The following is a 55,834-nucleotide window of genomic DNA, read 5'->3' on the forward strand; positions in this document are numbered from 1 at the left end:
GCATCACCCGCGCCTGGGCGAGGGCCAGCGGGATGCCCCGGCGGTTCGCCTCGGAGACGACCGCCGCCCAGATCCGCGCCGACAGGGCCTCGAACATGGCGCCGCCGCCCGCGACGAGGTCGCTGATGGTCTCGCCCGCCCACGAGCGGATGGACGTGGCCAGGCTCTTCAGCCCGCGGCCGACGGTCGCCGCCGCCCCGGCCAGGTTCTTGACCATCCAGGGCTTGCCCACGTCCCATCCGGCACCGGGGAGCAGCGCGCCGACCAGCCCGAACGCGAGCGCCTCCGCCCACAGTTGGGGGTCGGTGGCGGCGCGGCCCTGGAAGTAGGCGGTCATCATGTACCCGGTGAAGGTCCCGAAGCCCTGGGAGGCGGCCGAGCAGAAGTCGACGAACAGAGCTCCCGCGGGCGGAGGGACGAAGGAGATGCAGAGCCCGAAGACGGCCGCGCGGACCGCCGTCGCCGTCACCAGGACGGCGACCGCCCTGAGCCACGTCCCCCAGGACGCCTGGCCGACCTCTGAACGCGGGACGACCACCGCGATGCCCTGGTCCGTCGCCCGGAGCGTGCCGTCGAAGGAGAAGTCGTCGACCGAGTCGATGTCGACCAGGTCGAGCGGCGCGCCCTGGAAGTACTGCCGCTGACTCCTCAGCAGGTCCAGTGCCTGGTCGCTCAGCCGTACTCCCGGCCGGTACACCCGGTCGATCGCGTCCTGCATCATCGCCCGGTTCACGCCGTCGAAGACGTAGTCGATCACCACGTCATCGGCGGCGACGTTCAGCATCGGGTGCGCGGCCCGCGCCTCGTCGCCGCAGGTGACGCGCGACCCGCCCGCCGTGACGCCCGCGGCCGCCGCCAGCCCGCAGGCGGAGCGGACGTCCCGCGCGGACGGGGCCGGCGTGATCCCCTTGGCCAGACCCAGCGCCAGGACCAGCGCCAGCCCCAGCGCGAGCAGGGAGAACGACGGACGCGGCGCCCGCCCGCGTGCGCGGGGTCCCCCGCGGTGGCTTCTCATGTGAACTCACTCCCGTAGCCCGGCCGCTCGGAGCGGGCGATCGTCATGGGACGCGGGAGCGTCCGCGACCGCATCGTGGCGCATCCCGCCCCGCCCCGGGCGCGGGGCGCCACATCATCAGCCGCTGTTCACCGTCCGTACGAAGACCCGGCCGGCCGGTCCGGCGCGGAGCCTGCGGGGTGGACCGGCGGCCCGGACCCGGCGGCGCGAAGTCCGCCCGCCCGACCGTTGACCGAGGTACGGCACCCGGTTCCAACGCGTGAAGCACTTTCCGCGTCAGTGTGCCGTCAGTGTCGGAAGGCGTTCTCGTCTCCCGGCTCGGCCGCCAGCACCTCGCGGTCGAAGGCCAGCATGCCGAGGAAGAACAGCCCGCCGACGAGGAGCAGGCCGACCACGATCACGACGGGGGTGAGTGCCTCCGCGGGCGTCACCAGCACGAACAGTGCGACGAGCGTCCACACCAGTGCGCAGACCGCGACCGGCAGCTCAAGGCGCCCGAGGTCGAACGCGCCCTCCTTTCGGCTCAGCCCGCTACGGACGGCCAGGTAGAGGACGACCGTCGAGCCGTAGGTGACCGCCGGGAGGATCGTCGATGCCGTGACGAGCTTCAGCAGTGCGTCGCCCGGCAGTGCGACCATCATGACGACCCCCAACACGAAGATCAGGACCGTCGCCGGGATCGGCGTCCTGGTGCGAGGGCTGACGCGCCGCATCAAGCGGTACGCGGGGAACCGCGAGTCGCGCGACATCGCGTAGACAAGCCGTGAGCATGCGACCATCACCACGATCCCGGCGCCGAAGAACGCGATGGTGATCGCGACCAGCAACGACCTCTCCGCCACCGAACCGAGACGTTCCCGCATGATCGCCGCGACCGGCGAGCCCTCGGCGCTGATCCGAGGAATGTCCTCGATCGCGACAGTGAGTGTGATCAGGAACAGCATGCCCAGAAGTCCGGCCGCAATGACCGATCCCACGATCGCGCGCGGGACGGTGCGATAGGGATCCTTGGCCTCCTCCGCCAGGTTGGCCGCGGAGTCGAAGCCGACGAGCGTGGCGAGGCCCATGATCATGGCAAGCATCAGCCCGCCGCCGACGGCGAAGTAGTCAGGGGCGTCCTCGGTGATGCCGCGCGAGGTGAGGTTGCCGGCCGAGCCGTCACCTGCGACCACCACTGCGACGACCAGCGCGATCGCCACCACCACGACGAGCGCCAGTTCAAGTCCCACGGCGACTGAGTTGATCAAGCTGACGAGGCGCGTCGAGGCGATCGCGAGCAGGGCCTGGACGAGCAGCACCACCAGCGTGATCAGGCGTGCCGTCTCCTCGTTCTCGTCGATGCCGGCGAGCGGCATGAACGCCTGACTCGCCAGCGCGTTGTCGATCGCCACCACGCCGATCGCCAGGTAACAGAAGGTCAGCCAGCCGAACCACCAGCCGACCCTGGGGTTGGCCAGCCGCGAGGCCCACTGATAGGAGGAGCCACTGAGCGGGATGCGGGCCGCGAACTGCGCGACCACCAACGCCACCAAGGTCTGCCCCACCGCCGCGATCACCCAGAGCCAGATACCGACCGGCCCCGAGGCCTGCAGCACCTCGTCGAATGTCGCGAAGATCCCGACCGCCACCGAGATGAACGCGAACGAGATCGCGAACACCTGGAACGAGCCGAGCGTCCGCTTCAGCTCCTGCTGGTACCCCCCGAGCTCCACGGCCCCTTCGCCGTCCTGCGCGTCAGTCGAAACCTCCGCCACCTCGGCCACCTCTCCTCACCTTGGTGCCTCCGCCTCCGTGGGCAGCGGAAAGTCCCTCCCAGTGTTCCCTCGGGGACACCTGGGCCGGGTTCGCCATGAGCAATTCACGTGATCACGCCCCGGACGGACGCCGCCGTTCGGGGGCTCACCGATGACGACCGAGCGCCGGGCGAAGGCACCCGGCGGCCGCCACCGGAAGGGCCCGACCGTTGTGCCGCGCGGTGGACAGGGTGGTGGCCGCGCACCAGAACCTCGATTTGACCAGCGACGACACGGTTTCGAGGACCGCCCGGTCCTCGGCGTCGAGGTCGGCGGAGGTCCTGTGCCGCGGCTACAGGAGCGCACGCTCGTCCGTCCGGGCAACCCACACGAACGTCCGACCCGCTGTGCGCTCGCTCGTGGCCACCCTGGCGAAGCAGGAGCACGGCTCATGACGTGGGTGGCCAGGTTCATGAACGGGTCGATGCCGGTGTGTGGTTCGGTGCGGCCGAACGCCTTGGCCCGGTGGACGACGTAGGCACCCAGGTAGGCCGGCGCGCCACCGCGCCCGTAGGTGTGGTTGACGCGCATCGCGCGGGTCTGGCCCGGGACGAGGGCGGGGTGGCAGTGACAGCGGGTCAGTGATGAAGATCCAGGCGATCCTTTGACCCGGGGGGCTCTCGGGATGTCAATGGCCTGTCGGGTCCCACCTGTTGAGTCTGGGACGCCGTTGACGGCCGGCTCATGGGGCGACGGGCGTGGGCAAGTCGATCGGCTTGTCGGTGGTCACGGCAACTCCTGCGGCGTGTCGGGCTCTGCGGGGTTGATCGGGAGGCGGACCTGGAAGCGGGTGTCGCCCGGGGCCGACTCAAGTCGCAGGTCGCCGCCGTGCCGGTTGACGACGATGCGCCAGGAGATGTCCAGGCCGAGACCGGTACCTTCGCCGGCAGGTTTGGTGCTGAAGAACGGGTCGAAGACCCGACTCTGTACGTCGGCGGGCACACCGGGGCCGGTGTCGCGGACTTCGACCAGCACCTGGTTCCCGTCCTGTGCGGTGCGAACGGTGAGCGTGCCGCCGGCGCCGGTGCTGCGGATGGCCCAGGCGGCGTTGTCGATCAGGTTCGTCCAGACCTGGTTCAGCTCGGCGGGGTAGCCGGGGATGCCGGGCAACGTGCGGTCGTAGTCGCGCACGACGGTGATGCTCGGGCCGATCTTCGCGGAGAGCAGCAGCAGCGTACTGTCCAGCAGCTCGTTCACATCAGCATTCTGGTACGGGGCCCGGTCGAGCTGCGTGTATTGCTTCGCCGCACCGACGAGTGCGGAGACGCGGTGCGTGGCGTCCTCGATCTCGTCGAGCAGGAGCTCGGCCTCCACCGTGCAGCTCAGCCAGTTCAGTGCTCTTCCGAGCAGGTCCTCGGGCAGAGCTCCGGCTATCCGGTCCAGCCAGTCGATGCCCAGACTCGCCTCGACGAGGACCGGCGCCAGCTCCCAACCGTCGGCGACGCCGTGCGCCTCCAGCCAGTCGCCGATCTCGTCCTCGCGGTCCGAGGCTTCCAGCGGGTTGAGCGCTGAGGCCTGCCCCATCCGGCCGATCGTCATGTCCTGCAGTTCCCTCAGGTGCGCCAGATCCCCGCCTCGGCGTGGCTCGGCCGCGAGCTCCGCGAATTCGCGGCGCACCCGGGCGATGCGCTCCCGCAGGGCCGAGGTGGCGCGTACGGCGGCAGCCGCGGGGTTGTTGAGCTCGTGGGTGAGTCCGGCTGTCACCGACCCGAGGGCGAGCAACCGCTCCCTCTGGCCGACCGCCTCCTGGGTGCTTTTGAATCCGAAGAACAGACCCTCCAGCAGGTGGACGGCCATCGGGAACCAACTGCGCATGATCTCCGCGAAGGCTTCCGCGGGCAGCACGAAGAACCTGGACCGCTCGGTCGCCCGGAGCGAGTTGTTGTACACCTGCGGCACCTGGTCGCCGAGGTAGGCCTGGAATGCCCCGGCGTACACGCCGGGCACGGATGTGCGGCTGACATCCACCTGCTGGCCGCCGACGCTGCGCGAGACGACCACGGTCCCCTGGAACAGCACGAACAGGCTCGCCGCGAGATCGCCCTCCCGGTACACGGGGCCCGGGTCGAACCATTCGACGTGGCCGTCCCGGCACAGCCGGGCGAGTTGGTCGGGGGTCAGCTTCTCGAACAGGAACAGCGTCCTCAGCTCCTGCTCGTCGCACTTCTCCTGCGCGAAGGTCATGACTGCTCCAGGTACCGGTGCGCGAGCATGACGGCCATGGCGCCCTCGCCGACCGCGGAGGCGACCCGCTTGGCGGACTCCGCGCGCACGTCTCCGGCCGCGAACACCCCTGGCACGTTGGTTTCGAGGTGGTAGGGGGCCCGGTCCAGCGGCCAGTCGGCCGGAGGGCGCCCGTCGGTGGTCAGATCGGGGCCGGTCAGCACGAAGCCTCGCGGGTTCCTGAGCACCGCGTCGTCCAGCCAGTCGGTCAGCGGTGCCGCGCCGATGAAGACGTACATCCACTGAGCGTCAACGGTCTCGGACCTGCCGGTCACACTGTTGCGCAGGGTCAACCCGTCCAGGTGTTCCTTGCCGTGGGCGGCCTCGACGACCGTGTCCGTGAGCACCGTGATGGTGGACGCGTCCTCGACCCGCTGGAGCAGGTAGTAGGACATCGAAGAGGCCAGCTCCGGTGCCCGCACCAGCAGGGTGACCTTCCGGGCGCTGCGGGAGAGGAACATCGCGGCCTGGCCGGCGGAGTTCGCACCGCCGACGATGTACACCTCCTGCCCTTGGCAGGCGGCCGCCTCCGTCAGGGCCGAGCCGTAGTAGACCCCGCGCCCGGTCAGTCCGGCCGCCCCCGGCACGTCCAGTTGCCGGTAGGACACACCGGTCGCGAGGATCACGGTGTGTGCTGAGACGGCGGAGCCGTCGGAGAAACGCAGCGTGCGTGCCGCCCCCTTCACTTCCAGGCCGGTGACCCTGCACGCCGTGAGCAGCTCCGCGCCGAATCTCGTGGCCTGGCGGCGTGCCCGGTCGGTGAGCTGCGCGCCGGAGACGCCGTCGGGGAAGCCCAGGTAGTTCTCGATGCGGGAGCTCTGGCCCGCCTGTCCACCGGTTGCTTCGCGTTCCACGAGGACTGTGCGCAGCCCCTCCGAGGCTCCGTAGACGGCCGCCGCGAGGCCGGCGGGGCCGCCGCCGACGATGACCAGGTCGTAGAAGTCGGCCGCGGGGGTGGTCGACAGCCCTACGTGGGCGGCCAGGTCCCGCTCGGCGGGCTCAACGAGGGCAGTGCCGTCCGGGGTCACCACCAGGGGCAGCCGCAGACCGTCCTGCCCTGCGGCGACCAGCAGACGTCCGCCCTCCGGCTCCTCGCTGGAGTACCAGCGGTACGGCACCTGGTTGCGGGCGAGGAACTCCCTGATCTGGGAGGAACGAGCCGACCAGCGGTGGCCGACGACCTTGGTGACGTCCACGGCATGGCCGTCGTCGGCCCGCCACGTCTCCAGCAGGTCGTCCACCACCGGGTACAGCTTCTCCTCGGGCGGCTCCCACGGCTTGAGCAGGTAGTGGTCGAGATCGACGACGTTGATGGCGTCGATCGCGGCGTTGGTGTCGGCGTAGGCGGTGAGCAGCACCCGTCGGGCTGCCGGGAACAGATCGAGCGCCGCTTCGAGGAATTCGATGCCGTTCATCTGCGGCATCCGGTAATCGGCCAGGATCACCGCGACCGACGCGCCCCGCAGCTTCAGCACGCGCAGCGCCTCGAGCGCCGAAGCGCCGGACTCGGCGCGGACCACCCGGTAGTCCTCCCCGTAGTGGCGGCGCAGGTCACGGGCGACGGCCCGGGACACCGCAGGATCGTCGTCCACGGTCAAAATCACGGTCCGCACCTCATCGGTGTCCTCTGCCATGTTTCACCACCCAGGACTGTCGCAGGGCCGGAGGGGGAGCATCCCTTCCAGTCTGATCGCTGGTACGCGGTGCGGCCCGCCGTCGCGGCACTCGCGAAGCAGAGCGGGGCTCGGGGCCCGGGGGCTTGCCCGCGGCCCGACCACCCGGTCGATCAGCCCTGACGGGCCTTGAACAGTCCTAGGCGCTCCGGCTGGCTGCCGTTGTTCGGTCGCCGACGGGGACAGAGCGTAGCGGGCGGTGTCCGCGAGCGACTGCGGGGGAAGCCGGGGTCACGCCCGTCATTGATGAGGGAAATCGTGCACCTGCTGGCGGGCGAGGGCGCCTGAGCTGTCCAGCGGGCCTGCGCGGAGAGACGATGGAGGGCACCGGGACGGAAGGCGAGGTCAAGCGACGGAGCTGGATCGGGCGAGGCCGCCAGTAGAGGCGAGGCCGCCAGTAGAGGTGGCGGGCAGGAGGAAGGCCGGGAATGAGCGCCTCCGATGCGGACCGGCCCCTGGCTGGCGCGGTGCGGGCTGCCGCGTCCGAGCCCGGTGGCCTGCTGGACCTGCTGGGTGTGGCCGCAGCGGTGTTGGACGCGGATGGGCGGGTTGCCCTGTGGAGCCCGCAGGCTCAGGATCTCTTCGGTTGGAGCGCCGAAGAGGCGCTTGGCCGGTACGCGGCCGAGCTGCTGGTCGCCGAGGAGAACCGGGGTCTGATCCTCGAACTGTTCGCCGAGGTGATGGGTGGCGGCGGGCACTGGGCGGGGGTGTTCCCGGTGCGGCACAAGGACGGCAGCACCCGGCTGGTGGAGTTCCGCAACATGCGGTTGCAGGACGAGCGCGGCCGCCTCTATGCCTTGGGGATCGCCACCGACGAGGCCACGCTACGCGGCGTCGAACGCGATCTGGCCCTGTCGGCGCGGATGGTGGCCCAGTCCCCGAACGGGCTGGCGGTGCTGGACACCGACCTGAGGTACGTCCTGGTCAACCCGACGCTGGAGCGCATCAACGGCCTGTCGGCCGAGCAGCACCTCGGTCGCGAAGTCCGCGACGCGCTGCCGTTCCTCGACACCGAGGTCGTCGAGTCCGCGATGCGCCAGGTACTGGCAAGCGGCAAGCCGCTGGTGGATCAGTTCACGGTCGGCCGCACGCGTGCCGATCCGGACAGCGACCACGCGTGGCGAGCGTCGTACTTCCGGCTGGAGGACTCTGCCGGGCGGGTGATCGGCCTGGCCGTCTCGGTGGTGGACGTCACCGAGCAGCACCGCGCGGCCGCCGAGGCCGCCCGCGCCCGACAGAGACTGGCACTGGTCGCCCAGGCGTCCATAAGGATCGGCACCACCCTCGACCTCGGCCGGACCGCCCAGGAACTGGCCGACTTCGTCATCCCCGACCTCGCCGACGTCGCCGCGGTCGACGTTCTCGACTCGGTCCTGAGCGGACGCCCGCCCACACACGGGCCGGTCGTGGGACCGGTGACCCTGCGGGCGCTGGCCGTGGCGGCGGCCCACCCCGCCGACGCCTTGCGCGCCGCCGACCCGGTCGGGGAGATCGCCAAGTACGACGCCGACCGCCTGGTCACCCGGTGTGTGACCACCGGCCGACCAGTGCTCGTGGCCCACGTGACGGGCGAGGACCTGCCTGGCATTGCCCGAGACGGCGAGGCCGCAGCCGTGCTGGCCCGAGCAGGCCTGCGCTCCTACCTGGCGGTGCCGCTGATCGCCCGCGGCGAGGTGCTCGGCGCCCTGGACCTCAAGCGCGTGCGCGATCCGCTGCCGTTCGGCGAGGACGACATCGTGCTGGCCGAGGAGCTTGCCGCCCGCGCCGCCGTGTGCATCGACAACACCCGCTGGTACCAAAGCCAACGCAACACGGCCCTGACCCTGCAGCGCCACCTCCTGCCGCACGTGCCCACACGGCCCGTCGGTCTCCAGGTCGCCTCCCGGTACCAGCCCGCAGGACGCGCCGCACTGGCCGGCGGTGACTGGTTCGACGCCATCACGCTGGCCGGCGACAAGACCGCCCTGGTCGTCGGCGACGTGATGGGCCATGACATCAACGCCGCCGCGAGGATGGGCCAGCTGCGCACCGCCACCCGCACCCTGGCCGATCTCGACCTCGACCCCGCTCAGGTGCTGCACCATCTCGACCGCGTCACCGCCGAACTCGACGAGACCATCGCCACCTGCGTCTATGTCGTCTACGACCCGCACGGCAGGCGATGCCGCATCGCGCTGGCCGGCCATCCGCCCCCCGTACTGGACCGCCCCGGTCGGGCGCCGGTGCTGCTGGAGCTGCCCCCGGGCGCGCCGCTGGGCGTCGGAGGCGTCCCGTTCGAGTCCGCCTGCGTGGAGCTGGCGCCCGGTGACCGGCTGCTCCTGTACACCGATGGCCTGGTGGAGACCCGTGATCAGGCCTTCGACACCCGCCTTGATGCCCTCATGAGCCTGCTTCGCGGGCCCAGGCTCTCGCTGGAAGCAACCTGCGACCGTCTGCTGACCTCCCTGCGGCGGGCAGATGACGACGATGACGACGTGGCCCTGCTCATCGCCGAGGTCCACTCGGCTCCGGGCCCGGTCGGACACGCGGCGTGAGGGATGCGAACGCCTGCGCCAAGGTGGCGATCGCCTCGCTCGCATACCCGCAATCACGTTGCGGATGCAGCACCGGCCCGACAGCGCTGACGGCTCACATGGACCGGCTCCTCGGGTGTCGACCCAGTGGCCATCTCTTGCCCTTCGTGGTTTCGGTGACGCACGCGGCCACGGCCCGGACAACCCAGCGAGCGCGCAAAGCGCACCGTGGAGATCGGGGTCTGCCGCTCCGGGGTCGCACCGACGGCGTTCGGCGTGTGAATGGTGGGGAACGCGCCGGGTACGGGAGCCGGGCGCCACTGTGGGAGAGCATGCCGTCAGGGACATCGAATCGCTTGTACGCACCCGCCGCGCCTTGCACGCGGTCGCGGAGCTGGTCCTGGCCGGACCACAGTTCCGAACCAGTGGCACGATCAGGCTGCGCGCCTCCCTCGGAGGCTTCGCCACCCGGTCCGAGCCGAACGCGCAGGTCGTCGGCGCGGATCTGGTGGCGCCCGGGCAGCGCCTCTTCCTGGAACGGACCACTTGCGCCGCGCTGGCGGCTGCGATCGGGGTCACGGTCGGTGCGCCCGCGGGGCTCTACCAGGGCGGATCCGGTGTCGGCACCGAGGACGTGATCGAAGCCGATCCGCAGCCGGCGCACTGGATCGCGCACGGTTTCGCGGCCGGCGATGCCGCACTGCGCCGGATGTTTCCCGGGGCGGATCCGGTCATCTGGCCCGAGCACTTCGACGTCGACGTGACCGTGGCCGCGGTCGACTACGGGGTCTCCCCGGGCGATGGCTTCCAGGCGGAGCCCCCGCCGTGCGTGATCGAGCCGGAACTGATGTGCTGGGCGCGGGAGTGCCTGATGCGGGGGATGCCGTAGCAGTAGCTGGTCGTGCCAGTGCTTGGGAGAGATCCGGATGAGTACCTATCGAGTCGCACAGGTCCCGGCCGCCGGCGGTCGCTTCGAGATCGTCGAGCGTGACCTACCCCGGCCGGGCCCGGGCCACGTACGGGTGGCGGTGGAGGCGTGCGGGATCTGCCACAGCGACGCCGCCTTCGTGGACGCCCTCCTGCCGGGCGTTCGGTTCCCGCTGGTACCGGGCCACGAGATTGCGGGGCACATCGAGGCCGTGGGCGAGGGCGTCCACTCGGGTTGGCAGGTGGGCGATCGGGTCGCGGTCGGCTGGTTCGGCGGCAGCTGCGGCCACTGCCGGCGCTGTCGACAGGGCGACTTCATCGTCTGCGAGGCCCTGAAGGTGCCCGGCTGGGCCTACGACGGGGGGTACGCCGACGCGGTGATCGCACCGGTGGACGCCCTGGCCCGGATCCCCGACGGGCTGTCGCCGGCCGAGGCGGCCCCGCTGGGCTGCGCGGGCGTCACGACGTTCAACGGACTGCGGCGCAGCTCCGCCGAGCCGGGCGATCTGGTCGCGGTGCTGGGCATCGGCGGTCTCGGCCACCTGGCGGTGCAGTACGCGGTCGCCATGGGCTTCGAGACCGTGGCCATCGCCCGCGGGGCCGCCAAGGCGGACTTCGCCAAGGAGCTCGGTGCGCACCACTACGTCGACAGCACGGCGGGCGCCGGCGCCGGGGAGGCGCTGCAGTCGCTCGGCGGAGCACAGGTGGTCCTGGGAACGGCCGCGAACTCCGAGGCCATCACGGCGACCGTGGACGGTCTGGCCAGCCGGGGCGAGCTGGTGGTGATCGGCGCGGACGCCGCACCACTGGGCATCAGCCCGAACCAGCTGCTCATGAGCGGCAAGATCATCCGCGGCCACCCCTCGGGCACCGCGCAGGACGTGCAGGACACCATGGAGTTCAGCCTGCTCCACGGCATCCGCCCGATGGTCGAGACGGTACCGCTCGACGGGATCACCGCGGCCTACGACCGGATGCTCGCCGGCGCCGCCCGCTTCCGGATGGTCGTCACCACGGGCTGACCGGCGCGCCCGCGTGCCACGGCCCCACCGGGTGAACCCGGTGGGGCCGTGGCACGCGTCATGCGGCCGGGCCGGTCAGCGCTCCTCCTCCGGGCGGTCCGCCTCCTCCCAGCGGGTGTGGAAGACCCCGTCGCGGTCGACCCGCCGGTAGGTGTGCGCGCCGAAGAAGTCCCGCTGCCCCTGGATCAGGGCGGCCGGCAGCCGCTCCGCCCGCAGGCTGTCGTAGTACGCGAGCGCGGTCGCGAAGCCCGGCGCCGGCACGCCCAGCTGCGCCGCCGTCGACACCACCCGGCGCCAGGCCGACTGCGCGGACCCGAGCGCCTCCCTGAAGTGGGCGTCGGTCAGCAGGGTGGGCAGCGCCCGGTCCTCGTCGTACGCGGCCTTGATCCGATCGAGGAACCGGGCCCTGATGATGCACCCGCCGCGCCAGATGGCGGCCATCGCGCCGGGGTCGATCTGCCAGGAGTACTCGGCGCTGCCCGCCTGGATCTGGTTGAAGCCCTGGGCGTACGCGACCATCTTGGAGGCGTACAGGGCCTGCTCGACGTCCTCGGCGAAGCGGTCGGAGGCGGCGCTGTCGAGCCAGGTCTCGGTCGGTCCCGGCAGGCCGCGGCCCGCCTCGCGCAGGGGCACGCTGCCGGACAGCGAGCGGGCGAAGACCGCCTCCGCGATGCCGCCGACGGGGACACCGAGCTCCAGCGCGGTCTGGACCGTCCAGCGTCCGGTGCCCTTCTGCTCGGCCCGGTCCAGCACGACGTCGACGAAGGGCCGCCCGGTCTCCGGGTCGGTGTGGGCGAGGATGTCCGCGGTGATCTCGATCAGGTAGGACTCCAGCCGCCCTCCGTTCCAGGTGCGGAAGACCTCGGCGATCTGGGCCGGCTGCATGCCCGCGGCGTGGCGCAGCAGGTCGTACGCCTCGGCGATCAGCTGCATGTCCGCGTACTCGATGCCGTTGTGGACCATCTTGACGAAGTGGCCGGCACCGTCCGGTCCGACGTGCGTGCAGCAGGGCCTGCCGTCGACCTGGGCCGCGATGTCCTCCAGCAACGGCCCCAGCAAGCGGTACGCCTGCGCCGTGCCGCCCGGCATGATGCTGGGCCCCTCCAGCGCGCCCTGCTCACCGCCGGAGATGCCGCTGCCGACGAAGTGCAGCCCGCGCTCGCGCAGGGCGGACTCCCGCCGTCGGGTGTCGAGGAAATGGGCGTTCCCGCCGTCCACCAGCACGTCGCCCTCGTCGAGCAGCGGGACGAGCTCGTCGATGACCGTGTCGGTCGGGTCACCCGCCTTGACCATGATGACGATCATGCGTGGGCGTTCGATCGCCGCGACGAATGCCTCCGGCGACTCGGCCGGGACGAACTCGCCTTCGTGGCCGAACTCCTCCAGCAGGGCGTCGGTCCTGGCCTGCGTGCGGTTGTGCACGGCGACGCGGTAGCCGTGGCGGGCGAAGTTCCTGGCCAGGTTGCGGCCCATCACGGCCAGTCCGGTGACGCCGATCCGGGCCTTCGGCTGCTCGGTCATGAGGCTCTCCTACTCGGCGGACAGCGAGAGGACCTCGTCCTCGGGGACCTCCAGGTACGTCTCCCCCTCGACGTCGATCGCCGAGCCGGAGAACGTGGCGAAGACGATCCGGTCGCCGACCTTGACGTCCACCGGGTGCGGCTTGCCGCTCTCCAGTTGCCGGCCGGGTCCCACCGCCACCACCTCGCCCGTACGGGTGTCGGCGTCCGCGGCGGGTTCCCCGATCGGCCTGACGACCAGGCGATCGTGCTCCGGGTGGAAGTCGGGCATGGGGTGCTCCTCTGAACTGGGCGGTACGGGTGCAAGCAGGGGACCGGCGGACCCGGGCGACGGAGGCGCGGACGAAGCGGTCCACATTCGATTCTGCCGGGGTTCCCGGATCCTGCACGGTATGACCACGGGCCTTCGGCCTCATGGGGTCGGGGCCACCCGGCTGCCCGACGCCCCGCCCGCCGAACGTGCGGCCCCGCGGCATCGCGCGGCGGAGCGCCCGGCCCGGCCCGGCCCGCCGGAACGTCGACGGGCCGGGGCCGGATCAGCGGACGTAGTAGGCCCGGTTGTGGGCGGCGACCGGCGGGGACTGGTAGGTCCACACCCCGGCGGCGTGCGCGTCGCCGACCAGCCGGGCGAGGTCGCCGACGGCCTCCTCGGCGGGGTCTTCGAGGGTGAGCCGGACCCTGGCCGCGGTGCGGTCGTCGAGGGCGTAGTAGCGGTACGGCTGGTAGACGTTGAGCGGCCCGGCCAGCAACCGGCCTTCCTCGTCGGTCCCGTAGCCGGTGATCGGCGTGTTGTTGACCGGCTCGGGGGTGAGGCCGGTCAGGTCCGCCTCAACGGTGAGGAGTCGCCCGTCGTGCCGGACCAGGCCGTCCGGTGCCACGGTGGCGCGCCGGCAGGAGAAGGTCCAGTGCTCGCGCACGGACGGGGCGTTGAGCGAGGGCATCACGGCGTCGAACCAGCCGGGCCGCTTGGGCTCGGCGTAGAGCCTGCGTCCCGCGTCGATGGCGAGCGGATTGTCGCACAGGACGTGCGTCCGGGCGATCCCGAGCAGCTTGGTCTGGTCGTACCCGCGGGCGTACTGGCCGTAGTTGAGCTCGGGCAGGCGGTCCTCGGCGAACTGCGGGTGGGCGATGACGTTGATCTCCACCTCCTGGGTGATCCCGCCGCCGCCCGGGTACTGCGCGAAGTAGAGCTGGTAGTTCAGCGAGACGCAGGCCATGCCGTCGAACAGGGCGACGGCCAGGCCCGGGTGGCGCTTGGCGAGCAGGTCGCGGCACGGACCGGGGGCGACCAGGTAGTCCACGCCGATGTTGTGCAGCGCGCCGTAGTGGAACGGCAGGTGGTACGGCTCCGGGACGGGCGGGAGCGGCAGGGCGGTCATCGGGACTCCGTCGGTCGGTGGGCGGGCACGGGCGGGCCCGCCGGTGCGCCGAGCGTCACCGGTCGGTGCAGCGCCAGCAGGTCGCGGTGGATCCGGTCGGCGCTGCGCAACGCGAGCGCGGCCATGGTGAGCGAGGGGTTGGAGGTGCCGAGCGAGGGCATCGAGCCGCAGCCGACGGCGTAGAGATTGGGGTGGTCCCAGCAGCGCTGCCACTGGTCGACGACGGAGTCGGCCGGCGAGTCGCCCATGATGTGCGTGCCGCCGGCGTGGCCCGCGCCGCGGTAGGCGTACGGGTGGCCCTGGTGTTCCAGCCGGCCCGGCCAGCGCGGCCCGGCCTCGTATCGGGTGTGGTCCTCGGCACCGAGCAGCGCGAAGAGCTGGTCGGAGACGGCTCGGGCCGAGGCCATGCCCCGCCGCACGTAGGCGGAGAGGTCGTAGTGCAGGGCGGGGCGGGGCAGGCCAAGCCGGTCCCGCCGGTCCGGGTCGAGGGTGACGCGGTTGGCCGGGTCGGCGGGCTGCTCCAGCTCGAACTGAAGGGCGAACTGCCGGCCGAGCCGGTCCCCCAGCCGCTCGCGCAGCTCCTTCCCGCGTACCCCGGCGGCCAGCAGCTCCGCGACCTCGACCTGCGGCGGCCCGGCGGCCCAGGACCAGCCCCAGTTGCCGATCTCGATACGGAAGGGCGCGCGGCGGCTGCGGCCCGCGCCGAAGCGGAACGCCTCCAGTCCGCTGGTCGACCCCGGGCCCCGGTAGGGGCCGACCTGGTCCGGCATCAGGCCCCAGGTGAGCAGGGCCGGGTGGTCCATCAGGTTGCGGCCGACCTGGTCGCTTCGGTTGGCCAGGCCGGAGAGGAGCAGCAGCCGGGCGTTCTCGATCGCGTGGGCGGCGAGGACGACGAGGTCGGCCTCGACCCGGTGGGTGGCGCCGCCGGACAGGTAGTCGACGCCGGTGATCCGGCCGGTGCCGTCGGCGATCACCCGGCCGACCACGGCGTCCGTGCGCAGTTCGACGGTCCCGGACCATCGGGCCTGGGTACGCAGCGGCGTGTACTTGGCGCCGGTCGGGCAGATCGGGACGCAGCTGGCGCTGCCCGCGCAGGGCGCACCGGCCGCCCCCGGGCCGTGCGGCGAATCCCCTGCCGGTCCGCCGGGCAGCCCGTTGCGGGCGTGCGGGGTGGCGGTGACGGCGAGGCGCGCGGCCTCCGCCACGGCGGGGTCGCGGACGGTGCGGCCGTCGAGGGCGCGGGCCACCTGCCGGTCGAGGTAGCTGGCAGGGATGGCGCGGCTCGGGAAGGCGTAGCCGTCCGGGATGGGCAGGCCGACGGCCTCGCGCTGCTGGTCCGCGTCGGCCGCCACGCCGAGTTCCCGCTCGGCGCTGCGGTAGTACGGTTCGAGGTCGTGGTAGCCGATCGGCCAGTTGCGGCCGTGGCCGAGGTCGCCGGTGCGGAAGTCCTCGGGGTGCATGCGGGGGGCGAGTCCGGTCCACAGCAGTCCGGTGCCCCCGTTGACCCGCAGGTAGCCGCTGGCGTAGGGCAGGGGTCCGTGCTGCACCAGGTGGCCGGTCGCGTCGAAGCCGCCGTCCGATCGCCCGGTGAGGTCGCCCACGTCGGGGGACGGCGCGTCCTCGCTGAGCGGGTACGGCGAGGTGGGCGTCCCGCCGCCGGCGGCGCGGTACGCCGTCGTGGTGGCGGCGGCACCCCTGGCCGGGTGGCCGGCCTCCAGGACGAGGACGCGCCAGCCCTGCGCACCGAGGCGCTCGGCGACCAGGGACCCGGCGAAACCCGCGCCCACCACGACGGCGTCCCAGCGCGCGCTCACCGGCCACCTCCGTGCAGCGGCGCCTCGGCCCAGCTGCCGTGTCCGGGCGCGGCGGCACCGGGCGCGGCGCCCTGGAAGGTGCGCCACATCAGCCCCCGGTCGTAGGCGCGGGGCGAGGAGGGCGGTTCGCCCGGCCACGCTCCGACGTACCAGAGGTGGATGAGGGCGTGCTCGTCACGGACCCGGCGGGCGAGCAGGGTGCGGTGGTGCTCGTGGGCCATGCCGGTGGCACGCAGCTCCCCCTCGTCGAAGCCCGTGAGACCGGCGGAGACCCGGAGGAACGCGTCGAAGTCGGCGAGGTCGTCGTGGTCGGCGCCGTCGCAGTCGTCATCGAGATCGTCGTAGCGGTCACGACCGTCGCGGTCGACGCGTTCCCCGTGGTCACCGCGTCCGTCGCGTTCCCCGCGGTCGTCGCAGTCGTCGTGGTCGTCGATGGTTGGCATCCGGGCACCCCCACACGTGAGTACTGCATGGCCGAGGCATGTCACAACGGCGGCACGGACGACCGCAGCTGCGATCCTCCCTCCCGGTGCCATCGGGGAGCACCGGATGCCCGGAAGTGATCTCCTCTGATCGTTGTCCGGCCATCTGGAGCGTGAACGTGATCATCCGATCCGTCGGAAGTGTGCGAATCAGCAGCCCGCGGACGTGACCCGTCGACGTGGTCCGGTGCCACGGCACACCCGCCGCCGAGGGTGCCCCCCACCGCACCGCGCCGGACCGCGATCGCCCGGGCGGCGCAGTGCAGCGCGCGCGGGCGGCGGGGGGCTGCGATCTTCGGAGCACACGACGGTGCACCGCCGTGTGCCTGGTGTCGAGACCTGGAGGTCCGGATGTGGCAGGCTCCCCCCGCGCCCGCTCCGTTGGACGGCGAGTGGCTGCCGGTGCTGGACATGCCCCCGCCGGGGCCGCAGAACCGGCTCACCGTGCTGGTGCGGATCCTGCTGCTGATCCCGCAGCTCATCGTGCTCTGGGCGTTGTCGGTGGTGGCGTTCTTCGTCACCGTGATCGGCTGGTTCGGTGCGCTGTTCCTCGGCCGGCTGCCGGGCTTCGCCGCCGACTACCTGTCCGGCTACGTGCCGTACGAGACCCGGGTGAACGCCTACCTGCTGCTGACCCACGACCGGTACCCGCCGTTCGCGTTCCGGACGCCCGGCTACCCCGTGCAGGTCGAGCTGCGGCCCGGTGAGCTCAACCGGCTCGCGGTCTTCTTCCGGATCGTGCTCGTCATCCCCGCGATGATCATCCAGGCCGTGCTGTACGCCGGCTGGTGGACGGTCGCCTTCATCAGCTGGCTGGTGGTCCTGATCCTGGGCCGGATGCCGCAGCCGCTGTTCGAGGCCACGGCGGCGATCCTGCGCTACCGGATGCGGTACACCGCCTACCTGCTGATGCTCACCTCCGCCTACCCGAAGCGGCTCTTCGGCGACGAGCCGGGGCCGGTGACGGGCGGGCCGGTCTCGGGGACCCACCCGCTGGTGCTGAGCGGCGGCGGACGCGGGCTGCTGGTGGCGTTCCTCGTGATCGGAGTGCTCTCCTCGGGCACCAGCTCGATCACGACGACCTTCACGGACGATGACGACGACACCGACCACGTCACCGGCCCCCTGGTGCCGGGGCCCCTGCTGCCGGCGGGCCCGCTCGACACCGCCCGCTGACGGCCGGTCCGCCCGCCCCGGCGGCCCGGACCGCGCGGGCGCCCACCGGCCCCGGGACCTTCCGGTCCCGGGCCGGCGCCGTGCACCGGGCCGGCGCCGTGCCCCGCCGTGCGACCGGCGGGGCCCGCTCGGCCGGCGGGCACGTCCTGTGAGGTCGGGGGTGGCGTCGGCGCCCTGGTCGGCTTCCTCCCACTGCTCTCCGTAGGAGGGCGCCTCGGCGTGTCCTCGCGGGTCCCACTCGATCCAGGGAAATCCGTGTCCGCGTTGGTGAGTTGGTGGCATTCGGCGCACCGGCCGCCGGGAGCGGCCGGCTCGCCGCGACCTCGGCCCGCCGCCCCGCGAAGGCGATCACGTCGGCTACAGCAAACTCGGAAAGGAATGGCCGGCCGGGTATCCCGGCGTCACCGTCGATCCCGGCGGTGAATCCTTCCTGGTCGCCTGCGAGGTCGGCACCTACTGGATCGCCAAGGTCACGTACTCGGGGTCCTTCGTGTCCGTCATCGACACCTGGGACGGGCCGACGGTGGCCGTCATCTCGGGCCTGCACCTGCTGGATCCGAACAACATAGGGAGCGTTCCCGAGCCGAACAGCCGCGTGATCATCCCGCCGGACGGTCCGGGGATTCTCGTGGGCGCCGGTGTGCTGCCGAACAGGAACATCGTCACCCGCGAACAGTTCTGGCAGCGCCTGCCGGACTCCCACAGTCTCGCCCCCCACGAGGCCAGGGCGGTCAACTTCACGATCAGCACGGGCACGCAGCAGAGTTCCTCGAACACGAAGACCGCGGCCGATTCGGTGAGCACGAGTGCGCGGGCCGGGTGGGGACCGTTCGGCGCGTCGGTCTCGGCTTCGCTGAGCAAGTCGTCGACCTCGACCCAGCAGGTGACCGTGTCGACGGACGCCGTGCCGTCTTCCGCACGGCACCGGCCCAGGCGGGTCCGCCGCGCCCGGGCCGGTCTCCGCCCGGGCGGGCGCCGAGGTCACTGCGTGGCGCCGGAGCGGACGCGCTGCCAGGGCCCCGCGTCCGTGAAGTGGACGTCGTAGCGCTCCTGTTCGGGGATGAGCCGATCGAAGGTGTCCAGCCCGGCGGCGATGCGGCCGAGGTGGCGGAAGTAGTCGAAGCGCTCCACCGCGGGTGTCATCACCACGAGCAGGTCGGCCGTGCTGCCGGGCGCCGCGCCGAACGCGTGGGGCAGCCCGGGCGGGACGACCACGAGGCCGCCCGCCGTGACGGCGGTCGGCCAGTCCCCCAGCAGGAACTCCACCGCGCCGCCGAGCACGTAGAACAGCTCCGAGGAGCGCGCGTGGACGTGCGGCCTGGCGCCGTCCGCGCCCTCGGCCAGGACGAGGCGGTTGGCACCGAACGCGGCGGCGAACGCGCCGGCGGCTGGGGCACCGGCCGGGGCGGCGGCGTCACCGTCCGCCAACAGGTGGAAGGCGCTGCCCGCGGCAAGGGCGACGAACTCGGCGTCGGCCGCGCGGACGACCAGCGCCGCCCCCGCGCCGGGCAGCGGCTCGCGGGTGGCGTCGGAGGCGGAGCGGGGGTTCGGGTGGGACGGCATCGGTCTGTCCTTCGCGGTCGGCTGGCTGGTCGGGATCCATTCGAGCCCGGGAATAGCGGCCGAACCAGGAGCAGTTGGCGATGTCACCGATCAGTGATCGCGATGGGTCGGCGCCGCCGGCCCAGCGGCTCGTAAGGGGGAGGCGGCGTGGAGCTCCGGCAGCTGGCGTACGTCGTGGCGGTGGCCGAGGAGGGCGGGTTCGGCCGCGCCGCCGAGCGGCTGAGCATCGTGCAGTCCGCGGTCAGCCAGCAGGTCCAGCGGCTGGAACGCGAGCTCGGGGTGCTCCTCTTCGACCGTTCGTCCCGGCAGGTCCGGCTGACGGCGGCCGGTGAACGTCTGTTGCCGGAGGCCCGGGCCGTCCTCGCGGCGGCCGACCGCACCCGTCGGGTGGCCGCCGAGATCGCCGCCGGGGCCGACGGCGTGCTCCGCCTGGGCGCCGTCCACGGGCCGGCCGACCGGCTCTACGGCCTCCTCGCCGCGCTGGCGGACATCGCACCGCGCCTGCGCGTCCGGCTCACCCGGGCCGCACCGGCGCAGCGGCTCGCGCTGGTCGGCTCTGGTGAGCTGGACGCCGCCTTCGTGCGCGGTCCGGCCGACGCCCCCGGGCTGGACCTGCTCCCGCTCTGGAGCGACCCGCTGTACGCCGCCCTGCCCGCCGCCCACCCGCTCGCCGCCACCCGGTCCACCACCGCCGGCGGCGCCCCGCTGAGCCTGGCCCACCTGCGCGACCTTCCGCTCCGCCTGGCACCCCGTGCGCACAATCCGCCCTTCCACGACCTGGTCACCGCCGCCTGGAGCGCGGCCGGCCTGGCCGCACCCGCCCCCGGCCCCGCGTTCACCACCCTGCGCGAGACGCTCACCGAGATCGCCGACGACGCTCCGTCGTGGACGGTCTTCTACCGGGTGTCCGAGCTGCCGCCGGTCCCCCGGATCGTCTACCGACCGCTCGCCGACCTCACCGTCACCACCTCCCTCGCCGTCCGCAGCGGCCCGCCCCCGCCCGCCCTGCGCCGGCTCCTCCAGGCGCTCCGCACCGTGGCACCCGCGGCGTGACGTCGGCCCCGTGATACCGCCTCCGTGACACGGACCCCGCGACACCGGCCCCGTGACGGCAGCGGTCCCCGACCGGAGTTGCGGTCGGGGACCTTCGTGATCGGTCGGTCGGTCGGCGTCAGGAGGTCAGTCCCGGTCGAACCAGGAGAAGGCGACGATCCGCCAGCCCTCGGCGGTGCGGACGAACTGGAAGGCCTTGGTGCCGCTGCCCTCGTACGGTTGGCCGTTCAGGATCCCGGACTTTCCGTACTCGCCGACGCGCGACGCGATGTCGCCCACGACTTCGGTGCGCTCGGACGTCTCCCACTCGGAGAAGTCGACCAACCGGCCGTCGCTGAGCAGCTGTTCGCGCGGGGCGATGAACTCCTCCACGGTGTACACGGTGAGGTCGGTCCCGGTATGGACGATCACTCCTCCCGGAACCAGCAGCCGGCGCAGCCGGGCGACGTCCGCGGGCTTGCCGCCCCGGTTGTCGAAGGCGCCGAAGAACTCGGCGGTCAGCGCATCAATCTCGACCTTGGACATGATCAGACAGTAACACTGCAATGGCACCGTGGCGCCGGAGTTGTCCACACCGCCGGAGCCACCTCGACCCCGTGGCCGGACGCCCCGGCACCCCGGCTGCGCTCAGCTCACCCTCCGGGCCCCGCTCGCGGGCTCGGCCTGGTGGATGGCCGGGGCGGTGTGACCCGCCGAGCGGAAGGCCTGGGTGACGCTTCCGGCCACCGCCTCGGCGGTGTCGGCGGCGACCAGGGCGATGACCGAGCCGCCGAAGCCGCCGCCGGTCATCCGGGCCCCGAGGGCCCCGGCGGCGACGGCGGCGACGACCGCGAGATCGGTCTCCGCGCAGGAGACCCGGTAGTCGTCGCGCAGCGAGGCGTGCCCCGCCGTCAGGATCGGCCCGAGCCCGGCCGGGTCACCCGCGTCGAGCAGGGCCACCGCCCGCCGGACACGGTCGTCCTCCGTCACCACGTGCCGGACCAGCGGCCGCAGCTCGTCGGGCAGCCGGCTGAGGGCCTCGTCCAGGCCGGAGAGCGGCACCTCGCGCAGGGCGGGCAGCCCGAGCAGTTCGGCGGCCCGTTCGCACCCGGCCCGCAGCTGCGCGTAGGCGCCGTCGGCGAGGTCGTGCTTCACCCTGGTGTCCATCACCAGCAGCCGCAGCCCGGCGCCGGCCAGGTCGAGCGGCACCTGACGGGCCGACAGGTCCCGGGTGTCGAGGTACAGCGCCGCACCGGCCCGGCAGCACATCGACGCCATCTGGTCCATCACCCCGCAGGGCACGCCGACGAACCGGTTCTCGGCCCGCTGGGCGAGCAGGGCCAGCTCCTGCTCGCCCAGGCCGAGGCCGTACAGGTCGTCGTAGGCCACCGCGACCGCGCACTCCAGGGCCGCGGAGGACGAGAGCCCGGCGCCGGTGGGCACGTCGCTGTCGAAGCTCAGGTCCGCCCCGCCGACCCGGTGCCCCGCCTCAAGGAGCGCCCGGACGACGGCGGCCGGGTAGCGGGCCCAGCCGGTCACGGTGCCCGCGGCGAGGTCCTCGGCGGTCAGCTCGGTGACGGTGCCGTCCCCCTGGGCGCTGTGCAGGCGCAGCCGGCCGTCGGTACGGCGGCGGGCCTGCACCCGGACGGTCTGCGCCAGGGCGATCGGCAGCACGAACCCGAGGTTGTAGTCGGTGTGTTCGCCGATCAGGTTGACCCGGCCGGGGGCCGCCCACTCCCCTTCGGGCTGGTGGCCGTACAGCGCGTGGAAGGTCGTCATCGTCGTCGTTCTCCGGGTGGGCGGTCTGCGGGTGGGCGTGGGGCGGGTGGAACGGGCGAGCGGTGGGTCGGACAAGCGGGCGGGTCGGGTCGATCAGGCGAGCGCCTCGCGCAGTCGCCGGGCGGCGGTCTCCGGCGCGATGTCGTTGACGAAGGCGTCCATGCCGGACTCGACGCCGGCCAGGTACTTGAGCTTGCCGGCGGCCCGGCGGATGGTGAACAGCTCCAGGTGCAGGGCGAGTTCACCGCCGTCGCGGGTGGGGGCCTGGTGCCAGGCGGAGATGTAGGGTGTCCGCCCGGGGGCCTGCGGGGTGGCGAAGAGGGCGTCGAAACGGCGCAGCAGGTCGAGGTAGCGGGCCGGGAACTCGGCGCGCTCGTCCTCGGTGAGTCCGGTGAGGTCCGCGACACGACGGTTGGGGTAGAGGTGGACTTCGTAGGGCCAGCGGGCGGCGAACGGGACGAACGCCGTCCAGTGCTCGCCGGCGGCCACCACCCGTTCGCCGTCGGCGCGTTCGGCCGCGAGCAGGTCCTCGAAGAGGTTGCGGCCGGTGGCTTCGCGATGGCGCCCGGCCTGCTCGATCATCCGGGCGGTGCGCGGGGTGGTGAAGGGCAGGGCGTAGATCTGGCCGTGCGGGTGGGCGAGGGTGACGCCGATCTCGGCACCGCGGTTCTCGAAGCAGTACACCTGCTCGACCTCGGGCAGTGCCGACAGCTCGGCCGTGCGGTCGGTCCAGGCGTCCAGCACCAGCCGCGCGCGGTCCTCGTCCAGATCGGCGAAGGAGACGTCGTGGTCGGCGGTGAAGCAGACCACCTCGCAGCGGCCGTCGCCCGGCCGGGCGGTGCGCAGCGGGTCGGCCCCCGCGGCCCCGCCGGCCGTGGTCCCACCGTCCATGGCCCCGGCGCCCGGGTGCACCGCCCCCGGGGACGTGGCCAGCGACGGGAAGCGGTTCTCGAACACGACCACCTGGTAGTCGGCGTCGGGGATCTCGCTGAGGCGCCCGTCGCGCGAGGGGCAGAGCGGGCACTCGTCGGCCGGCGGGTGGTAGGTACGGGCCTGGCGGTGGGCGGCGATGGTGACCCAGGCGCCGGTGGCCGGGTCTTGGCGCACCTCGGCGGCCGGGGCCGCCCGGTCCAGCGGGCGGCGGTCGACGGCGGTGCGCGGCGGTGCGTCCGGACCGGCGTCGAAGTAGATCAGCTCGCGGCCGTCCGCCAGCTTGGTCACGGTCCTGGCCATCGTTCCCTCTCGGCTCGCCGGCGCCGATGCCCCGGATGGCAGTCACAATCAAACATTATCCAACGAAAGTCAACGGCACAGTGTGAACGGGCGACCGACTCGACCTGTCATGATGGCGATGATCACCGTTCACCCGGGTCACCACCCGCCGGAGGAGGCCAGCCCGATGTCCGACACCCACCAGCCACTCGCCGGCCAGCGGCGCGCCCTGATCCTCGACCTGGTGCGCACCCGCGGCGGAGTACGCGTCAACGAGCTCGTCCGCGAGCTCGGCGTCTCGGACATGACGGTCCGCCGGGACCTGGACGCGCTCGCCCGCAAGGACCTGCTCCACAAGGTCCACGGCGGCGCCGTACGGATCGAGGACACGGTCGTCCGCGAGCCCGGCTTCGAGGCCAAGTCGTCCTGGCAGCTGCCCGCCAAGGAGGCGATCGCCCGGAGGGCGGCCGAGCTCGTCCAGCCCGGCTCGGCCGTCGGCCTGGCCGCCGGCACCACCACCTACGAGGTGGCCCGCTGCCTGCGCGCGATCAGTGCCCTGACCGTCGTCACCAACGCGCTGCGCATCGCCGACCTGATGGAGGACCTCGGCGCGGACGGCGCACCCTCCTCCGCCACGGTCATCCGCACCGGCGGCGTACGGACCCCTTCGGACGCCATGGTGGGCCCGGTCGCGGACCAGGCCATCCGCTCCCTGCACGTGAACGTGCTGATCCTCGGCTGCCACGGCCTGTCCGCCGACGGCGGGCTGATGGCACCCAACCTCGCCGAGGCCGAGACCAACCGGACGTTCATCCACTCCGCCCGACGGGTCGTCGTGGTGGCCGACCACACCAAGTGGAACTCCGTCGGCCTGGTCTCCTTCGCCCCGCTCGACCAGGTCGACGTCCTGATCACCGACGAGGGACTCCCCGAGGAGGACCGCGCGGCGGCCGCCGCCCTGGTCGGCGAACTGGTCGTCGTCCCGACCCCCTGAACGCCGGCACAGCGGGCGCCCTCCGGGGCGCGGAGGCGGCGGCCGCGAGGCCCGGGCGGTGACGCGGGCCCGCAGGCGGGCCCACGCTGCCGGTCCCTGCGGTCCGGCCGCCGTCACACCCTCGCCGGGGAGATCATCGCGGGCGGAAGGACCTCACTGGCCCACCCGTCCGTCGACGCACTCGCGCAGGAGGTCGGCGTGCCCGCAGTGGCGGGCGTACTCCTCGACCCGGTGCACCATCAACTCCCGCACGGCGATCCCGTCCTTCGGCAGGCGCTCGTCCAGATCCGGGTGCTCGGCCAGCGCGGCGTCGGTCGCGGCCTGCTCACGCGCCAGGGCGGCGTACGCGGCGTCGACCTCGGCCTGCTCGGCGACGACGTCGTCGAAGTCCGCGTCGCGCCTGCCGTACAGCTTGGGCAGCGGTTCACCGTCGACGATCCAGTTGCGCCAGTCCCGTTCCACCTCGGCGAGGTGCCGGACCAGGCCGAGCAGCGACATCGTCGACGGCGGGACCGACCGGCGGGCGAGCTGCTCCGGGTCCAGGCCCTCGCACTTCATCCGCAGCGTCGCGCGGTAGTCGCTCAGGAAGCCCTGCAGCGTCGCGAGTTCGCCGTCCGGGCCGGCTCCTCCACTGGTGCGGGGGTCGTCGTCCGGGTCGGCCCACATGTCGGGGTAGACGGTCGCCCGGCTCCATCGTGCTGGTTGGTCGGTCATGCGGTCCAGGATCGATCGCGAGGTCCCGGGCCCGCCAGTGAATATCTCCCCCGGAGGCCGCCGCCGCGGTAGCCGCGGCCTTGCGCAGCCCTGACCACCCGCGCCACCGGAGCCACCCCGTCCGGGACAGCGTGGTCCACCGCTCCACCATCCGGCGGAACGAGTACGCGGCCGAGAACACCCACGTGCGATCGTCGACAGGGCTGACGTCGCCCGATGGGCACCGGCTCGCCCCGACGGCCGCCGGATCAAACCACCGTTCGCGCCCCGGCCGCCACGGTCACGGACGCGCAGCGAACGGGCAGGAGGAATGCGCGATGGAGCTGTTCCCACCGATGCCGCTCGCCGAGTGGCGGGACACGAAGGAGACGCTGCACCGCTTCACCCAGGTGGTGGGCAAGATCCGGCTCGCGGCGAGCGTGCGGCGCAACCACTGGTGGAACGTCCCGTTCCACCTCACCGGGCGCGGGATCACCACGCGGCCGATGGGGCAGGTCGACGGCAACCCGATCTTCACCATCGACTTCGACCTCGTCGCCCACCGGCTGGTCGTCGCGACGGCGGACGGCAGGGCGGAGTCCTTCCCGCTCCTCGGCCAGTCCGTCGCCTCGTTCTACCGGCAGACCCTGGAGACGCTGACCGCGCTGGGCGTCCGGGTGGAGCTCCCGAACCCCCGCCCCTACCGGCTGCCCGACTCCGACCGGCCGTTCGCCGAGGACTTCGAGCACGCGACCTACGACCCCGTCTGGGCGAATCGCTACTGGCAGGTGCTCAGCCAGGTCGCCCTGGTGCTGGAGGAGTTCGCGGCGCGCTTCTCGGGCAAGGTCAGCCCCGTCCACCTGTTCTGGCACTCGATGGACATCGCCCACACCCGGTTCGCCGGGGCCTCCGTCGACCAGCCCTCGCAGGTGGACCCGGTGACCCGCGAGGCGTACTCCCGGGAGCTGATCAGCTTCGGGTTCTGGTTCGGGGACGCCGACCTCGGCGAACCGGCCTTCTACTCCTACACGACGCCCGAGCCCGCGCACCTGGCCGAAGACCCGCTCACGCCCGCATCCGCACGGTGGATCCCGCTCGGCGAGAGCCACCTGGCCGTACTGCGCTACGACGCGGCCCGCGCCGAGGCCGATCCGAGGGCGGCCGCGCTCGCCTTCTACGAGCGCGCGTACCAGGCCGGAGCCGCCCGGGCCGGCTGGGACGTCGGCAGCCTCGCCTGCCCGGGCGGGGTCACGGACCCGCGTCTACCGGCCCCGCCGCTCTGACCGCCTCAGTGCAGCTGCAGCTGCCAGTCGGCCGGGACCTTGCCACCCGGGCCGGGCGTCGGCTGCGAGGCCGGGTGAGCGGCGGGCGGGGCCAGGTCCGGCCCGTCGTAGTACTGCTCGGTCTCGATGCTCCACAACCACGCCTCACCGGGTTCGAAGCTCGCCAGGAACGGGTGCCCCGCCTCCCGGGCGTGGCGCGTGCCGTGCTGAGAGGGTGAGGAGTCGCAGCACCCGATGTGCCCGCACGCGGCGCAGCGCCGCAGGTGGAACCACCACCCCGGCCCGTCCCCGGCCAGGCACTCGACACACCCGTCTCCGCTCGGCTTCGCGGAGGGGTCGATCCCCGGGATCTCGCTGGCGGCCATGGGCCACGCCTCCCATCGAAGGCTCGGTCGGGCGCCCGGGCCGCACGTCCACGCCGAAGCCGTCGGACTGCCGGTCCGGATCCCGACCGGCCGGCTCGTGCGGAGAGCCCGCGACGAGCAGCAGTCGGACCCCCTCAGGGTAGGCGTTCCGGCCCGGGCTGTGCATGACTGGAAGGAGCAACAGCGGCCCGGTCGACATCGAGGTGCCCCGGATGGGATTCATCGGCACGGTGGGGCTGGTACTCCACCCCGAGCGCACCTGCGCGCCCACCGTCGACGCCGTCGTCCGGTGGAGCCGGGCCCGGGGCACGAAGGTCCTGGGGCTGGCGGCGGAGGTGGCACGCATCGGCTGCGAGGCCGTCGCGGTCGGGGCCGAGGAGATGACCGCCAGTGCCGACCTGCTGATCAGCCTCGGCGGGGACGGCACCATGCTGCGCGCCATGCGGCTCGCGACCAGGGGCCACGCGCCCGTCCTGGGCGTCAACGTCGGACGCCTGGGCTTCCTCGCCGAGGTCGACATCCCGGAGCTCCCGGCCGCGCTGGACGCCATCGACGCCCACCGCTTCACCGTCGAGGTCCGCTCCGGAGTCCACGCCCGCTTCGGGACGGCCGAGGAGACGGCGCTCAATGACGTCGTGCTCCTGCGCAGCCCGGGGCACAAGTCCGCGGCGGTCGCCGTACGGGTCCAGGACGAGCCCTTCGTGGCCTACACCGCCGACGCGGTCGTCGTCGCCACACCGACCGGCTCCACCGCCTACAGCTTCTCCGCGGGCGGCCCGATCGTCTCCCCCAACGCGGAGGGGCTGCTGATCACGCCCGTGGCTCCGCACGCGGCGTTCAACCGCTCCGTGTTCCTCTCCAGCGGAGAGCGGCTCGACCTGGTGGTGCTGCCGCACAGCGGCGACCTCGCGGTCGAGGCCGACGGCCTCCTGGTCGGCCACGTCGCACCGGGCGACGTCATCGCGGTGACCATGCTGCCCGCCGCCGCGCGCGTCGTGCGACTCGGCCGCACCACCTTCTACCAGCGGGCCCAGCGCAAGCTCCGGCTCACCGGCTCGGCGGAGCACATCTGACCGGCCGGGCCCCGCGGGCGGCTCCTCCGCCGTTGCGGGGGCCGTCGTCCGGGTCGGCCCCCATGCCGGGGCAGGCGGTCGCCCGGCTCCATCGTTCCGGGCCCGCTGCCGACGGAGACTGGGCAAGGAAGGTCTGATCGACGCGCTCTACCGGGAGGGGTTCGCCCGCCTGCGGCGGGTGCAGCAACAAGTCCCCCGGGCAGAGGACCCGTTGACTCGACTCAACGACCTCGCGACCGCCTACCGTGCAAACGCACTGGCCGAACCGGCCTACTACCGGGTGATGTTCGAGCAGACGGTGCCCGGCTTCCGGCCGAGTGCCGAGGCCCTGGGTGCGGCCGAGAGCGCCTTCGACGCCTCCGTGGCAGCCGTTCAGGCCTGCATCGAGTCCGGCGTGTTCGGGCCGAGAGACGCGCACGAGATCTCAAAGATCCTCTGGGCGGCGGCACATGGGGCGGTGAGCCTGGAGATCGCCGGCCACTTCCCGCCGGAGGCCGCGGCTCGCCGCTTCACCACACTGATGACGGCGGTGGGACAGGCGTTCCTCGCCGACGAGCAGGGACAAGGACGGACGTCATGACGATCAACCGTTATCTGTCGGGGAGTTTCGCGCCGGTCACCGAGGAGGTCACCGCGTTAGACCTGCCGGTCACCGGCCGGATCCCGGCCCACCTCAACGGCCGCTATCTGCGAAACGGCCCCAACCCGCTCGGCATCGAGGACCCCGCCGCCCACATCTGGACGCTCGGCGCCGGCATGGTGCACGGCGTCCGCATCCGCGACGGCCGTGCCGCGTGGTACCGCAACCGCTGGGTGCGCTCGTCCTCCGTCGCCGACCGGCTGGGGGAACCACGGCGTGGGACTCCCGTCGACGAGCGGCTGGACATGGCGCCGAACGTGCAGGTCGCGGGGCTCGCGGGCCGCACGTTCGCCCTGCTGGAGGGCGGGATACGCCCGTACGAACTCAGCTACGACCTCGACACGGTGGGCCCCTGTGATCTCGGGGCGACTCCGGAGGGCTACAGCGCCAACGCCCATTCCGTCTTCGACCCGCACACCCGGGAACTGCACTCGCTCGCCTTCCTGTACGGCTCGCAGCACGTCCAGCACATCGTGATGAACGAATCCGGCACGGTGGTGCGGACCACGCTGATCCACACGCCCGGGAATCCCTACATGCACGACTTCGCGCTGACCGAACACCATGTGATCCTCTTCGACGCCCCGGTGGTGTTCAGCGCCGCTCAGCTGCCGACCGGAGTCCCCTTCGTCTGGGACGAATCCCACCAGGCGCGGGTGGGTGTGATGCCACGCACGGGCGGCGAGGTGCGCTGGTTCGAGGTCGCCCCCAGCCTGGTGGGTCACACGCTCAACGCCTACGAGGACGGCACGGACGTGGTCATCGACATCGTCCGGCACCCCGATGGCTTCACCATCAGGGACTTCGGCACCAGCCGTCCCACTCTGGACCGCTGGCGGGTCGATCTGGTCGCCGGAAAGGTTCGAGAAGACCGGCTGGACGACCGCATCCAGGAGTTCCCCCGGGTCGACTCCCGTCGCGTCGCACGCCCTCACCGGTACGGGTACTCGGCCGCGGTCGAGATGTACGCGCCGCCCACCGGTCCCGGGGACCCGCGGCCGAACGAGGGGTTCAGCAGTGCGCTCCTCAAGCACGACCTGGTACGCGGTACGACCGAGGCGCACGAGTTCGGCCGGTTCGGGGCCGTGGGCGAGGGCGTGTTCGTCCCCGCGGAGTCGTCCGTCGCCGAGGACGACGGATATGTGATGGCGTACGTGCACGACCCCGAGCGCGGCGCGGCGGATCTGGTGATCCTGTCCGCCCAGGACTTCACGGGCGAGCCGGTCGCCCGCGTCCACCTTCCCGTGCGGATCCCCCTCGGCCTCCACGGCAACTGGGTCCCGGGTGACCAGTGGAGCGCCCGTCCCTAGTCATCGGTGCCCGCCGCCTGAGCGGCAAGACCAGCATCGCTTCCGCCCTTCGGCACAATGCCCGCGATGCCGCCGACCGCTCAGCCTGCTCGGACTCACGTGGTCACGAACCGAACATCGAGCAACTCTGTCGAAACCCTGCGGCGAGAGCCTGCACCGTCTTCGAGTCGAACTGGCCGGACGCGCCGAGCCGGGACGTGGCAGAGGGGCCTGAGCTCATGGAAACGAGGGCGTCGCCACGGGCGCGTTTGGCGTCGCCCTTTGCGGTGCCGGACCAAGCCGCCCCGGAGGTAGTGCGCGATCTTCAGGGGCGTCTCTGATCGCCGACACGACTCGGCGCGTCTATCGTTGGAGGAGGCGCTCATAGAGGGTTCAGTAATACCCCGGTGCCGATTAGCGCGGACCACCGCCCGGCCTCCGCTGAGGCCGCCCCGGAACTGACGTGTTCCCTGGACCTGCGTTTGCCAACGAAGTCTCAACGGAAGAGAAGTTCCGATGGACGTCGCCACCGTCACCGTCACCATGAAAGCCGCACTGGACATTACAGCTGGCCAAGTGGTCCGCATCACCGGAGCACCGGCCACCCATGCCGTCCCCCCTGCCGTCACCCCTGCTGTCACCCCTGCTGTCCAGCAGAGCGACAACCCCGACGACGAGACATTGCATACCCTTCCGCTCTTCGGGATTGCTCTGCGGAAGGCGTTGGCCACAAAGGACGTCGACGTTCAAATAGGCGGTGTTGTTTTCCAAATAGGCGGCGCTGCTTTCGGCGGCCTAGGCCCCGGAAAGCCTTGCGCGGTTGGCGTCAACAATGCGGGAAAACTCGTGCGCGCTAACGCCGTGAGCGGCGATCCGAAAGAAGTCTGCATCAGCGCTCCGAACTGGATCGGCGACTGTGACGCTTCGGGCATGGTGACAATCCGGCCCCGCCGCGACACGCGGCTGAACGTGCTCGACTTCGGAGCGGCAGGAGATGGAAAGGCCGACGACACGGACGCGCTCCAAGATGCCCTGGACTGCGCAATGCGACTCGAAAGGATGACGAATGCCCCGTTGTCCGACGGCAAAGTCGTCTACCTTCCACCGGGCGACTACCGGATTACGAAGCCCCTTGTCGTCTCGAACGGTTGCATTCTAGAGGGAGCCGGCTTCGGCTTCAGAGGAACTTCCCGAATAAAAGCGGATGTTGAAAGCGGCGACTTCAACCTTTCCACCAGGACTAATCCCCTTGACCCCCCTGCACACGTCCCTCCGATCCTTCCAGGTATCGGAGGCAGCATCGGCCAAGTCGGAGCAACAGGCGCCGGAGAGGCCGTTTATTGCGCAATTGCCCTGACGGGCTATTCGACCGGGGCCGGATCGCCCGACCGCGGTCGTGCTGACTATGCTGTGCTTCGCCAGTTCACCCTTGAGTCGAAACCCCTACAGGGGAGGGATACCACCGACCTCCATCAGACCCCGGAGATGGATGGCGTACGAGTTCTGGCGGGCGGCACGTGGATCGAAAAGGTGCGGATCGCCGGCTTCAGGCGTAACGGGATAACGATATACGCAAGCTACCCGAAGGCTGGCTTCACGCCGGAAGTTAATGCCAACCTCACACAGATACGTGATTGCCTTATCTATGGCAATGGCCAGCATGGGCTCGACATCGGCAGCAAGGGTAACGAAAATACCAATACCATGCTGGTCATGAATGTTTCCGCCACAGATAATGGGCGTGATGGAATTCATGACAACTCGTTTTTGGGCTGCACCTTCGTTTCGTGTCACACGGACGCAAACAAGCACCGAAACATCAGCTGCGAGCGCGGTAGTTCTCCGGCGTACTCTGTGTTCGTCGGCTGCTACGCCGAGGGGAATGCACCAGCGGTATTCAAGGGAGGGCATATCGCTGTAGTCGGAGGGGACATGGATATCACCCCGGACTCAACGTACTGGGGTTATGGCGCCGTCAGGGGAGGATCTGGACCCTCTGCCCTGAAAGTGCTCAATAACTTTTCCGAAGTGCAACTGTATCGGATCGTCTCCGGTGGGCTCGACATCGACGAGGGCGAGCTGAGGACTGGCGGAAAAGGATCTATAGCGCAAGGATACAAATATCTAGCGCAAAATGCCGGGCGTACACGCGGGGTGGTTCTTCCTGGCGACAGTGGTGAACCCAATTGGAAAACAATGAAAGGGAGCCTGACGCAAGATGGCGATGTGACATGGAAATGCTTGGGTAAACTGGAGCCCACGGTCGTAACGTCCAACATCCTCGGAAATAATGGAAATTCCCTGATCATTCAGGATATTCAGTCTATGACGGTGGACGGCAAGTTGGAAGCCGCAGGGGATTCCCTCTTCCGTACTGAAGTCCTGCCAGCTCCGGATCCTGACAACCCTCACGAACCTCGTGACCCTCTCAAGGGCAGGATAGAAACGTCCCTTATCAGTAATGGGCAGTTCCATACGTACTATCAAACCGCATACGAAAACGGTCCGTTTCCCGGCGCGCTGATGCTTCGGGAAGCCTGGATTGGAAACTACATCTACGGTGAGCGGCGAATCTGTGTTGTTCCTAACGGGGATCCCTTCAATGTCCCTGTGGGTAGCTGCAACTTCTACCGCCCGGGTGATCTGATCCTCAATGCCGTTAGAGATACAGGGCGCGACGGCCCGATCGGGTGGGCGGTGCAGGCTGCGTGTGGACAGGGACAGCTGGCTCTTGCCTGGGTTCCCGGGAAGCACTACCACATAGGGCACACCGTCAGGCCGACGCACGCCAATGGCTTCCTGTATCGGCTGACCGCCTACATCGCCGGCGGCCCGTTGAACCCGAAGGACAATGTCTCCGGTCAGCAGGATCCCTGGAACAACCAACCCCAGAGTGTTGGAAGGCTGACTAACGATAATCACCTAGTTTGGCAGACGATCTATGACTTGAATGAAAACAAATGGTGCATTGAGCCGCTTCCACAGCGTGCGGGAAAACAGATGGACTCGAATGCGACGGACATTCGCGGGCTGAAGGATGATTTCAACGCACTTCTTGACAAGATGAGAAAGGCGCACCTGTTGGAATAGGTGGAGGTGGACGGAACTGATATCGGGGATGCCGCATCTCGTCGAATCCGTCAGTGGGTCAGCTGAGCGTGGTGAACGTTGACGACACAGCGGGCCGGTGGCGCTTCGAAGGCGGCGAGTGTTCCAGGATGACTCTCGTGTCGCCAAAGCCACGCCAACTATGGGAGCACGCAGCACGTCGTGACGGTATGACGCCGTGCAGGGAACGCGTGGCTTTCCACGGATGGGCAGGCCGGCTGGGTCAGTTCGGCCTCTCGCGGCGTCGCTAGGGCGGGTATCGGGTCGTGATCAATCTGTGGGATTCGCCCTCGTGGTCGCGCCTGATCCGGTAGACCGTGTTGCGTGACGCGAGTGCAACTGACTGACACCGAGTGGGAGTTCATCGGGCCGTACCTGCCGATCGGCGAGTACGGCCCGTACCCCGAGCGGCTGCGCCAGCAGTTCGAGGGCGTGATCTGGAGGTTTCGGACGGGCGGCCAGTGGAGGGAGGTGCCTCAGGAGTTCGGGGCCTGGTCGACGGTCCACAACCGCTTCCGGCAGTGGAGGGACGCCGGGGTCTTCAAGGCCCTGCTGGAGGGCGCGATCGCGGAGGCCGCGAAGCGGGGTGAGGTGGACCTGTCGCTGGTCAGCGTGGATTCCACCACCGTCCGAGCTCACCACGACGCCGCCGGGATGCACCTCGACCCGGACACGCTGGCCGACCTGGAGAAGGCGGCCGAGGAGGCGGAGAAGGCCCGGCAAAAGGGGGAGGCCCGAAGGAACAAGACGGGCAGGACACCGCAGACGACCCGGAACGGGACGAGCGGCGACGCGTCCGACGCCGACGCAAGCTCCGCCTGAAGGCCGCCCTGCTCGGACGGTCCAGGGGCGGGCAGACCAGCAAGGTCCACGTCGCCGGCGAGCGCAGGTGCCGTCCGCTGGCCCTTGTCCTGACCGAGGGGCAGGCCGCCGACAGCCCGCAGTTCATCCCCGTGCTGAAGAAGGTGCGGGTGCGCGGGCCGGTCGGCCGGCCCCGCACCCGGCCCGGCGCGGTCGCCGCGGACAAGACATCCCACGCGGATAAGCGTCAAGCTGCAGCAGCGGATCGGTCCTCCGATGGCGGGATGGGAAATGCCTTCGCCTCGTCGTATGCCTGCCCGTGCTGAAGGCAGTGAAAGAGCATGCCGATCAAACGGTTGAACAGGTTCCGCTGAGCGGCGACGTGGCGGTCGCCGGCCTGTCTGCGGCGGTCGTAGTGAGCTCTGGCTCCGGGCGACTTGGTGAGTGAGACGAAGGCCCACACGTAGCCGACGGCGGCCAGGCGCTGGTTCTTGACACGCCGGTTCATGACGACGCGGCTCTTCCCACTGGCTCGTGTGACTGGGGCGCTTCCGGCGTATGCCTTCAGCGACTCGGCGCTCGCGAATCGGGTCCGGTCGTCGCCGATCTCGGCCAGCACACGCGCTCCGGTCAAGGCGCCCAGGCCGGGAAAGCCGCGGATGATCGGCGCGTCCGGATGCTCTTCGAAGGCCTGGCCGGCGGCTGCCTCGAGTTGGTCGGCGTTGAGGCAAGCGGTGTTCAGCTGTCGCAGGAGAGCAGTGGTCTGCTGTCCCAGGGCTGCCTCGACCCGCGGGGGCTGGTGGAGGTAGTCACGGTGGAAGACCTCGTGGAGTCTGTCGGCCTCGGCCTGGATCCCACGGACTCGACCTGCCTGTGCGAGGAGGGCTTGCAGCTTGCGTCGCGTCAGGCCTGCCGCTGCCGTCGGTGTCGGAGCAGCGGCCAGTATCGAGCGGGCCTCTCGCGAGCACAGGCCCTGCTTGTGGTCGGCGAAGGCCGTCAGGATGGCCGGGTAGAACTCCCTCAGCTGGGATCGGAGCTTGTTGTGGGCCTGGCCGCGGTCCCATACGGCGTCCTGCTGGGCACGGGCAAGCACGGCGATGGCCCGCACAAGTTCGGAATCCGCGGGCAGCGGCCGGTGGGCGGCCATGTCGGTCCGCAAGATGTTGGCCAAGGCGGCTGCGTCGACGGAGTCCGACTTCTTCCGGGCGACCGAATACCGCTCCCGGTAGCGTGCGACCGAAAGCGGATTGATCGCGTAGACGGGGCGGCCGGAGGCCCGCAAGCAGGAGACGAGGAGTCCGCGGGAGGTCTCGATCGCGACCGGGATCGGCGCCTGCGCGCTGTCGCCGTGCTCCAGCAACAGATCGCTGAGCTGCGCGAAGCCGGCGACATCGTCAGTGATTCGTGCCTTGGCGAGTTGCGTTCCGCCGGCGTCTACCAGCGCGATGTCGTGATGGTCCTCGGCCCAGTCCACCCCGCAGAACACTGGCGTGGATCGCACTGTGAGCTCCATGCGGCCCTCCTCGTTCGACGTCTTCCCTGGTCAGAGCCTGTGCAGGGCGCGCGTGCTCCCTAATGGAAGTGCTCAAGGCACGTCATCCCACCAGCCGTTCGCAACCCCAGCGGGAGGTGCGGCCCTCGGTCTGCTGCAGCGCTGAATACTCACGCAATGGAAAGAGGTGACCCGCACAACCGGCTCGGACTACGACCAGCGAACATCGCCACGGCCTGCGTAGCCAGCTGACTGTCTCGGGCTCGTCGCGATGAGCACGGAGCCGGCCTCGTCTTGTCTAAGGACTCCGAGGTCCGGGCATACTCAAAGGCTCGGTCCGTGCCACGAAGACCGGCTCTGATACCCAGGCGAACCTGAGGTGCCGCTGCCGTCCTTCGTTTCCCATTAGGCCTACTCCTCCCGCGGCAACCGCTCCCACCTGCGCAATCGCGGTATCAAGGCTGTCATCCCGGAGAAGAGGGACCAGGCCGCCAATCGAGAGAAGAAGGGCGGCAGGGGTGGTCGGCCAGTCGGCCACGACGTCGAGCTCTACAAGGAGCGGAACACCGTCGAGCGCCTGATCAACAGGCTGAAGGCCTGGCGGGGCATCGCCACCCGGCTCGACAAGAAGCCCGAGAGCTACCTCGCTGGCCTCCACCTCCGCGCCTCGATGATCTGGATCAAGGACCTCGCCAAGACCATTCCTTGATCACGACCAAATACGCTCCCTAGCGGTGGCCCGACGCCTGGTCGAGGGACCCTCGGTCCTTCCCAACGTGCGACCACGATGGGCTGCGGGCCGGGCGGGGGTACAGCAGGGCCGCGCCCGTCCGGCCCGCAGAAATCCGGTTGCCGGGCTGCTGCGACCACTGCTACGTTTCCGGAGGCCGTGCGAGAGAACGAGGAGGTGGTACCCGTGAACGCAGTATCGACATGGGTGCTCCCCTCCGTGGCCACGGTCGGACGATAGGTCGTCCGGGAGCGCCGTTCCAGAGCACTCCCGAAAGGCACGACCCGTGCACTTCACTTCCGAACAGCGTTTCGACGACGGCGTCCTCGAACGCGAATTCACCCTCGGCGAGATCCCCGGCATCCTGTGGACGCCCGCGTCCGCATCCGCCCCGGTGCCGCTGATCCTGCTCGGCCACCCCCCGCTCGGACTGCGCAGGATGCACCCCCGACTGGTGGCGCGGGCCCGGCACGCCGCGGCGGACGGCTTCGCCGCGGCCACGATCGAGCTCCCCGGGAGCGGCGACCGGCCCCGCTGGGCCGCCGTCGATCAGGCCCGCGCCGACCTGCGCCGGGCCATGGAAGCCGGCGAGCCGGTCAGCGACGAGATCATCGACGCCCTCGTCCTCCCGCTCGTCGACAAGGCCGTCCCGGAATGGCAGGCCGCCCTCGACGCCCTCCTGTCGTTGCCCGAGATCGGCGGCCCGGTCGGGTACTCGGGGGGAGTGATCTCCATCGGCGTCCGCCTCGCGGTGGTCGAGCCGCGCATCGTGGCCGCCGGACTCTTCGCCGGCAGCTTCGTGCCTCGCGCCATCTTCGAGGAGGCCCGCCAGGTCACCATTCCCCTGCACGTCCTGCTGCAGTGGGACGACGAAGGGAACGACCGGCAGGCGGCCCTGGACCTGTTCGACGCCTTCGGCTCCAAGGAGAAGACCCTGAACGCCAATATGGGCGGACACACCGGCGTGCCGCAGTTCGCCGGGGACGCCGCGGCCCAGTTCTTCACCCGGCACCTGAAGTGAGGCCGGGCCGCCGGTAGGCGGTACCGGCCAGGACGCCGCTCATCGAGGAGCGGTCCCTCGGCCCTCCACACCGCGGGCCCCTGCCACTCGGCAGGGGCCCGCACTGCCCGCAGCCCTCAACTGCTCCTGGTTCCCGTGAACCAAGCCAACCGGCTCAGACAGCGCCGAACTCGCCCGCCCGGACAGCCGCGAGGAACGACTGCCACGCCTTGGCAGGGAAGACGAGCGCCGGGCCCTCGGGGTCCTTGGAGTCACGGACGGGAACGGCGCCCGGGAAGCTCGCGGAGACCTCCAGGCACTCGCCACCGTTGGTGGAGTACGACGACTTGACCCAGGACGCGCAGGACAGGTCGGGGTTCATGGGGTCAACTCCTTTCATCCTTGGGCCCATCAGGATGGTCTGCTCAGACCGTGCCGAACTCGCCGGCTCGGACGGCGATGACGAACGACTGCCACGCCTCGGCAGGGAAGATCAGCGCCGCACCCTCGGGGTCCTTCGAATCACGCACGGGAATCAGACCGGGGACACCGGTGGCGGCCTCCAGGCACTCTCCCCCGTTGTCGCTGTACATGCTCTTGTGCCACCTGGCAGCGCCGAGATCAACAGGCATGGCCTCGGGGTCCTTTCCCGTCAGACAGGTCGAACGCATGCTCAAGATACCCATGCCGACGGACTGCGGACACCCCGCAACTGGCCGTTCCCGCACCACATCCACGCGAGTTTGCACGCCAAGAAGGACCCCGACCGGAATGCCGGTCGGGGTCCTCGCTCGCGGGTCGACTCAGACGGCGCCGAACTCGCCCGCCTGAACGCCGGCGACGAACGACTGCCAGGCAGCGGCGGGGAAAACAAGTGCAGGGCCCTCGGGGTCCTTGGAGTCACGGACAGGGGTCAGACCGGGAAAGTCAGGCGAGATCTCGACACAGTTCCCGCCGTTGCCGCTGTGTCGCGACTTCACCCATCGGGCGCCGGTCAGGTTGATGGGCGTCATTCAAGGTCCTTCCGAACAGCGCGGATCATGGCGAGTGAGGCCGCCGTGGATAGCGACTCCACCTGCAGCTGATCGTAGTCCTCTTCCCACGCTGCAATGGCTGTGCGACCTCGTTCCAGGTACCCCCGAAGCTGGGACTCTGCGTAGCCGACCACTGATCGATCCGGCAGAGTGAGCAGGACCACGGGCAGCATGAAGGGACGATGCTCAGCAAGATCGAACGGTGCAACCTGAACGGTGATGTTCGGCCGACTGGCAAGTGACTCAAGATGATCGAGTTGAGTGCGCATCACCCCGCTCCCCCCGATGGGCCTCAGAAGACAGCTCTGATCCAAGACGGCATGGATGGTTGGCGGAGCCTTCTGGTTCAGCAGCTGTTGGCGTTGGGCGAGGAACGCCACACGCTCATCGGCCTGCTCCTGGCTGATGCTGCCACGACGGACGCTTGCAGCCTCAAGTGACGCGGCATAAACAGGTGTTTGGAACAGGCCAGGGATCACGCCCAACTCGAACGTACGCAGGCGCCGACACCTCGCCTCGGCCTCCGCGAACTCGGCGAATCCCTCAAGCAGGCTGGCGCGCGAGTAGCGCCTCCACAGCTCGTAGAAGGTGCCTCCGGTCTCGAATACCTCGTCAGCCCTAACAGCAAAGTTATGGGTTACGGGCTTCTTCGCTCGTTCGACGTACGAGACCATGGCGTTCGAGAAGCCCATCCTCCGCCCCAGTTCCGTCTGCGACCATCTCATGGCTCGCCGTGACCTGCGAAGCTCTACGCCAAAGCGAGCAAGTGGAGACGACGTCGGGTCAGGCTCACTGTGCTGCATGGGCTTTGCCACCTCTAACCGGCCGAAACAGTCAAGGGTTAGACCCTGGCCATCGTAGAGCCGATCGGGCCACCATGGCTACACCCGGTAAGAACTCGGGAACCCAGAGCGACCAATGGAGCCCCCATGCCCCGTGGCCCCCGCATGCCCGTGTACCAGCCCGCCGTCGGCGAGGTCGTCCGTGACCTCGCCCATCGCTCCCCCGGCGGGCAGCCCGCCGAGGGTGTCTACATGGACACCCTCGGCGGCGCCGCCTACCTCCGGCCCGAGGGCGGCGGTTGCGAGTGGACCACCCGGCCCGAGAGCGTCCAGCGGCTCGACCAACCCCGCCGCGTCGCCGTCCAGCACCCGAGCCCGCCGCGCGCGAACAGCGCGGCGTGAGCGCGGCGTTCAGGCTGCTCGCGGTCACCGTCACCGTGCCCGCGCTCAGCGCCGGCGCCGCCGCGCTCGCCTGCCGGCCGATCCAGGACGGGCCCCTCGCGCCCCGACTCCTCGTCTTCGGCCTGGTTCTCACGACCGGCATCGTCGCCGGCCTCCCCGCCTCCTTCACCTGGCTGTCGAAGCCCCGACCCGGCCGGTGAACCCCATCCACACACCCAAGGAGCCCGCAATGCTGTACCCGCTGCCCGAGATCCTCACCAACCCGCCCCGCCGCCGCCTCGGCCACCAGGCCCTCGTCCTCAACACCGACGGCGCCGTCCTGCTCGTCGAAACCACCTACAAGAACGGCTGCACCCTCCCCGGCGGCAGCGCCGAACGCAACGAACTCCCCCACCTCGCCGCCCGCCGTCACACCGAGACCGAAACCGGCCTCGTCCTCCCCCTGCGCAGCATCCTCGCCACCGACTACGTCGACGCCCAACTCCTCCCCGAAGGCGTCAACTTCGTCTACTGGGGCGGCCGCCTCACCCGCGCCCAGGAAACCACCGTCACCCGCCACCGACCCCCCGAGCGGATCGTCGCCCTGCACTGGGTCCAGCCCGACCGACTCGCCGACACCATGGCCACCGACCAGCACCGCCGCGCCGCCCAGGCCCTCACCGCCCTCTCCCGCGGCGCCCACCTCCCCTTCCTCCTGCGCGGCATCCCCGCCGAATAGCCCGACGAGCGACGGACGACCGGCGGCCGGCGGCCGACGGGCGCCGGTCACCGTCCGGCCGGACGAACGGCTCCGGGAAACCGCACGACCGGTGGAACCCTCCCACCGCGTGATCCGTTCCATGTGTGGGTGACGGGGCGACAAGAGCCCTGTCGGGACATGGGGGTCGGCCGGTCGTGGTGATGTGGTGGGTGGTGTCGTTTCCCGGCTTCGCCGTGATGGTGATGCTCTTCGTCTTCCTGGAGACCATCACCCGTCGGATCAGGCGCATCGGCTTTGTTCAGAAGCGGCTGGGCGAACGCAAGGAACGGTCCTTGTCGAACGTGGCCCTCGACGTGTTCACCACCACGGTGAGCAGCGTCAAGGAGTACGAGCTGGAGGAACGCGCGTCGAAGACGATGCTGCGGGACGAGGAGAGCGACGGCGCACCGCCCCGTTCGACCGTCGACCTCCGCACCGGGAGGGCGGTCATCGTCCTGCCACAGCGCCAGGGTGAACGAGCGTAGGCCGACGTCGGTCGGTCACATGCTCAGCCGCTCAGCCGGTCCGACGGCGGACCAGCACGCGGGTGGTGCTGCCGTCGTCCTCTTCGATGTCCCGGACGTGCTCGAAGCCGATGCCGTCCAGCAGCGTCAGCGAGGCCCCGTTCTCCGCAGCCACGGTGGCGTGGACGTCGGTCAGCCCGAGGGCGCCGAAGCCGTAGGCCGTGAGCGCCTCGGCCAGCTCCGTCCCGAGGCCGAGCCCCCAGGCGGCCGGCGCCAGGGCGTAGACGATCTCGTGGCCTCCGGTGGCGTCGGTCGGCTTGATCTCGGCGTGCCCGACCAGGACTCCGTCCCGGCGGACGGCCCAGACATCGAACAGGTCCTGGGCGTAGACCTTCGTGAAGATCCGCCCGAACAGGGCCCGGTCCGCCGCTTCGGAGGCAGGGCCGTCACCCATCCACCGTGACACCCTGGTGTCCTGGAACAGGGCGACGAAGCCCTCCTCGTCGCCGGGGACGTAGGGCTCCAGCAACAGCCGCTCGGTGCGCAGGGTAGGGGTCACGAGCGGCGACGCTACCCACGCGGCAGCCAGGTCGGCAAACGACTTTCACCGGCCGTCGGCTTGTCGTCGTCGGCCAACCCCGCGGCTTGGACGGCCGCCCCGGGTCGGGAGGATTCCTGCCCACCCGGGACGGCCGGAGACCACAGCGCCGCACCGGCGCAGGGACTCGCTCGTTCGTCAGATGGAGGTGGAGAGTGCCACGTGGCGCCATTGGTCGAGTTCACGCCGTACCAGATCCAGTTTCGCCTCGACGCGCTCGACCGCGTCCGTGCCCAGCTGGAGGCGCAGCGGAGGCTCGGCGGTCTCGGTGACGTCGACGACGGCTTTGGCGGCCTTCACCGGGTCGCCCGGCTGGCGGCCGTCGTAGTGGGCCAGTGCTTCGCGCACCGGTCCCGCCGCCTCGGTGTAGTCGGCGATGGCGGCCGGCTCGACCTGAACGCTGGAGCTGGCCAGGAAGTCCGTGCGGAAGCCGCCCGGTTCGATGATCGTGACGCGGACTCCGAGGGGGGCCAGTTCGCCGTGCAGTGCTTCGGAGATGCCTTCGAGAGCGAATTTCGACGCACCGTACAGGCCGGTCGCCGGTGCGGTGGCGAAACCGCCTACGGAGCCGATGTTCAGGACGTGTCCGGATCGCTGGGCGCGCAAGGTCGGCAGGGTCGCCCGCAGCGTGTTGAGCACGCCGAACACGTTGACGTCGAACAGTGCCCGCGCGGCCTGGTCGGAGGTCTCCTCGATCGCGCCGACGAGGCCGTAACCGGCGTTGTTGACAACGACGTCGATCCGGCCGAACCGGGACAGTCCGGCCTCCACGGCAGCCGTCAGCTGCTCCGGCTCGGTCACGTCCGCGCTCACCGCCAGCAGTCCGTCCGGCTTGTGCGGGTACGCCTTGAGCACCGCCGATGCGTCCCTCGCGGTGGCGATCACGCTGTGACCTCGGTCCAGCGCCTCACGGGTGATCGCCGCACCGAGCCCCCGCGATGCCCCGGTGACGAACCAGATACTCATGTCTCTCCCCTGTTCCGATGACCCGATGGGCCGACGGCTCGACGCTAGACCCTAGAGTCGGGTCTAGATCAACAACTGTGTGAGGGAGGGCACTCATGGACCTGAGCATCGGTGAGGTGGCGCAGCGCAGTGGGCTGAGCGTGCACGCGTTGCGGTTCTACGAGCGGGAGGGCATGTTCGCCAACCCGGTACGCCGCCTGTCCAACGGCCGCCGGATCTATCACGAGGAAGATCTGGAGTGGCTGGCGATCTGCACGAAGCTGCGCTCCTCCGGCATGTCCCTGCCGGCGATCCGGCAGTACATCGAGCTGGTCCGCCAGGGCCCGGGCAACGAACACGAGCGGCTTGAGGTGCTGCGCCGGCACCAGGACCATGTGGAGGCGCAGATCCGGGAGCTGCAGGGGACCCTGGACGTGATGCGGGACAAGGTGCGGATCTACGAGGACCACGTCGCCCGCGGCGAAGCCGACCGACTCTGGAACCCGTCCCACCCGGGTACCCGGCCATGCCCAGAGCCCCCGTGCTCGGCCGGCCAGGAGAGCACCCGACCGATGTCGGCGGCCTCGAACCCACGCCCATCGTGCGGAGCATGACGCGGTCCGAACGCAGCCGGCCGACGTGTGAGGGCGGCCTTCGGCAGCTGCGCGCCTAACGCTTCGGGCACGGGTCCCGGTAGGCGAGGCCGGGCGGCGCGTAGCGCTGCCACTGCGGGGGGCTGACGGCACCCGTGCTGTAGGAGCACAGGCGGTCGGCGAGCCTGGCGGGGTCGGCGTCGACCAGCGAGACGGTGTGGCTGGAGGCCACGAGGAGCGTGGGGCCGGCCGCCACGAGCGCGACCGCCCGGATCGTGTTGCCGCTCGGGTTGGCGATGGAGGCCACCCGGGTGGGGGCGGTGGGGTCGCGGACCTCCCAGAGTTCCAGCGTGGTGCTGTTCCAGATGGTCATGAGCGTGCCGCTCTGGGCGAATTCGATGCCCTTGACGTCCTGCACCGTCGGGATGGTCGTCTGGGGGCGGGGGTGCTGCGGGTCGGCGATGTCCCAGAGGGACACCGTGTTCCCGCTGTTGCCACCGGCGGCGAGCAGCCGGTTGTCACTGCTCAGTCCCAAGGCGTCGTTGAAGAGCCCGGGCACGGTCACCCGCGATGTCGGCTCGCCGCCGCCGGTGAAGTGGAACAGCTCAAGGGCCGCGCACTTGCAGGTGGCGTCCGGTGAACTCGTGACGGCCAGGACCGTGCCGGCCGAGGTGCCCCGGGAGAGCGCGGAGCCCATGTTCAGCGCGTCACTGGGGTCGGTGACGCCGTCCGGGGGCTTGATCGCCGAGGAGCCGGTGCGCCTCGGCTTCGCCGGGTCGCTGACGTCCCACCAGTCGAAGCCGGCCTTGCTCGCCAGGTAGGCCGTGCGGCCGTGGTTCAGCACGCCCGCGTCGTGGCCGCCAGCGTCGGGAGCGGGGATCGAGCCGACCTCCGCCGCGTCGAGCGTGTCGGTGATCCGCCACAGGTGGAGTGCTCCGCCACGGATCACCGCCATCAGGTGGCCGCCGTCGTCCCAGGTCACTCCGAGGGTGATGATCCAGTCACCGAGGCCTGACGGGGTGGCGGGGAAGTCGGCGGTGCCCAGGGAGGCGGCCTTGACCGGGTGGTTCGGATCGCTCACGTTCCAGAGCTGGACCTCGCCCTCCCAGCCGATGGTCAGCAGCGCTCCCGCACGGATGAAAGCGGTGCTCCGCACCGAGAGCGGCAGGGTCGTCAGGAGGACGGGGCCCGTGGCCGGGGTGAGGTCCCAGAGCCCGACAGACTGTGTGCGCGGGGGCGGCATCGACGCCGCGGCCTGCTGGGGCGCGGCCATCAGGTGTCCGTCCGGGCTGAACGACCAGGACGGGAGGCCACCGGGCAACCGGGCCTCGTCGACCTGCCGTGCCGGGGACCGCCACCGGCGGACCACGCCGTCGTCGCCCGCGGTCACCAGCCCGCCGGCCACGGTCCCGGCCATGACCTGGAGGCCGGCGGCCGTCTTGATGCAGGTCGACGCCGCGGACCCCAGGTCGCTCAGCTCCTCCGGGGCCACGGAGGCGACGCACAGATCGCCCTTGGGGTCCTTCACGTCCGTCCCACCGTAGGCCAGTCGGCGGCCGTCCTGGCTGAAGGCCACCGCGCTCACGTTCGCGGAGCCCTCCATCGCGACCCTGACGGCCTCGGGGTGGGCCGGATCCCCGACTCGCCAAAGACCGACCTCCCGCTGGCTGCCGGCGGCCAGCATGCCACCGTCGGGGCTGAACGCGATCGACTTGTACCCGGTGTCCAGGGCGGCCGGGTTGACCGGATTCGCCGGGTCGGCGACATCCCACAGCTGGGTCTTGCCGCCTTGAACGGTGCTGGCGAGCAGATGTCCCTGGGGCGAGAACGCGACGGCGGCGAGGGCGTTCGGCCCGAGGCCGGTCGGGTTGCGCAGCCGGGCGAGCTGCTCGGGCGCGCTGGGCCGGGCGATCGACCACAGGCGGGTGTCGCCGTTGCCCGAGGCCGACGCGAGCAGGGTGCCGTCCGCACTGACGGCCATGGAGGGGACGCTCGTCTCCTCCTCCGCCGGGTCGGTCGGAAACGGCAGCCTGGCCGCGACCACGGGCTTCGCGGGGTCGGCGAGGCTCCACAGGCACAGGCCGCCCTCATGACCGCAGGCGGCCGCCAGGTGGGACCCGTCCGGGGTGAGGGCGATGCCCGTCGGAGCGACCTCGACGGTCGAACGGAGGACCGGTGCAGCCGGGTCGGTGAGGTCCCAGACCCGCACCGCCCCGTCCTCGTTCACGGCGGCGGCCAGGGGTGCCCGGGCGGCGGTCGCCACGACGAGGACCCCGCTGCCGGCCTCGCCGACGACGCTGTTCACCAGCGAACCGCCCAGGTCGTACAGCTGGGCGGCGGCCTCCTGGGTGGGGGACGTGCGGTGGGCGGCGATCGCGAGCTGGGTGGCCAGCCCGGGATCGGTACTGCCGAGGGCCTGCGCCCGCGCGGCCAGGTCCTTGGAGTTGACGACCGCGGTCTGCCGGTCCGCTGCCGCCCGCTCCTGCGCGGTGGCGTCCCGTTGGCGCATGGTGAGCACGCCACCCGTCGCGGCCAGCAGCGTGAGCACGCAGAGCACCGCGGCCACCGTCCGCCACCTCCGTCGGCGCGACCGGTGGTGGACGCGCCCGCGTTCCAGGTAGTCCCGTTCGGCCTCGTTCAGATACCCGACCGGGCCGTGCGACCAGGGCTGGGCGCCCGCCAGCGTGCTCTTGTTCGGCAGCAGATCGCGGTCGCGCCCACCGCGCTCCCAGCGGTCCCGGTCGTGCCGCAGGACCTCCCGCCAGGCCAGGAACGCACGGTCCTCCTCGACCCAGGCCCGCAGCTTCTCCCAGGCGTTGATCAGCGCCTCGTGCGCGAGCTCCACCGTCTCCACGCCTTCGGCGCTGCGGCCGGTGACCAGCAGTCGCTCTCCGGCGAGCCGCTGGGCGATGCGCCACTCGCCCTCGCCGAGGTCGGTGCGCAGCGCCGTCCGGCGGGTGGCCGCCAGCGAACCCAGCGGCACCCTGGCGAGCTGGGTGAAGAGGCGGCGGGCCACGTTCTCGTCCTCCGGCGAGACCGTCCGTTGCAGGGCGTCGTTGGCGTAGACGCCCAGTGCGCCCTTCACGCCGCCGAGCGCCTCGTAGGCCTGGTGGGTCAGCAGACCGGCGTCCTGGCGCTTCCAGAGCAGGTCGAGGGTGAACCCCAGCAGCGGCAGCGCGCCCGGCTCGGCGCCGGTGTCGTCCAGCAGGCGCTCGGCCAGGTTGGGCGCGTAGCGCACCCCCGCGACGGCGTCGACCGGCGCGGTGACGACCTGGTGCAGCTGCTCGCGGCTCATCGGGCCGAGCGCGTAGACCTGCCGGCCGATGACCGGGCCGAGGCCCGGGTGGGCGAGGGCCGCCTCCAGGAAGTCGGCCCGCAGGGTGGTCAGGACACGGACGGTGTTCGGCAGGGCGTCGGTGAACAGCGCCGCGGCCAGTTCGTCGACGGCGGACCGGCCGCGCGCCAGGAGCTCCTCGAACTGGTCCAGCACCAGAAGCAGTTGACTTGCCCCGTGGCGTTCCAGAAGTCGGGGTGCGAGGTCGGCCATGCCCTGTGGCCCGGCCAGCAGGGCGGCCAGGACGGGGGCCCGCTCCAGGCGCTGCGTCGGCGACAGCTCCGGCTCCAGCAGCGGCAGCAACGCGGCGGCCAGCGCCGACAGCGGGCTGCTGCCGGAGTCCGGCCGCAGGGTCACCGCCAGTGCCCCGGCCGCCCGGCGCCGGGGCACCACCCCGGCCATGGCCAGCGAGGACTTCCCGGAGCCGGAGGGGCCGACCACGGTGACCCAGCGCTCGCGGGCCGTCAGGAGCGCGACCTCCTCGCTCTCGGCGTTCCGGCCGTGGAACACCGGTGCGTCCGACTCCTGGAACGAGGTCAGGCTGCGGAACGGCGACGGCGGCAGCGCGACGGCCCGCAGCCCGGGCCAGGCCGCCATCAGGCCGTCGGTGGGGATCAGGTAGCTCACCGGGGGATCGGTCGCCTCGGCGATCGTCACCATGCCGACCACCCCGCCGAGGTCGGCGTCCCACACCGGGCTCCCGCTGAACCCCCCGGAGACCCGGTAGCCCCCGGGCGCCGCGAGGTCGACCTGCAGCAACCCGCCGCCCTGGCGGTCCCGCAGCACACCCGCGTGCCAGACCCCGTCCGACCGTCCGACCGGGAACCCGAACACCCGCACGTGATGGTCCCAGACGTTCTCGCTCCGGGTCTCGACGGGCCGGAGCGGGTGGGCGCCGGCCAGCGGGGCGGCCAGCCGCAGCACCGCGACGTCCCCACCGCGCTCCGACGTCCGCGGCACCCAGTGCTCGACGACCGCCATCACACCCGCCACGGCCGGCTCGCCCGTCCCGGACGACGCCGGCAGCAACGGCAGGTCCACGAACACCCAGGACCCGACCCCCGGCTCGACGCCCTGGCCGGCGAGCGCCGCCGAGACCACGTGCGCGCAGGTGAGGGCCAGGTCGGGCGCGACCAGGAAGCCCGCACCGACCGGCCTGCTCAGCGCATCGCGGACCCGCAGCACCGCCGCGTCCAGCGACCGCGCCCCGGCCCCCTCGACGGGCCCGGTGGCCCGCGACGTCACGGCGCGGGCTCCACCGGTACCGGCCGACCGCCCCCGCCCGCGTCGTCGGCCGGGGCCCGGTGCCAGGTCAGCGAGACCTTGAAGTTGGCCTGCGCCGAGGTGCTGGAGATCACCACGTCCGCCTCCGCGGACAGCGACAGCCCGAACTCGATGCCAATCTCGTCCGGCGCGTGGACCATGTCGCGGAAGCCGTCCACGAAGTCCTGCGCCACCGGCCGCACCCCGGCCAGCATCTCGCCCAGCGACCGGGTGGCGCGCGCCACGACCTGGCCCGGCCGGGCGACCTGCACCAGGCCCTCCGCGGTCTGCTCGATCTCGACCCTCACGACATCCGGGCGGCCGTCCGCGGTACCGACCGGCAGCTCGACGAGATACGCCATGTCTCCCCCTCGGGACCTCACCGGCCCCCGTGCGTGGGTGCCCCCTGCCCCCGTGCGTGGCTCTCCCATGCCCCCGTACCGCTCCCGCCAACCCCGGCTGCGCCCGCCTCCCCCGGACCTGCACGGGGCGCGGACTCCTCGCGCACACGACCGCGGGCTCCTCGCGCACACACCGGCGGGCGGGGGGATGATGTGCATCAGGAAGCGCGAGGAGGTTCCGACTCATGGACATCTCGCTGGCCACCGATCGGCTGATCGTCCGGGACTGGTCCCCCGACGACGCCGAAGCCGCTCTGGCGATCTACGGGTCGCCGGATGTCGCACACTGGCTGACCCCGGCGATGGACCGCGTCGTCGACGTGGCGGCGATGCGCTCGGTGCTGCAGGCCTGGCAGGAGGCCCAGCCGAACCTGCCGCCCCCTCGGGGCCGGTGGGCCGTGCAGCGCAAGGAGGACGGGGCGGTCGTCGGCGGCCTCGGCATCCGGCTGCTGCCGCCGTACGAGGACGACCTGGAGATGAGCTGGCAGCTGGCCCCCGACGCGTGGGGGAAGGGCTACGCCACCGAGGCCGGCCGGGCCCTGATCGCCTGGGCGTTCACCCACGAGGCCGAGGAACTGTTCGCGGTCGCCCGGCCGAACAACACCCGCGCCATCGCGATGGCGAAGCGGCTCGGCATGGAGTGGGTGGGCGAGACCACCAAGTACTACGGCCTCAACCTGCAGGTCTACCGCGTCCGGCCGAGCGACTTCCACGACTGACCGGGCGGCCCCGCTCCTGCGGCGCAGGTGGCCGGCCGCCCTACGCCCCCGCGCCCGCCGCCCCACCGACCGCCGGGATCGGCGGGGCGGCGGGTGCCGGGCCGAGGGTCGTCGTCCCCGGGGCGGCGCGGTGGCCGAGGCCGGTCCGGTAGACGTCCAGGGCGCGCTCGACCCGGCCGGTGCGGCGCAGCAGGTCGCCCAGCAGCCGGCAGAGGTCCGCGAGGTCGCCCGCCGCTCCGGCCCGTTCGAGCAGGGCGAGGGCGCGGCCGTAGTGCTCCTCGGCGGCGTCCGGTTCGCCCCGCTCCTCGGCGATGAGTCCGAGCAGCCGGTGCGCCCCGGCGGCGTGGACGGCGCCGCGGTCCGGGCCGATCCGGTCGAGGAGGCTCCGGAGCAGGTCGTCGGCCTGCGCGTGGTGGCCACGGCGGCGCAGGACGTCGGCGAGTTCGACGTCCACCTGGTGCGTGAACAGCTCCGCCTGCCGGGAGGCCAGCATGGCGCGGGCGGTGCGCAGTTCGTCCTCCGCCCGGGCGAGGTCGCCGGCCTGGGCGTGGACGTAGCCGCGCATCCAGTGGCACTTGGCGAGGTCGGAGGTGAGGCGTAGGCGCTGGTAGAGCGCCTGCGCCTTGGCCAGCGAGGCGTCCGCCTCGGCCGCCCGCCCGTCGGCGATCAGCGTGCGGGCGACGCTCCGGTGCATCCCGGCGACCAGCGCGGGGTCGGTGGCACCGGGCGCCAGGGCGAGGGCCAGCTCGGCGGCCTGGGCGGCCCGGGCGTGGGCGCCCATGTCCATGTAGGGGCCGATGGCGGCCGAGTACAGCAGGAGCAGTGCGTCGGGGTCGTGCAGTCCGCCGGCGTTGAGCCGGTCGATGGCCGTCTCCAACAGGTAGCAGGCGTACCGGAGTTCGCCCGCCAGCAGGTGCGCCACGGCCCGGCCCCGGATCGCGGCGGCGCGGCGCGGCAGGGGCTCGTCGGCCAGCAGGCGCTCCGCCTCCTCGAAGTGCTCCCTGGCCTCGTCGAGGCGGCCGGCCTCCAGCGCGCAGTCGCCGAGGCCGAGCAGGGCGGCGGGCCGGACGGACTCGACCCCGTAGTGGTCGGCGCGGTCCCGGGCGGCGGCGAAGCGGCGGGCCGCCTCGGTGGTGTCGCCGTCGGCGAGTGCGCTCTGGGCCTCGGTCAGCGCGAGCCCCAACTCGGTGGCCAGGTGGGCCGGTCGGCCGGTGGCGAGCTCGTCGAAGGTGACGCCGAGGCGTTCGGCGAGGTGGCGCAGCGCGGCCTCGGAGGGGTGCACCCGGCCGGCCTCGACGGTGGAGACGTAGGCAGCGGTGTAGGCGGGTTCGGCGAGCATGCGCTGGGTCAAGTGCCGTTCCCTGCGCAGCCGTCGGACGCGCTGCCCGATGCCGGCCGGATCCTGCTCCGAGGTCATGACCGCCCCTTCCGTCGGGTTTTCGCCGTTCTCGTCCCGACCCATTGTCGTGGACGCGACAGTGTTCTACATTAACTCCTCGCTTGAGTCTGATTATCCAGTCACTTAATCCCCACCGCCATGCCTCGCTCCACCGTTCACCGCCGCCCTGTCGGCTCACCACCGCCCTGTCGGTCCACCCCCGGAGGTCCCCTCGTGCGTCACGGCAGATTCGCCACCACCGCCCTGGCCGGCATCACGGCCCTGGCAGCCCTCTGCTCCTGGCCCGTCCCCGCCGCCGCGGCCGCCGGCGGCGAGCCGCCCCGCCCGGCCACGTCCGCCACCGCCACCGCCACCGCGGATGCCGCACGCCCGGGCGCCGGCCACCAGGTCGAGGTGTTCGCCGAGAACGGCAGCATCAGCCGCGCCCGGGTGCCCGCGGCCTCCCCGTTCGCCTCCCCGCAGCCCCTCGCCGGGCCCGCGGCGGGCGACGGCACCGTCACCCCGGTGGTCCGCAACGGCAGCACCGACAGCAAGCTCGACGTGGTGGTGATCGGCGACGGCTACATGGCCGCCGAACAGGAGAAGTTCCTCACCGACGCCGCCACGAAGTGGCAGGAGATCACCGCCGTCGAGCCCTACACGACCTACCGCTCGCTCTTCAACGTCTGGGCCGTCCAGGCCGTCTCCGCCCAGTCCGGCGTCTCCGGGGACCCGGACCGCGCCACCGTCCGGCAGACCGCCCTCGGCTCCTACTTCTGGTGCGAGGACGTCGAGCGCCTGCTCTGCGTCGACACCGACGCCGTCGACCGCTACGCCGCCAAGGCCCCGCAGGCGGACCTCGTCCTCGTGGTCGCCAACAGCGCCAAGTACGGCGGCGCCGGCTACAACGACGTCGTCTCACCGCTCGGGTACTCCGGCATCGCCACGGTGTCGGGCGGCAACGACCGCTCCGGACAGGTGGCCGTGCACGAGACCGGCCACTCCCTCGGCCTGCTCGCCGACGAGTACTACTACGACGGCCAGGGCACCTACCAGGGCGACGAACCGACCGAGGCGAACATCACCACGCTGACCGCCGACCAGCTGCGCCGCACCCGCAGCAAGTGGTACCGCTGGCTCGGCCGGACCTCCCCCGACGGCGGGACGGTCGGCGCGTACGAGGGCGGCGGCTACTACCCGACCGGCCTCTACCGGCCCACCGACAACTCGATCATGCGATCGCTCGGACGCGAGTTCAACCTCCCCGGCCGCGAAGCCATGATCGCCGGCTTCTACCGCTACGCCGCCACCCTCACCAGCCCGACCCCCACCAGCACCCTCCTCACCCCGGCCGACCGGCTCACCGTCGAGCTGCCCGCCCCCGGCACCCGGCTGCGCTGGTACCTCGACGGCCACGAGGTGACGGCCTGGCGCGACCGGGCGGCGGTCGCCGTCTCCGAGCTGCACCTCTTCGGCCCGAAGAGCCTGCACCACCGGCTCGCCGCCGTCGCCACCGACCCGACGCCCGCGGTGATCGACCCCGAGCTGCGCGCCTCCCTGACGGACACCCTGTCGTGGAGCGTGCGGCGCTGACCCGGCCGCCATCGACCGAGACGGTCCGGGCGACGAGGACCTCCCGACCACCGGGACACCCCTGCCACCACCGGCCCGCCGCCCCCGAGGGCGGCGGGCCGTCCTCGCGAGCTGCCGCCGGGGCCTTCTCGCGACCACTTCACGCGAGCGTCAGAACAGCTGCCGCAGCCAGGACTCGATCGCCGCGAAGTCGCCATCGGTCAGGCCGAGGCGGGGATCGACACGATGGAGCAGGGCGGGTCCCCGGTGGTTCGCGGCGACCCAGGCCCGATCGGCGTCGGTGACCTCGTCGTCGACCCAGACGAACGGGCGTCCCGCCGCCCAGGCGACCAGGGCACGGGTCTTCCAGTGCAGTCCGGCCCGTTCGTCCCGTTCTTCTTGTTCATCTTGTTCGTCCTGGTCATCGCTGCCGGAGGGCTCCGGCCAGGCCACCACGGCCAGGTGCGGCAGGCCGATCCGGGGAGCGATGCACTCGTTCGCGTCGGCCATCCACGTCGTGGCCCAGACCAGCTCGCACGGGAGCGCGGCCAGTCGGCGCCCGTGCTCGGGATCGATCCTGGCCAGCAACGGATTCGCCGCCGCATCGAACGGTTCGGGGTCCGTCGCACCGGTCGGATACTGCTGGGCCGCCCCGCCGAACGGGATGAGCGGTCCATCGACATCGAGAAACAGCAGCGGACGCCGCACAGTGTCGGTCACGGGAGCACGGTAGCCGCAGATCCCGACGGGCACCGCCTCGATGACGCGAAGCTGGTGTCACCGGCGGTCCCTACCGCCTGGGCGGGCACTTTCAAACAGTGTTTGAAAATGCTTCCGGTCGCGCTATTGTCATGATCAGCAAGATCGCACACGGCTCGGAGGGGGGTGGTGACGATGGACATCGTGCTGTTCAACGTGACCACGGCGGCACTGATGGTACTGATGTTCAACGGCGGTCTGGCCCTGGTCGGCCAGAGCACGCTGGGCGGGCGTCGGATCCCCTGGGCGGCCGTCGGCCTGACCGGGATCGCGCTCGGCGCAGTGGCCCTCCAGCTCTGCTGGTCGGGTGTGATGGGAGCACTCGACGCGGACCCGGCCAAGTCCGGCTGGTGGCGCGTGGTCACCTCGGTCTTCATGCAGAACGGCGGCTTCGGCGGGGCGGCCTGGAACATCGCCACCCTGGCCGCCGTCGCGGCCTTCGCCGACTGGTTCTGGGGCGCGCCGCTGACGCTCGGCCTGTTCGCCGCCGGAATCCTGCTGCCGGAGCAGATCGACAAGCTGTGGGGCCAGACCTCCCACAGCACCGACCCCCGCAACTTCGCCGGCAGCTCGGGCGCCACCTACTTCCTGGGCGCGACGCTGGCCGCGGCGCTGCTGCTGCACGGCGGTGCCGCCCAGCGCTTCGACGAGACCGCCGGACAGGACACCGGACCGGCCGTCGGACAGCCCGCCGGACAGGACACCGACCGGGGCACCGGCCACAGCACCGGCCACGGCACCGGACAGCGCTCCGCCGACGAGGGCGAGCGCGGGAAGGCCGTCCGCAAGAACCGGCTGCTCGCGCTCGGTGTGCCGGTGCTCGGGCTGGCGATGTGGTTCGCCCAGGAGAACGGGCACGGGCTGGTCTCCGCCTACGGCTTCGTCCTCGGCGCACTCACCTGGGCCGCGTTCCGCACCGTCCTGCGTCCGGACCGCGACCTGCGCCGGCCGCCGCACACCACCGTCGCCGCGCTGACCCGGCTCGTCGGCCGGCAGGCCCGGAACGCCGGCTGAGCACGCAGGCCCCTGCGCTCCCCTCCCCACCTGCGCCGATTCACGTGACCACGAAGGAGAGAGCATGTCGGAAGACCTGCGCCGGGAGGTGTCGAAGCTCGTCGACCAGGAGGTGGCCAGGATCCTCGAACAGACCGACCGCAAGGTGGCCCGTACGGTCGGCCGGTGCCGGACTTCGCGCTCGCCGACGCCGAGGCCGTCCGGACGATCACACCCCGCCAACTGCTCAACCACACCAGCGGCATCGAGGGCGACTACGTCAACGACACCGGACGGGGCGACGACTGCCTGGCCCGCTACGTCGAGGGCGCGCGGACCGTCGGCCTGACCAACCCGCCGGGCGTCACCATGCCCGGGTTCGCCCCGGCCGGCGAACCCGTGGCCGTGCGGACGGAGCCGTTCCTCGGCAGCTACCGGCGCGAGGGCTTCCTGATGACCATCGCCGACGGCGACGGCGGCCCGGGCACGCTGCGGCTGACGCACGAGGGCGCGGACGGCCTGGCCGGCACCTTCGACCCGCTGGTCTGGCATCTCACCCCGGTCTCGCGCACCCCGGCGAAGACGGTGTTCGCCGGCCGCCGCAACGAGAAGGACGCGTGGATACCCGTGGTGTTCTACGCCCTGGCCGACGGCAGCCGGTACGTCCACTTCGGCGTCCGCGCGACCGCCAAGTCCGCCTAGAAGGCCCGCTCGGGGAGCCGGGCCCACGGTGCCGTGGCCCGGCTCCCCGGTCGTGGCACCGCCGCCCGCCGGCCGAGGGCCCCACCCGGCGGGCTCGCCGAGGAGGCGCTCGGCGGGCTGCGGAGGGCGGGGCCCGGAGCGGCGGGGTGTGGCAGCTGCCGGGGTGTCGCCGGGCGCGCGGCCGGGCGGGCTACAGGTCCCAGCGGATGACGTACGGCCTGCCGTAGTACGCGAGGCCGCGAAGGATGAGCTCACCCACGACGATCCCGCTGTCGGTGATGAAGGAAGCCGTGGAGTGGGGGTAGGCCTGCGACCACGCGGGAAGCGCGCTGACGGACCCGTCGGGGTTCCAGCGCTGCGCGTAGAACTGGGCGCGGGCCGGTGGCGGGTCGCTGGTGTACCCGACGATGACGCCTTGGTCGTTGACGGCGGTGGCGACGCTCGTGAGCGTGGTCGGCGCGAGCGGCAGGGGTGTGCCGTCGGCGGCCCAGCGCGCGGCCTGTCCTCCCAGGCCGCCCGCCACCGTGCCCGCGTTGTTCACGGCGTTCGCCCGGCTGCCCGCGCCCAGGTCGGCGACGGCGCCGACGGCGTTCCAGACGAGTGCGTGGTCCGGCTCCGACGGACCGACCGGCCGGCCGGTCCCGATCACGATGCCGGAGTCGGTGATGCGGGTCGCGCTGCTGCTCGTGTAGCCCACCGGCGCAGCGAGCGCGGTGACCGTCCCGTCGGGGCTCCACGTCACCGCCCGCGCGGAGCCGACAGCACCGGCCGGGTACGAGTAGCCGACCGCCGTGCCCGAGCCGTTGACGGCGACGGCCACGCTCTCGGCGTCACCCGGCAGCGGCGGCAGGGCGACGGGCGTGCCACTGGGCGGCCAGGCCACGGCGTGCTTCGAGGTCGCGTCCCAGGAGGACCCGACCGCGGTCCCGTTGTCGCTGATCGCGGCGGGGAACGCCGCCGTGTCACCGGGCAGCGGAAGCAGTTCGGCCGGCGTGGACGCGGACGTCCAGCGCACCGCGTGCTCCTGGGCCCCGGCGACCTGCGAACGGGAGGTGCCCACCACGGTGACGGCGTTGTTGATCCCGGTCGGGCTGCCGCCGACGTCCCCCGGCAGCAGCGCGAGCTCGGACGTCGACCGGTCCGCCCGCCAGAGCAGGATGTACGTCCTGATGTACTCGCCCTGGGCGAGGTCCCCCAGGATGACCTCGGAGACGCTGTCCCCGTTGCCGTTGGCGGCCTTGAGCTCACTGGAGTACGTGCCGGGCTGGACGGGCGGCGAACCGATCGAGACGGCCGCCGCCAAGGGGTCGGCGACCGCGGCCGGTGCCGAAGCCACGGCCAGGGCCGCGGTCGTGGCCACGGCGACGACCGCGGCGACTGTGCGAGAGGTGCGCTTGCTCATGGGATGTGCAGCTCCTGTCTCTCGTTGACGACACGGAGGCAGCACCGGGCCGATGGCACGCCGCTTCCCCGCCCCCGTGCCGCGCACCAGTCTCCGTCAGCCCGGCCGGGGCGCGCAGCCGGACCGGTGATTTGCCCCCGACCAGTTCGCTACCGAATCAGTGCCAACCTGCCTGCGGGAAACGGACCTTGCGGCACGGGAGAGCGGCAGGTGGCCCCTCGGCCCAGGGGCCGTCGACCACCACTCGACGACCGCGGCGACCCTCGCACCCGTGACCGCGCCGGTCCGCCCGTGCCGGTGGACACCAGGGCTCCCCCGGGCACCCGCCCGGAACTCCGGTGCGGGAACGGGATCGCCCGGGCATCATGGTGATCATGACGAACGGCGGGACGGGCCCCGACCCCCTGGGCCTCGGCGTGGTGGCCAACGTGGCACGGGTGACCACCCACGGCGACGGCGGCCACGAACTCCGGCTCGGCCTACGGCACTTCGCCCCGGGCGCCAAGGTCTGGATCGCACCTCCGCGCTGGGACCCGTGGGACCCGGGCGTGACCGTCGTCGGTCGCCACCGGGGCAACCACCGCCGCTACGTCGCGGTCGTCGTCCAACGCCGGTTCCTGGAAGAGCCGCGGGTCCGCGGCATCTACAGCCCGGCGCTGCCGGCCAAGCTCGGCGGCAGCTGGAAGGCCGACGCGGCAGATGAGTTCGCACGGTTCTGGGGCGCCCCGAGGCTGGAGACGCGGGTGGAGATCGGCGGTCGGCTGCGCTGGGCCCCGCCGGTGCTCGACCCCCCGCCCTCGGAGCTGGAGCACGAGGGCGCGGTCTACCACCTGTCCGGCTCCGACGCCGGACACGCCCGCTACTCGGCGCAGCCACCCCCCTGGCTGCGAGGTCGGCGGGGCTGAGGCCGCTGCGGCCTCAGCCGCCCGGTTGCGGTAGCGGCGTGCGATCACGGCGGACCGGTTCACCGCTCGCCGGCATCCGCCAGGATCGCGCGCAGGCGTGACAAGCACTCGCCGACGAAGGGCGGGTAGGTGCCCCAGTAGTACGACACCCCGCTGACCCCGACGGCGATGGCCCACGCCCGGGCACGCAGCCACGTCGCGTCGTCGAGGCTCATGGCGCCCCAGTACGCCTGGCGGGCCCCGGGCGGCAGGTCCCAC

General features: G+C 71.6%; 50 protein-coding genes and 3 pseudogenes (2 of these 53 cut by a window edge). 24 read left to right on the forward strand and 29 right to left on the reverse strand.

Annotated elements, in window-relative coordinates:
- From ACFVYI_RS04610 to ACFVYI_RS04625, 4 genes are all read right to left on the reverse strand, one after another.
- Positions 1–1,015, reverse strand: partial view of an FG-GAP-like repeat-containing protein gene (locus tag ACFVYI_RS04610; RefSeq protein ID WP_387881516.1) — the start only. Its footprint begins 1,457 nt before the window's first position; only the first 1,015 of its 2,472 coding nucleotides appear in the window; its start codon is at positions 1,013–1,015; its stop codon lies off the left edge, out of view.
- 287 nt (positions 1,016–1,302) lie between these two features.
- A complete protein-coding gene (locus tag ACFVYI_RS04615) occupies positions 1,303–2,778 on the reverse strand; it encodes an APC family permease (RefSeq protein WP_387881518.1) in 1,476 nt (491 codons plus the stop codon).
- 756 nt (positions 2,779–3,534) lie between these two features.
- Complete coding sequence (locus ACFVYI_RS04620; RefSeq protein WP_387881520.1) at positions 3,535–4,992, reverse strand: ATP-binding protein; 1,458 nt, start codon at positions 4,990–4,992, stop codon at positions 3,535–3,537.
- On the reverse strand, positions 4,989–6,665 hold the full coding sequence (locus ACFVYI_RS04625; RefSeq protein WP_387881522.1) for an FAD-dependent oxidoreductase: 1,677 nt from the start codon (positions 6,663–6,665) through the stop codon (positions 4,989–4,991). Before ACFVYI_RS04625 ends, ACFVYI_RS04620 begins: the two co-directional genes overlap by 4 nt.
- 467 nt (positions 6,666–7,132) lie before the next feature.
- On the opposite strand from ACFVYI_RS04625, the gene ACFVYI_RS04630 reads away from it, so the two are divergent.
- The 3 genes from ACFVYI_RS04630 (at position 7,133) to ACFVYI_RS04640 (ending at position 11,166) form a co-directional block, all read left to right on the forward strand.
- Positions 7,133–9,238 (forward strand): SpoIIE family protein phosphatase, encoded by a 2,106-nt coding sequence (locus tag ACFVYI_RS04630; protein WP_387881524.1) that lies wholly within the window; start codon positions 7,133–7,135, stop codon positions 9,236–9,238.
- Between the two features lie 355 nt (positions 9,239–9,593).
- A complete protein-coding gene (locus ACFVYI_RS04635; protein WP_387881526.1) occupies positions 9,594–10,106 on the forward strand; it encodes a hypothetical protein in 513 nt (170 codons plus the stop codon).
- Positions 10,107–10,143: 37 nt separating this feature from the next.
- Positions 10,144–11,166 (forward strand): alcohol dehydrogenase, encoded by a 1,023-nt coding sequence (locus tag ACFVYI_RS04640; RefSeq protein WP_387881528.1) that lies wholly within the window; start codon positions 10,144–10,146, stop codon positions 11,164–11,166.
- Positions 11,167–11,241: 75 nt separating this feature from the next.
- On the opposite strand, the gene gndA is transcribed toward ACFVYI_RS04640, so the two are convergent.
- The 5 genes from gndA to ACFVYI_RS04665 all read right to left on the reverse strand — a co-directional run bounded on the left by gndA (position 11,242) and on the right by ACFVYI_RS04665 (position 16,322).
- Positions 11,242–12,687, reverse strand: coding sequence for an NADP-dependent phosphogluconate dehydrogenase (gndA, locus tag ACFVYI_RS04645; protein ID WP_387881529.1), 1,446 nt, complete (start codon positions 12,685–12,687; stop codon positions 11,242–11,244).
- A 9-nt stretch (positions 12,688–12,696) separates the two neighbouring features.
- Positions 12,697–12,957 carry a co-chaperone GroES gene (locus ACFVYI_RS04650; RefSeq protein WP_387881531.1) on the reverse strand — a complete coding sequence of 87 codons (261 nt, stop codon included), beginning with the start codon at positions 12,955–12,957 and terminating at the stop codon, positions 12,697–12,699.
- 265 nt (positions 12,958–13,222) lie between these two features.
- On the reverse strand, positions 13,223–14,065 hold the full coding sequence (locus ACFVYI_RS04655; protein WP_387881532.1) for a hypothetical protein: 843 nt from the start codon (positions 14,063–14,065) through the stop codon (positions 13,223–13,225).
- Positions 14,062–15,879 (reverse strand): GMC family oxidoreductase, encoded by a 1,818-nt coding sequence (locus ACFVYI_RS04660; RefSeq protein WP_387881534.1) that lies wholly within the window; start codon positions 15,877–15,879, stop codon positions 14,062–14,064. Before ACFVYI_RS04660 ends, ACFVYI_RS04655 begins: the two co-directional genes overlap by 4 nt.
- Positions 15,876–16,322, reverse strand: a complete 447-nt coding sequence (locus ACFVYI_RS04665) for a hypothetical protein (protein ID WP_387881536.1) — start codon at positions 16,320–16,322, stop codon at positions 15,876–15,878. The genes ACFVYI_RS04660 and ACFVYI_RS04665 overlap by 4 nt, the downstream gene beginning before the upstream one ends.
- 390 nt (positions 16,323–16,712) lie before the next feature.
- Between ACFVYI_RS04665 and ACFVYI_RS04670 the strand changes: the two genes are divergently transcribed.
- Positions 16,713–17,537, forward strand: a complete 825-nt coding sequence (locus tag ACFVYI_RS04670; RefSeq protein WP_387881538.1) for a DUF4389 domain-containing protein — start codon at positions 16,713–16,715, stop codon at positions 17,535–17,537.
- Between the two features lie 453 nt (positions 17,538–17,990).
- On the opposite strand, the gene ACFVYI_RS04675 is transcribed toward ACFVYI_RS04670, so the two are convergent.
- Both ACFVYI_RS04675 and ACFVYI_RS04680 read right to left on the reverse strand, forming a co-directional pair.
- The gene (locus ACFVYI_RS04675; RefSeq protein ID WP_387881540.1) at positions 17,991–18,398 is read right to left on the reverse strand and encodes a hypothetical protein; all 408 of its coding nucleotides are present in this window, start codon (positions 18,396–18,398) and stop codon (positions 17,991–17,993) included.
- Between the two features lie 120 nt (positions 18,399–18,518).
- Positions 18,519–19,100, reverse strand: a complete 582-nt coding sequence (locus ACFVYI_RS04680; RefSeq protein ID WP_387881542.1) for a cupin domain-containing protein — start codon at positions 19,098–19,100, stop codon at positions 18,519–18,521.
- Between the two features lie 147 nt (positions 19,101–19,247).
- On the opposite strand from ACFVYI_RS04680, the gene ACFVYI_RS04685 reads away from it, so the two are divergent.
- On the forward strand, positions 19,248–20,153 hold the full coding sequence (locus ACFVYI_RS04685; RefSeq protein WP_387881544.1) for a LysR family transcriptional regulator: 906 nt from the start codon (positions 19,248–19,250) through the stop codon (positions 20,151–20,153).
- Positions 20,154–20,279: 126 nt separating this feature from the next.
- Here the strand turns inward: ACFVYI_RS04685 and ACFVYI_RS04690 are convergent, their stop codons facing one another.
- From ACFVYI_RS04690 to galT, 3 genes are all read right to left on the reverse strand, one after another.
- The gene (locus ACFVYI_RS04690; RefSeq protein ID WP_387881546.1) at positions 20,280–20,678 is read right to left on the reverse strand and encodes a DUF4440 domain-containing protein; all 399 of its coding nucleotides are present in this window, start codon (positions 20,676–20,678) and stop codon (positions 20,280–20,282) included.
- A gap of 102 nt (positions 20,679–20,780) precedes the next feature.
- Positions 20,781–21,911 carry a galactokinase gene (gene galK / locus ACFVYI_RS04695; RefSeq protein ID WP_387881548.1) on the reverse strand — a complete coding sequence of 377 codons (1,131 nt, stop codon included), beginning with the start codon at positions 21,909–21,911 and terminating at the stop codon, positions 20,781–20,783.
- Between the two features lie 93 nt (positions 21,912–22,004).
- On the reverse strand, positions 22,005–23,144 hold the full coding sequence (gene galT, locus ACFVYI_RS04700; protein WP_387881550.1) for a galactose-1-phosphate uridylyltransferase: 1,140 nt from the start codon (positions 23,142–23,144) through the stop codon (positions 22,005–22,007).
- 166 nt (positions 23,145–23,310) lie between these two features.
- On the opposite strand from galT, the gene ACFVYI_RS04705 reads away from it, so the two are divergent.
- Positions 23,311–24,117, forward strand: coding sequence for a DeoR/GlpR family DNA-binding transcription regulator (locus tag ACFVYI_RS04705; protein ID WP_387881552.1), 807 nt, complete (start codon positions 23,311–23,313; stop codon positions 24,115–24,117).
- A gap of 153 nt (positions 24,118–24,270) precedes the next feature.
- Here the strand turns inward: ACFVYI_RS04705 and ACFVYI_RS04710 are convergent, their stop codons facing one another.
- Entirely contained in the window at positions 24,271–24,831 is a 561-nt protein-coding gene (locus tag ACFVYI_RS04710) for a DinB family protein (RefSeq protein WP_387881554.1), read from the reverse strand.
- Between the two features lie 317 nt (positions 24,832–25,148).
- Here ACFVYI_RS04710 and ACFVYI_RS04715 point away from each other — a divergent pair, with 317 nt between their 5' ends.
- Positions 25,149–26,093 (forward strand): DUF5996 family protein, encoded by a 945-nt coding sequence (locus tag ACFVYI_RS04715; protein WP_387881556.1) that lies wholly within the window; start codon positions 25,149–25,151, stop codon positions 26,091–26,093.
- 5 nt (positions 26,094–26,098) lie between these two features.
- Here ACFVYI_RS04715 and ACFVYI_RS04720 read toward each other — a convergent pair whose 3' ends face one another.
- On the reverse strand, positions 26,099–26,458 hold the full coding sequence (locus tag ACFVYI_RS04720; RefSeq protein WP_387881558.1) for a UBP-type zinc finger domain-containing protein: 360 nt from the start codon (positions 26,456–26,458) through the stop codon (positions 26,099–26,101).
- 164 nt (positions 26,459–26,622) lie between these two features.
- Here ACFVYI_RS04720 and ACFVYI_RS04725 point away from each other — a divergent pair, with 164 nt between their 5' ends.
- The 5 genes and pseudogenes from ACFVYI_RS04725 to ACFVYI_RS04745 form a co-directional block, all read left to right on the forward strand.
- Positions 26,623–27,531 carry an NAD(+)/NADH kinase gene (locus tag ACFVYI_RS04725; RefSeq protein ID WP_387881560.1) on the forward strand — a complete coding sequence of 303 codons (909 nt, stop codon included), beginning with the start codon at positions 26,623–26,625 and terminating at the stop codon, positions 27,529–27,531.
- A gap of 178 nt (positions 27,532–27,709) precedes the next feature.
- A complete protein-coding gene (locus ACFVYI_RS04730; RefSeq protein WP_387881562.1) occupies positions 27,710–28,111 on the forward strand; it encodes a TetR-like C-terminal domain-containing protein in 402 nt (133 codons plus the stop codon).
- Complete coding sequence (locus ACFVYI_RS04735) at positions 28,108–29,481, forward strand: carotenoid oxygenase family protein (protein WP_387881564.1); 1,374 nt, start codon at positions 28,108–28,110, stop codon at positions 29,479–29,481. Before ACFVYI_RS04730 ends, ACFVYI_RS04735 begins: the two co-directional genes overlap by 4 nt.
- A 495-nt stretch (positions 29,482–29,976) precedes the next feature.
- Complete coding sequence (locus tag ACFVYI_RS04740; RefSeq protein ID WP_387881566.1) at positions 29,977–32,550, forward strand: glycosyl hydrolase family 28-related protein; 2,574 nt, start codon at positions 29,977–29,979, stop codon at positions 32,548–32,550.
- Positions 32,551–32,892: 342 nt separating this feature from the next.
- A pseudogene (locus ACFVYI_RS04745) lies at positions 32,893–33,596 on the forward strand (IS5 family transposase); the annotation flags it as partial.
- Between the two features lie 20 nt (positions 33,597–33,616).
- On the opposite strand, the gene ACFVYI_RS04750 reads toward ACFVYI_RS04745, so the two are convergent.
- Positions 33,617–34,882 (reverse strand): IS110 family transposase, encoded by a 1,266-nt coding sequence (locus ACFVYI_RS04750; protein WP_387881568.1) that lies wholly within the window; start codon positions 34,880–34,882, stop codon positions 33,617–33,619.
- Between the two features lie 388 nt (positions 34,883–35,270).
- Between ACFVYI_RS04750 and ACFVYI_RS04755 the strand changes: the two are divergent.
- Together ACFVYI_RS04755 and ACFVYI_RS04760 are read left to right on the forward strand one after the other, a co-directional pair.
- Positions 35,271–35,570 (forward strand): annotated as a pseudogene (locus ACFVYI_RS04755) (transposase); the annotation flags it as partial.
- 307 nt (positions 35,571–35,877) lie between these two features.
- The gene (locus tag ACFVYI_RS04760; protein ID WP_387881570.1) at positions 35,878–36,612 is read left to right on the forward strand and encodes an alpha/beta hydrolase; all 735 of its coding nucleotides are present in this window, start codon (positions 35,878–35,880) and stop codon (positions 36,610–36,612) included.
- A gap of 154 nt (positions 36,613–36,766) precedes the next feature.
- Here ACFVYI_RS04760 and ACFVYI_RS04765 read toward each other — a convergent pair whose 3' ends face one another.
- From ACFVYI_RS04765 to ACFVYI_RS04780, 4 genes are all read right to left on the reverse strand, one after another.
- The gene (locus ACFVYI_RS04765) at positions 36,767–36,973 is read right to left on the reverse strand and encodes a DUF397 domain-containing protein (protein ID WP_387881572.1); all 207 of its coding nucleotides are present in this window, start codon (positions 36,971–36,973) and stop codon (positions 36,767–36,769) included.
- 43 nt (positions 36,974–37,016) lie between these two features.
- Positions 37,017–37,223 (reverse strand): DUF397 domain-containing protein, encoded by a 207-nt coding sequence (locus ACFVYI_RS04770; RefSeq protein ID WP_387881574.1) that lies wholly within the window; start codon positions 37,221–37,223, stop codon positions 37,017–37,019.
- 171 nt (positions 37,224–37,394) lie between these two features.
- Positions 37,395–37,604, reverse strand: coding sequence for a DUF397 domain-containing protein (locus ACFVYI_RS04775; RefSeq protein WP_387881576.1), 210 nt, complete (start codon positions 37,602–37,604; stop codon positions 37,395–37,397).
- A complete protein-coding gene (locus ACFVYI_RS04780) occupies positions 37,601–38,428 on the reverse strand; it encodes a helix-turn-helix domain-containing protein (RefSeq protein ID WP_387881578.1) in 828 nt (275 codons plus the stop codon). Before ACFVYI_RS04780 ends, ACFVYI_RS04775 begins: the two co-directional genes overlap by 4 nt.
- Before the next feature lie 126 nt (positions 38,429–38,554).
- Between ACFVYI_RS04780 and ACFVYI_RS04785 the strand changes: the two genes are divergently transcribed.
- The 4 genes from ACFVYI_RS04785 to ACFVYI_RS04800 all read left to right on the forward strand — a co-directional run bounded on the left by ACFVYI_RS04785 (position 38,555) and on the right by ACFVYI_RS04800 (position 40,033).
- The gene (locus ACFVYI_RS04785; RefSeq protein WP_387881580.1) at positions 38,555–38,809 is read left to right on the forward strand and encodes a hypothetical protein; all 255 of its coding nucleotides are present in this window, start codon (positions 38,555–38,557) and stop codon (positions 38,807–38,809) included.
- Positions 38,806–39,009 (forward strand): hypothetical protein, encoded by a 204-nt coding sequence (locus ACFVYI_RS04790; RefSeq protein WP_387881582.1) that lies wholly within the window; start codon positions 38,806–38,808, stop codon positions 39,007–39,009. Before ACFVYI_RS04785 ends, ACFVYI_RS04790 begins: the two co-directional genes overlap by 4 nt.
- Before the next feature lie 29 nt (positions 39,010–39,038).
- Positions 39,039–39,527: an NUDIX domain-containing protein gene (locus tag ACFVYI_RS04795; RefSeq protein ID WP_387881584.1), complete on the forward strand. Its 489-nt coding sequence runs from the start codon at positions 39,039–39,041 to the stop codon at positions 39,525–39,527.
- A 191-nt stretch (positions 39,528–39,718) separates the two neighbouring features.
- Positions 39,719–40,033 (forward strand): DUF6191 domain-containing protein, encoded by a 315-nt coding sequence (locus ACFVYI_RS04800; protein ID WP_387881586.1) that lies wholly within the window; start codon positions 39,719–39,721, stop codon positions 40,031–40,033.
- A 31-nt stretch (positions 40,034–40,064) separates the two neighbouring features.
- Here the strand turns inward: ACFVYI_RS04800 and ACFVYI_RS04805 are convergent, their stop codons facing one another.
- Positions 40,065–40,571, reverse strand: a complete 507-nt coding sequence (locus ACFVYI_RS04805; RefSeq protein ID WP_387881588.1) for a GNAT family N-acetyltransferase — start codon at positions 40,569–40,571, stop codon at positions 40,065–40,067.
- Positions 40,572–40,748: 177 nt separating this feature from the next.
- Positions 40,749–41,576: an oxidoreductase gene (locus ACFVYI_RS04810; RefSeq protein WP_387881590.1), complete on the reverse strand. Its 828-nt coding sequence runs from the start codon at positions 41,574–41,576 to the stop codon at positions 40,749–40,751.
- Positions 41,577–41,671: 95 nt separating this feature from the next.
- On the opposite strand from ACFVYI_RS04810, the gene ACFVYI_RS04815 reads away from it, so the two are divergent.
- Positions 41,672–42,169 (forward strand): MerR family transcriptional regulator, encoded by a 498-nt coding sequence (locus ACFVYI_RS04815; protein ID WP_387881592.1) that lies wholly within the window; start codon positions 41,672–41,674, stop codon positions 42,167–42,169.
- 55 nt (positions 42,170–42,224) lie between these two features.
- Here the strand turns inward: ACFVYI_RS04815 and ACFVYI_RS04820 are convergent, their stop codons facing one another.
- On the reverse strand, positions 42,225–46,727 hold the full coding sequence (locus ACFVYI_RS04820) for a trypsin-like peptidase domain-containing protein (RefSeq protein WP_387881594.1): 4,503 nt from the start codon (positions 46,725–46,727) through the stop codon (positions 42,225–42,227).
- Positions 46,724–47,107 carry a CU044_2847 family protein gene (locus ACFVYI_RS04825; protein WP_387881596.1) on the reverse strand — a complete coding sequence of 128 codons (384 nt, stop codon included), beginning with the start codon at positions 47,105–47,107 and terminating at the stop codon, positions 46,724–46,726. Before ACFVYI_RS04825 ends, ACFVYI_RS04820 begins: the two co-directional genes overlap by 4 nt.
- A 224-nt stretch (positions 47,108–47,331) precedes the next feature.
- Between ACFVYI_RS04825 and ACFVYI_RS04830 the strand changes: the two genes are divergently transcribed.
- Positions 47,332–47,865 (forward strand): GNAT family N-acetyltransferase, encoded by a 534-nt coding sequence (locus ACFVYI_RS04830; RefSeq protein WP_387881598.1) that lies wholly within the window; start codon positions 47,332–47,334, stop codon positions 47,863–47,865.
- 40 nt (positions 47,866–47,905) lie between these two features.
- Here the strand turns inward: ACFVYI_RS04830 and ACFVYI_RS04835 are convergent, their stop codons facing one another.
- A complete protein-coding gene (locus ACFVYI_RS04835) occupies positions 47,906–49,282 on the reverse strand; it encodes a tetratricopeptide repeat protein (protein WP_387881600.1) in 1,377 nt (458 codons plus the stop codon).
- 195 nt (positions 49,283–49,477) lie between these two features.
- Here ACFVYI_RS04835 and ACFVYI_RS04840 point away from each other — a divergent pair, with 195 nt between their 5' ends.
- Positions 49,478–50,836, forward strand: coding sequence for a M64 family metallopeptidase (locus tag ACFVYI_RS04840; RefSeq protein WP_387881602.1), 1,359 nt, complete (start codon positions 49,478–49,480; stop codon positions 50,834–50,836).
- Positions 50,837–50,986: 150 nt separating this feature from the next.
- On the opposite strand, the gene ACFVYI_RS04845 is transcribed toward ACFVYI_RS04840, so the two are convergent.
- The gene (locus ACFVYI_RS04845) at positions 50,987–51,535 is read right to left on the reverse strand and encodes an HAD domain-containing protein (protein WP_387881677.1); all 549 of its coding nucleotides are present in this window, start codon (positions 51,533–51,535) and stop codon (positions 50,987–50,989) included.
- A gap of 174 nt (positions 51,536–51,709) precedes the next feature.
- Between ACFVYI_RS04845 and ACFVYI_RS04850 the strand changes: the two genes are divergently transcribed.
- Positions 51,710–52,588, forward strand: coding sequence for a hypothetical protein (locus ACFVYI_RS04850; RefSeq protein ID WP_387881679.1), 879 nt, complete (start codon positions 51,710–51,712; stop codon positions 52,586–52,588).
- 165 nt (positions 52,589–52,753) lie between these two features.
- Positions 52,754–53,269: a hypothetical protein gene (locus ACFVYI_RS04855; protein WP_387881604.1), complete on the forward strand. Its 516-nt coding sequence runs from the start codon at positions 52,754–52,756 to the stop codon at positions 53,267–53,269.
- Positions 53,270–53,459: 190 nt separating this feature from the next.
- Here the strand turns inward: ACFVYI_RS04855 and ACFVYI_RS04860 are convergent, their stop codons facing one another.
- On the reverse strand, positions 53,460–54,671 hold the full coding sequence (locus ACFVYI_RS04860; protein ID WP_387881606.1) for a hypothetical protein: 1,212 nt from the start codon (positions 54,669–54,671) through the stop codon (positions 53,460–53,462).
- 374 nt (positions 54,672–55,045) lie between these two features.
- Here ACFVYI_RS04860 and ACFVYI_RS04865 point away from each other — a divergent pair, with 374 nt between their 5' ends.
- A complete protein-coding gene (locus tag ACFVYI_RS04865; protein ID WP_387881608.1) occupies positions 55,046–55,576 on the forward strand; it encodes a hypothetical protein in 531 nt (176 codons plus the stop codon).
- 59 nt (positions 55,577–55,635) lie between these two features.
- On the opposite strand, the pseudogene ACFVYI_RS04870 reads toward ACFVYI_RS04865, so the two are convergent.
- Positions 55,636–55,834 (reverse strand): annotated as a pseudogene (locus ACFVYI_RS04870) (aminoglycoside phosphotransferase family protein) (it continues 702 nt past the right edge of the window).

The organism is Kitasatospora sp. NPDC058218 (genome assembly GCF_042882445.1).
Taxonomy (GTDB): domain Bacteria; phylum Actinomycetota; class Actinomycetes; order Streptomycetales; family Streptomycetaceae; genus Kitasatospora.

Excerpts from the sequence above, each read along its gene's own strand:
- ACFVYI_RS04795 (WP_387881584.1), top strand. The coding sequence starts at position 39,039 with ATGCTGTACCCGCTGCCCGAGATCCTCACCAACCCGCCCCGCCGCCGC.
- ACFVYI_RS04665 (WP_387881536.1), bottom strand. The coding sequence starts at position 16,322 with ATGCCAACCATCGACGACCACGACGACTGCGACGACCGCGGGGAACGC.
- galT (WP_387881550.1), bottom strand. The coding sequence starts at position 23,144 with ATGGCCAGGACCGTGACCAAGCTGGCGGACGGCCGCGAGCTGATCTAC.
- ACFVYI_RS04720 (WP_387881558.1), bottom strand. The coding sequence starts at position 26,458 with ATGGCCGCCAGCGAGATCCCGGGGATCGACCCCTCCGCGAAGCCGAGC.
- ACFVYI_RS04640 (WP_387881528.1), top strand. The coding sequence starts at position 10,144 with ATGAGTACCTATCGAGTCGCACAGGTCCCGGCCGCCGGCGGTCGCTTC.
- ACFVYI_RS04775 (WP_387881576.1), bottom strand. The coding sequence starts at position 37,604 with ATGACGCCCATCAACCTGACCGGCGCCCGATGGGTGAAGTCGCGACAC.
- ACFVYI_RS04785 (WP_387881580.1), top strand. The coding sequence starts at position 38,555 with ATGCCCCGTGGCCCCCGCATGCCCGTGTACCAGCCCGCCGTCGGCGAG.
- ACFVYI_RS04715 (WP_387881556.1), top strand. The coding sequence starts at position 25,149 with ATGGAGCTGTTCCCACCGATGCCGCTCGCCGAGTGGCGGGACACGAAG.
- ACFVYI_RS04690 (WP_387881546.1), bottom strand. The coding sequence starts at position 20,678 with ATGTCCAAGGTCGAGATTGATGCGCTGACCGCCGAGTTCTTCGGCGCC.
- ACFVYI_RS04705 (WP_387881552.1), top strand. The coding sequence starts at position 23,311 with ATGTCCGACACCCACCAGCCACTCGCCGGCCAGCGGCGCGCCCTGATC.
- ACFVYI_RS04740 (WP_387881566.1), top strand. The coding sequence starts at position 29,977 with ATGGACGTCGCCACCGTCACCGTCACCATGAAAGCCGCACTGGACATT.
- ACFVYI_RS04770 (WP_387881574.1), bottom strand. The coding sequence starts at position 37,223 with ATGCCTGTTGATCTCGGCGCTGCCAGGTGGCACAAGAGCATGTACAGC.
- ACFVYI_RS04835 (WP_387881600.1), bottom strand. The coding sequence starts at position 49,282 with ATGACCTCGGAGCAGGATCCGGCCGGCATCGGGCAGCGCGTCCGACGG.
- ACFVYI_RS04830 (WP_387881598.1), top strand. The coding sequence starts at position 47,332 with ATGGACATCTCGCTGGCCACCGATCGGCTGATCGTCCGGGACTGGTCC.
- ACFVYI_RS04650 (WP_387881531.1), bottom strand. The coding sequence starts at position 12,957 with ATGCCCGACTTCCACCCGGAGCACGATCGCCTGGTCGTCAGGCCGATC.
- ACFVYI_RS04810 (WP_387881590.1), bottom strand. The coding sequence starts at position 41,576 with ATGAGTATCTGGTTCGTCACCGGGGCATCGCGGGGGCTCGGTGCGGCG.
- ACFVYI_RS04630 (WP_387881524.1), top strand. The coding sequence starts at position 7,133 with ATGAGCGCCTCCGATGCGGACCGGCCCCTGGCTGGCGCGGTGCGGGCT.
- ACFVYI_RS04655 (WP_387881532.1), bottom strand. The coding sequence starts at position 14,065 with ATGACCGCCCTGCCGCTCCCGCCCGTCCCGGAGCCGTACCACCTGCCG.
- ACFVYI_RS04765 (WP_387881572.1), bottom strand. The coding sequence starts at position 36,973 with ATGAACCCCGACCTGTCCTGCGCGTCCTGGGTCAAGTCGTCGTACTCC.
- ACFVYI_RS04865 (WP_387881608.1), top strand. The coding sequence starts at position 55,046 with ATGACGAACGGCGGGACGGGCCCCGACCCCCTGGGCCTCGGCGTGGTG.
- ACFVYI_RS04850 (WP_387881679.1), top strand. The coding sequence starts at position 51,710 with ATGGACATCGTGCTGTTCAACGTGACCACGGCGGCACTGATGGTACTG.
- ACFVYI_RS04815 (WP_387881592.1), top strand. The coding sequence starts at position 41,672 with ATGGACCTGAGCATCGGTGAGGTGGCGCAGCGCAGTGGGCTGAGCGTG.
- ACFVYI_RS04680 (WP_387881542.1), bottom strand. The coding sequence starts at position 19,100 with ATGCCGTCCCACCCGAACCCCCGCTCCGCCTCCGACGCCACCCGCGAG.
- ACFVYI_RS04780 (WP_387881578.1), bottom strand. The coding sequence starts at position 38,428 with ATGCAGCACAGTGAGCCTGACCCGACGTCGTCTCCACTTGCTCGCTTT.
- ACFVYI_RS04710 (WP_387881554.1), bottom strand. The coding sequence starts at position 24,831 with ATGACCGACCAACCAGCACGATGGAGCCGGGCGACCGTCTACCCCGAC.
- ACFVYI_RS04750 (WP_387881568.1), bottom strand. The coding sequence starts at position 34,882 with ATGGAGCTCACAGTGCGATCCACGCCAGTGTTCTGCGGGGTGGACTGG.
- gndA (WP_387881529.1), bottom strand. The coding sequence starts at position 12,687 with ATGACCGAGCAGCCGAAGGCCCGGATCGGCGTCACCGGACTGGCCGTG.
- ACFVYI_RS04860 (WP_387881606.1), bottom strand. The coding sequence starts at position 54,671 with ATGAGCAAGCGCACCTCTCGCACAGTCGCCGCGGTCGTCGCCGTGGCC.
- galK (WP_387881548.1), bottom strand. The coding sequence starts at position 21,911 with ATGACGACCTTCCACGCGCTGTACGGCCACCAGCCCGAAGGGGAGTGG.
- ACFVYI_RS04670 (WP_387881538.1), top strand. The coding sequence starts at position 16,713 with ATGTGGCAGGCTCCCCCCGCGCCCGCTCCGTTGGACGGCGAGTGGCTG.
- ACFVYI_RS04625 (WP_387881522.1), bottom strand. The coding sequence starts at position 6,665 with ATGGCAGAGGACACCGATGAGGTGCGGACCGTGATTTTGACCGTGGAC.
- ACFVYI_RS04825 (WP_387881596.1), bottom strand. The coding sequence starts at position 47,107 with ATGGCGTATCTCGTCGAGCTGCCGGTCGGTACCGCGGACGGCCGCCCG.
- ACFVYI_RS04620 (WP_387881520.1), bottom strand. The coding sequence starts at position 4,992 with ATGACCTTCGCGCAGGAGAAGTGCGACGAGCAGGAGCTGAGGACGCTG.
- ACFVYI_RS04725 (WP_387881560.1), top strand. The coding sequence starts at position 26,623 with ATGACTGGAAGGAGCAACAGCGGCCCGGTCGACATCGAGGTGCCCCGG.
- ACFVYI_RS04735 (WP_387881564.1), top strand. The coding sequence starts at position 28,108 with ATGACGATCAACCGTTATCTGTCGGGGAGTTTCGCGCCGGTCACCGAG.